The 56953-nt window shown below is 64.2% G+C and carries 53 protein-coding genes, 1 tRNA gene and 1 pseudogene (1 of these 55 cut by a window edge); 31 read left to right on the top strand and 24 right to left on the bottom strand.

Annotated elements, in window-relative coordinates:
* The 4 genes from rplA to secE all read right to left on the bottom strand — a co-directional run.
* Positions 1-300, bottom strand: partial view of a 50S ribosomal protein L1 gene (gene rplA, locus B6V73_RS12260; RefSeq protein WP_075773827.1) — the beginning only. 399 nt of this gene lie to the left of the window's left edge; only the first 300 of its 699 coding nucleotides appear in the window; its start codon is at positions 298-300; the stop codon falls past the left edge of the window.
* A gap of 3 nt (positions 301-303) precedes the next feature.
* Positions 304-756, bottom strand: coding sequence for a 50S ribosomal protein L11 (gene rplK / locus B6V73_RS12255; protein WP_075773826.1), 453 nt, complete (start codon positions 754-756; stop codon positions 304-306).
* 106 nt (positions 757-862) lie between these two features.
* Positions 863-1402, bottom strand: coding sequence for a transcription termination/antitermination protein NusG (nusG, locus tag B6V73_RS12250; protein WP_075773825.1), 540 nt, complete (start codon positions 1400-1402; stop codon positions 863-865).
* A 243-nt stretch (positions 1403-1645) separates the two neighbouring features.
* Positions 1646-1831, bottom strand: a complete 186-nt coding sequence (secE, locus tag B6V73_RS12245) for a preprotein translocase subunit SecE (RefSeq protein WP_075773824.1) — start codon at positions 1829-1831, stop codon at positions 1646-1648.
* A gap of 240 nt (positions 1832-2071) precedes the next feature.
* Here secE and B6V73_RS12240 point away from each other — a divergent pair, with 240 nt between their 5' ends.
* Both B6V73_RS12240 and B6V73_RS12235 read left to right on the top strand, forming a co-directional pair.
* On the top strand, positions 2072-2563 hold the full coding sequence (locus B6V73_RS12240; protein WP_088725390.1) for a DUF4405 domain-containing protein: 492 nt from the start codon (positions 2072-2074) through the stop codon (positions 2561-2563).
* A gap of 116 nt (positions 2564-2679) precedes the next feature.
* Positions 2680-5058 (top strand): glycosyltransferase, encoded by a 2379-nt coding sequence (locus B6V73_RS12235; RefSeq protein ID WP_168174896.1) that lies wholly within the window; start codon positions 2680-2682, stop codon positions 5056-5058.
* A gap of 3 nt (positions 5059-5061) precedes the next feature.
* Here the strand turns inward: B6V73_RS12235 and B6V73_RS12230 are convergent, their stop codons facing one another.
* Positions 5062-6129, bottom strand: coding sequence for a DUF2793 domain-containing protein (locus B6V73_RS12230; protein ID WP_088725388.1), 1068 nt, complete (start codon positions 6127-6129; stop codon positions 5062-5064).
* A 142-nt stretch (positions 6130-6271) separates the two neighbouring features.
* On the opposite strand from B6V73_RS12230, the gene B6V73_RS12225 reads away from it, so the two are divergent.
* The gene (locus tag B6V73_RS12225; RefSeq protein WP_088725387.1) at positions 6272-7669 is read left to right on the top strand and encodes a phosphomannomutase; all 1398 of its coding nucleotides are present in this window, start codon (positions 6272-6274) and stop codon (positions 7667-7669) included.
* Here B6V73_RS12225 and B6V73_RS12220 read toward each other — a convergent pair.
* The 3 genes from B6V73_RS12220 to B6V73_RS12210 form a co-directional block, all read right to left on the bottom strand.
* A complete protein-coding gene (locus B6V73_RS12220) occupies positions 7666-10392 on the bottom strand; it encodes a DUF4214 domain-containing protein (RefSeq protein WP_088725386.1) in 2727 nt (908 codons plus the stop codon). The two genes, B6V73_RS12225 and B6V73_RS12220, sit on opposite strands and share 4 nt — an antisense overlap.
* Before the next feature lie 134 nt (positions 10393-10526).
* Positions 10527-11180, bottom strand: a complete 654-nt coding sequence (locus B6V73_RS12215; protein WP_075773817.1) for an ABC transporter ATP-binding protein — start codon at positions 11178-11180, stop codon at positions 10527-10529.
* 5 nt (positions 11181-11185) lie between these two features.
* Positions 11186-12415 (bottom strand): hypothetical protein, encoded by a 1230-nt coding sequence (locus tag B6V73_RS12210; RefSeq protein WP_143597901.1) that lies wholly within the window; start codon positions 12413-12415, stop codon positions 11186-11188.
* A gap of 75 nt (positions 12416-12490) precedes the next feature.
* Here B6V73_RS12210 and B6V73_RS12205 point away from each other — a divergent pair, with 75 nt between their 5' ends.
* On the top strand, positions 12491-13288 hold the full coding sequence (locus B6V73_RS12205) for an ABC transporter permease (RefSeq protein WP_088725384.1): 798 nt from the start codon (positions 12491-12493) through the stop codon (positions 13286-13288).
* On the opposite strand, the gene B6V73_RS12200 is transcribed toward B6V73_RS12205, so the two are convergent.
* The 3 genes from B6V73_RS12200 to B6V73_RS12190 form a co-directional block, all read right to left on the bottom strand.
* Complete coding sequence (locus B6V73_RS12200; protein ID WP_088725383.1) at positions 13254-14414, bottom strand: hypothetical protein; 1161 nt, start codon at positions 14412-14414, stop codon at positions 13254-13256. The two genes, B6V73_RS12205 and B6V73_RS12200, sit on opposite strands and share 35 nt — an antisense overlap.
* Positions 14411-16687, bottom strand: a complete 2277-nt coding sequence (locus B6V73_RS12195; protein ID WP_168174895.1) for a glycosyltransferase — start codon at positions 16685-16687, stop codon at positions 14411-14413. Before B6V73_RS12195 ends, B6V73_RS12200 begins: the two co-directional genes overlap by 4 nt.
* A 323-nt stretch (positions 16688-17010) precedes the next feature.
* Positions 17011-17086: transfer RNA gene (locus B6V73_RS12190), tRNA-Trp, on the bottom strand.
* A gap of 162 nt (positions 17087-17248) precedes the next feature.
* Here B6V73_RS12190 and B6V73_RS12185 point away from each other — a divergent pair.
* Complete coding sequence (locus tag B6V73_RS12185; protein ID WP_088725381.1) at positions 17249-17809, top strand: type 1 glutamine amidotransferase domain-containing protein; 561 nt, start codon at positions 17249-17251, stop codon at positions 17807-17809.
* 9 nt (positions 17810-17818) lie between these two features.
* On the opposite strand, the gene B6V73_RS12180 is transcribed toward B6V73_RS12185, so the two are convergent.
* From B6V73_RS12180 to tuf, 4 genes are all read right to left on the bottom strand, one after another.
* Positions 17819-18805 carry a zinc transporter ZntB gene (locus B6V73_RS12180; protein ID WP_088725380.1) on the bottom strand — a complete coding sequence of 329 codons (987 nt, stop codon included), beginning with the start codon at positions 18803-18805 and terminating at the stop codon, positions 17819-17821.
* 70 nt (positions 18806-18875) lie between these two features.
* Entirely contained in the window at positions 18876-19544 is a 669-nt protein-coding gene (locus B6V73_RS12175) for a CatB-related O-acetyltransferase (RefSeq protein WP_088725379.1), read from the bottom strand.
* A gap of 123 nt (positions 19545-19667) precedes the next feature.
* Positions 19668-20543, bottom strand: coding sequence for an alpha/beta fold hydrolase (locus B6V73_RS12170; protein WP_088725378.1), 876 nt, complete (start codon positions 20541-20543; stop codon positions 19668-19670).
* Between the two features lie 142 nt (positions 20544-20685).
* Positions 20686-21861: an elongation factor Tu gene (gene tuf, locus B6V73_RS12165; protein ID WP_077701325.1), complete on the bottom strand. Its 1176-nt coding sequence runs from the start codon at positions 21859-21861 to the stop codon at positions 20686-20688.
* Between the two features lie 167 nt (positions 21862-22028).
* On the opposite strand from tuf, the gene B6V73_RS12160 reads away from it, so the two are divergent.
* Positions 22029-23402: a cytochrome P450 gene (locus tag B6V73_RS12160; protein WP_088725377.1), complete on the top strand. Its 1374-nt coding sequence runs from the start codon at positions 22029-22031 to the stop codon at positions 23400-23402.
* A gap of 132 nt (positions 23403-23534) precedes the next feature.
* Here B6V73_RS12160 and parC read toward each other — a convergent pair whose 3' ends face one another.
* Positions 23535-25763, bottom strand: coding sequence for a DNA topoisomerase IV subunit A (parC, locus tag B6V73_RS12155; RefSeq protein ID WP_075773808.1), 2229 nt, complete (start codon positions 25761-25763; stop codon positions 23535-23537).
* A gap of 169 nt (positions 25764-25932) precedes the next feature.
* On the opposite strand from parC, the gene B6V73_RS12150 reads away from it, so the two are divergent.
* The 4 genes from B6V73_RS12150 (at position 25933) to B6V73_RS12135 (ending at position 28258) form a co-directional block, all read left to right on the top strand.
* Positions 25933-26460, top strand: coding sequence for an SH3 domain-containing protein (locus B6V73_RS12150; RefSeq protein ID WP_088725376.1), 528 nt, complete (start codon positions 25933-25935; stop codon positions 26458-26460).
* A gap of 121 nt (positions 26461-26581) precedes the next feature.
* On the top strand, positions 26582-27421 hold the full coding sequence (locus B6V73_RS12145; RefSeq protein ID WP_088725375.1) for an SDR family NAD(P)-dependent oxidoreductase: 840 nt from the start codon (positions 26582-26584) through the stop codon (positions 27419-27421).
* Between the two features lie 61 nt (positions 27422-27482).
* Positions 27483-27686 (top strand): twin transmembrane helix small protein, encoded by a 204-nt coding sequence (locus tag B6V73_RS12140; protein WP_075773805.1) that lies wholly within the window; start codon positions 27483-27485, stop codon positions 27684-27686.
* Positions 27686-28258, top strand: a complete 573-nt coding sequence (locus B6V73_RS12135; protein WP_075773804.1) for a cob(I)yrinic acid a,c-diamide adenosyltransferase — start codon at positions 27686-27688, stop codon at positions 28256-28258. The genes B6V73_RS12140 and B6V73_RS12135 overlap by 1 nt, the downstream gene beginning before the upstream one ends.
* A 63-nt stretch (positions 28259-28321) precedes the next feature.
* On the opposite strand, the gene B6V73_RS12130 is transcribed toward B6V73_RS12135, so the two are convergent.
* Complete coding sequence (locus B6V73_RS12130) at positions 28322-30511, bottom strand: primosomal protein N' (RefSeq protein WP_088725531.1); 2190 nt, start codon at positions 30509-30511, stop codon at positions 28322-28324.
* Between the two features lie 137 nt (positions 30512-30648).
* Here B6V73_RS12130 and fsa point away from each other — a divergent pair, with 137 nt between their 5' ends.
* The 5 genes from fsa (at position 30649) to B6V73_RS12105 (ending at position 34334) form a co-directional block, all read left to right on the top strand.
* Positions 30649-31299 (top strand): fructose-6-phosphate aldolase, encoded by a 651-nt coding sequence (gene fsa / locus B6V73_RS12125; RefSeq protein ID WP_088719447.1) that lies wholly within the window; start codon positions 30649-30651, stop codon positions 31297-31299.
* 142 nt (positions 31300-31441) lie between these two features.
* Positions 31442-32146: a DUF484 family protein gene (locus B6V73_RS12120; protein ID WP_075774302.1), complete on the top strand. Its 705-nt coding sequence runs from the start codon at positions 31442-31444 to the stop codon at positions 32144-32146.
* A complete protein-coding gene (locus B6V73_RS12115) occupies positions 32146-33066 on the top strand; it encodes a tyrosine recombinase XerC (RefSeq protein WP_088725374.1) in 921 nt (306 codons plus the stop codon). Before B6V73_RS12120 ends, B6V73_RS12115 begins: the two co-directional genes overlap by 1 nt.
* Positions 33067-33108: 42 nt before the next feature.
* The gene (locus B6V73_RS12110; RefSeq protein ID WP_088719445.1) at positions 33109-33801 is read left to right on the top strand and encodes a CDP-alcohol phosphatidyltransferase family protein; all 693 of its coding nucleotides are present in this window, start codon (positions 33109-33111) and stop codon (positions 33799-33801) included.
* Between the two features lie 50 nt (positions 33802-33851).
* On the top strand, positions 33852-34334 hold the full coding sequence (locus B6V73_RS12105; RefSeq protein ID WP_088725373.1) for a hypothetical protein: 483 nt from the start codon (positions 33852-33854) through the stop codon (positions 34332-34334).
* Between the two features lie 4 nt (positions 34335-34338).
* On the opposite strand, the gene B6V73_RS12100 is transcribed toward B6V73_RS12105, so the two are convergent.
* Complete coding sequence (locus B6V73_RS12100) at positions 34339-35175, bottom strand: DMT family transporter (protein ID WP_088725372.1); 837 nt, start codon at positions 35173-35175, stop codon at positions 34339-34341.
* A 331-nt stretch (positions 35176-35506) separates the two neighbouring features.
* Between B6V73_RS12100 and truA the strand changes: the two genes are divergently transcribed.
* Positions 35507-36274 carry a tRNA pseudouridine(38-40) synthase TruA gene (gene truA / locus B6V73_RS12095; RefSeq protein WP_088719443.1) on the top strand — a complete coding sequence of 256 codons (768 nt, stop codon included), beginning with the start codon at positions 35507-35509 and terminating at the stop codon, positions 36272-36274.
* On the opposite strand, the gene B6V73_RS12090 is transcribed toward truA, so the two are convergent.
* The gene (locus tag B6V73_RS12090) at positions 36236-38353 is read right to left on the bottom strand and encodes a polysaccharide biosynthesis protein (protein WP_088725371.1); all 2118 of its coding nucleotides are present in this window, start codon (positions 38351-38353) and stop codon (positions 36236-36238) included. The genes truA and B6V73_RS12090 overlap by 39 nt on opposite strands.
* A complete protein-coding gene (locus B6V73_RS12085; RefSeq protein ID WP_088725370.1) occupies positions 38350-38967 on the bottom strand; it encodes a sugar transferase in 618 nt (205 codons plus the stop codon). The genes B6V73_RS12090 and B6V73_RS12085 overlap by 4 nt, the downstream gene beginning before the upstream one ends.
* A gap of 198 nt (positions 38968-39165) precedes the next feature.
* Between B6V73_RS12085 and B6V73_RS12080 the strand changes: the two genes are divergently transcribed.
* From B6V73_RS12080 to B6V73_RS12020, 13 genes are all read left to right on the top strand, one after another.
* Positions 39166-40032, top strand: a complete 867-nt coding sequence (locus B6V73_RS12080; RefSeq protein ID WP_088725369.1) for a branched-chain amino acid aminotransferase — start codon at positions 39166-39168, stop codon at positions 40030-40032.
* A 74-nt stretch (positions 40033-40106) separates the two neighbouring features.
* Complete coding sequence (locus B6V73_RS12075) at positions 40107-40562, top strand: universal stress protein (RefSeq protein WP_075773793.1); 456 nt, start codon at positions 40107-40109, stop codon at positions 40560-40562.
* Between the two features lie 3 nt (positions 40563-40565).
* Complete coding sequence (locus tag B6V73_RS12070; RefSeq protein WP_088725368.1) at positions 40566-41024, top strand: DUF2267 domain-containing protein; 459 nt, start codon at positions 40566-40568, stop codon at positions 41022-41024.
* Between the two features lie 70 nt (positions 41025-41094).
* Entirely contained in the window at positions 41095-41655 is a 561-nt protein-coding gene (locus tag B6V73_RS12065; RefSeq protein ID WP_075773791.1) for a NifU family protein, read from the top strand.
* Positions 41648-42298: a tRNA (adenosine(37)-N6)-threonylcarbamoyltransferase complex dimerization subunit type 1 TsaB gene (tsaB, locus tag B6V73_RS12060; RefSeq protein WP_088725367.1), complete on the top strand. Its 651-nt coding sequence runs from the start codon at positions 41648-41650 to the stop codon at positions 42296-42298. The genes B6V73_RS12065 and tsaB overlap by 8 nt, the downstream gene beginning before the upstream one ends.
* Complete coding sequence (rimI, locus tag B6V73_RS12055) at positions 42298-42723, top strand: ribosomal protein S18-alanine N-acetyltransferase (RefSeq protein ID WP_088719439.1); 426 nt, start codon at positions 42298-42300, stop codon at positions 42721-42723. Before tsaB ends, rimI begins: the two co-directional genes overlap by 1 nt.
* Before the next feature lie 153 nt (positions 42724-42876).
* Positions 42877-43866 carry a BMP family ABC transporter substrate-binding protein gene (locus tag B6V73_RS12050; protein WP_088725366.1) on the top strand — a complete coding sequence of 330 codons (990 nt, stop codon included), beginning with the start codon at positions 42877-42879 and terminating at the stop codon, positions 43864-43866.
* Positions 43866-45548: an ABC transporter ATP-binding protein gene (locus B6V73_RS12045; protein WP_077701331.1), complete on the top strand. Its 1683-nt coding sequence runs from the start codon at positions 43866-43868 to the stop codon at positions 45546-45548. Before B6V73_RS12050 ends, B6V73_RS12045 begins: the two co-directional genes overlap by 1 nt.
* Positions 45548-46645 (top strand): ABC transporter permease, encoded by a 1098-nt coding sequence (locus tag B6V73_RS12040; protein WP_075773787.1) that lies wholly within the window; start codon positions 45548-45550, stop codon positions 46643-46645. Before B6V73_RS12045 ends, B6V73_RS12040 begins: the two co-directional genes overlap by 1 nt.
* A 1-nt stretch (position 46646) precedes the next feature.
* The gene (locus B6V73_RS12035) at positions 46647-47612 is read left to right on the top strand and encodes an ABC transporter permease (RefSeq protein ID WP_075773786.1); all 966 of its coding nucleotides are present in this window, start codon (positions 46647-46649) and stop codon (positions 47610-47612) included.
* A complete protein-coding gene (locus B6V73_RS12030) occupies positions 47596-48396 on the top strand; it encodes a purine-nucleoside phosphorylase (protein ID WP_088725365.1) in 801 nt (266 codons plus the stop codon). The genes B6V73_RS12035 and B6V73_RS12030 overlap by 17 nt, the downstream gene beginning before the upstream one ends.
* A gap of 78 nt (positions 48397-48474) precedes the next feature.
* Complete coding sequence (locus B6V73_RS12025; protein WP_075773784.1) at positions 48475-49392, top strand: sulfite exporter TauE/SafE family protein; 918 nt, start codon at positions 48475-48477, stop codon at positions 49390-49392.
* Positions 49392-50216 (top strand): TIGR02186 family protein, encoded by an 825-nt coding sequence (locus B6V73_RS12020; protein WP_166504624.1) that lies wholly within the window; start codon positions 49392-49394, stop codon positions 50214-50216. The genes B6V73_RS12025 and B6V73_RS12020 overlap by 1 nt, the downstream gene beginning before the upstream one ends.
* Here the strand turns inward: B6V73_RS12020 and B6V73_RS12015 are convergent.
* The 3 genes from B6V73_RS12015 to B6V73_RS12005 form a co-directional block, all read right to left on the bottom strand.
* Complete coding sequence (locus B6V73_RS12015; RefSeq protein ID WP_088725364.1) at positions 50213-50929, bottom strand: SDR family oxidoreductase; 717 nt, start codon at positions 50927-50929, stop codon at positions 50213-50215. The genes B6V73_RS12020 and B6V73_RS12015 overlap by 4 nt on opposite strands.
* Before the next feature lie 50 nt (positions 50930-50979).
* A complete protein-coding gene (locus B6V73_RS12010; protein WP_075773782.1) occupies positions 50980-52524 on the bottom strand; it encodes an AAA family ATPase in 1545 nt (514 codons plus the stop codon).
* Positions 52525-52669: 145 nt separating this feature from the next.
* A complete protein-coding gene (locus B6V73_RS12005) occupies positions 52670-54652 on the bottom strand; it encodes a protein meaA (RefSeq protein ID WP_276206798.1) in 1983 nt (660 codons plus the stop codon).
* Between the two features lie 163 nt (positions 54653-54815).
* On the opposite strand from B6V73_RS12005, the gene B6V73_RS12000 reads away from it, so the two are divergent.
* Entirely contained in the window at positions 54816-55121 is a 306-nt protein-coding gene (locus tag B6V73_RS12000; RefSeq protein WP_088719433.1) for a hypothetical protein, read from the top strand.
* Between the two features lie 148 nt (positions 55122-55269).
* The gene (ccrA, locus tag B6V73_RS11995; protein WP_075773779.1) at positions 55270-56562 is read left to right on the top strand and encodes a crotonyl-CoA carboxylase/reductase; all 1293 of its coding nucleotides are present in this window, start codon (positions 55270-55272) and stop codon (positions 56560-56562) included.
* A 286-nt stretch (positions 56563-56848) separates the two neighbouring features.
* On the opposite strand, the pseudogene B6V73_RS21125 reads toward ccrA, so the two are convergent.
* Positions 56849-56953 (bottom strand): annotated as a pseudogene (locus B6V73_RS21125) (sugar ABC transporter ATP-binding protein); the annotation flags it as partial.

The raw sequence follows: 56953 nt of genomic DNA, 5'->3' as shown, positions 1-56953 counted from the left end.
CAGGTCCTCGGCGCCGACGATATCGGCCCCGGCTTCCTTGGCCTCATCCGCTTTCGCGCCACGAGCGAAGACAGCCACGCGGACGGTCTTGCCGGTGCCGTTCGGCAGAGCGACGACGCCACGAACCATCTGGTCGGCGTGACGGGGGTCAACACCGAGGTTCATCGCGATCTCGAGGGTCTCGTCGAATTTCGCGTTCGCGTTCGACTTGATCAGCGAAACGGCTTCCTCGACGGAGACGTTCGACTTGCCGGCGAAGGCTTCGCGGGCGGCTTTGGTGCGTTTACCGAGCTTTGCCATGACTTAGCCTTTCACCTCGATGCCGATCGACTTCGCGGAGCCGAGGATGATGTTCATCGCGCCTTCGATGTCGTTGGCGTTCAGGTCCTTCATCTTCGCTTCGGCGATCTCACGCACCTGAGCGGCGGTGATGGTCGCGGCGGTGACGCGGCCCGGAGCTTCCGAACCCTTCGGACGGTTACGCTTGCCGACCGGCTTGAGACCGGCCGCCTGCTTGATCATGAAGCTAGCCGTGGGCTGCTTGATCTCGAAGGTGAACGACTTGTCGGCGTAGTAGGTGATGATCGTCGGGATCTTCGCCTGCTTGTCCATTTCCTGCGTCTTGGCGTTGAACGCCTTGCAGAATTCCATGATGTTGATCCCGCGCTGACCCAGCGCCGGACCGACCGGCGGGGACGGGTTCGCGCCGCCTGCCGGAATTTGCAGCTTGAGCTGCCCAACAACTTTCTTGGCCATGTGGCCCTCTCCTTATCACTGTCACGCCCCTAGGGGGTCGCGAAGTTTAGTGGTTCGGTCCGGGCCTCCCTGTCGCGCAGGGCCCCTCGCCTCCCACGGCTCCCACTCAGGCGGTTTTCTGCACCTGCGTGTATTCCAGCTCGACCGGCGTCGGCCGGCCGAAGATCGAGACGGTGACTTTCAGGCGGCTCGCCGCCTCGTCCACTTCCTCGACCATGCCCGAGAAGCCCTCGAAGGGCCCGTCGGTCACATTCACGTTCTCGCCGACCTCGAAGGTGATGAGGCTGCGCGGTGCCGCCTGCTCACCCGATTCGTCGACACGGCTGAGGATGCGGTTCACTTCCGCATCGCCCATCGGCATCGGCCGACCCTGCGGCCCGAGGAACCCGGTGACCCGGTTCGTCGAGTTGATCAGGTGATAACCCTTGTCGGTCATCTCCATCCGCACCAGCACGTAGCCCGGCATGAAGCGACGCTCGGAGGTCACTTTCTTGCCGCGACGCACCTCGATCACTTCTTCGGTCGGCACCAGAACCTCTTCGATCTGGTCTTCCAGACCTTGATCGATCACGGCCTGACGGATTTGCTCGGCCACTTTCTTCTCGAAGTTCGAGAGAACGCTTACCGAATACCAACGCTTCGCCATGCCGATTCTTTGCCTCTTGCCGCCGACGCCGGAGCGCCGAAAATTCCTGTTATTTCACGGTATTACCCGCGCCTCCCAGAATAAAAAACAGCGCGCACCACGCGAATCGATGCACGCCGCCTCTGGGAAAGTCCCGCCCCTTTACCGCCGGAGCCCTGTGATTTCAAGAGCGTAAGGCTGGAGCGCGATCACTTCCTCGCCGCAACTGCGAATTAGGTCTGGCGGCGAGCGCCCGGGGGCCTATCAGCTCCCGATCACCTGCGTCACGCCGAGACGGATCACCCAGTCCACCAGCGAGAAGAAGATTGCCGTCAGTGCCGCCATCGCCAGCACCATGCCGGTCGTCAGCAGAACTTCGCGGCGGCTCGGCCAAGCCACCTTGCCCGCTTCCGAGCGCACCTGCTGGAGAAACTGGAGTGGGTTTGCCATCGTCGTCGTTCCTTACGCGCCCAATGCGGCGCCCTTGAGCCGAAAAAACCGCGCCGCTTTCGGCGCAACTGCCGCCAGATACTTGCTCCCCTCGCGGATTTCAAGGCTGTTGCGCCTTCCTGCCCCCGCGCAAGCGTCATGCGCGGGCTGCAAGGCGGCTTTGAGGACGGAAATTTGCTCGTCCCGCGTGGAAGTTGATGTCCGCAAACGCACGCGGTCGCAGTTTCACAGGAGCCTTCAATGCCCGCAATCCTCAACCGCTACGCCACGCCGCTCATCACCGGTCTTTTTCTCGTATCGCTGGTTTCGGGAATCGCCCTTTTCTTCCATTGGGGCAGCGCGTGGTTTCACGGGATGCATGAATGGCTCTCGATGGTTTTGATCGTGCCTTTCGGACTGCACATCTGGAAGAACTGGCGACCGATGAGCTGCTACCTGAAGCGCGCACCCATGGCGCTGGCGCTTGCCCTCTCCCTCGTCGCGGCACTCGCCTTCGCGCTTCCCTCCGTCATCGGGCCGGAGAACGGCGCGCGCCGGGGTCCGCCGCAATTCGCGATCGCCCAAGCGCTGTTCGACGCACCGCTGTCCGAGGCCGCCCCGGTGCTGGGAATCTCGGGAACGGATGCCGCCGCCAAACTGGGCGCCACCGTGACGCAAAGCCTGACTGAAATCGCCGCGGCGCAGGCCAGCTCCGCCGCGGCGCTGGCCGAACAATTGATGGTGCAGCCGTAATGACGCCGGCCGCGTCAACCGCCAATTTCCGGGTGGCGCGGAGTGTTGCGATTATCGCCGGCGATGGACAGGGGCTTATCCATCAAAAATTGACTTTTCTCGAAGACAATTTTGGCATGTCGACTTTCGCCCCGCCCCCGTCCGCCGTCTCGTTCCTCCACCGCCTGCGCGGCTATCGCGGCGCGCTCGAGCGGCTCGAGCGGCTCGAGAACGGAAGGGTAATCGGTTGGCTCGCGAAGACAGGCGACAGCGCCTCGCTCGATATCGAGATCCACTGTAACGCTGGGCGGCTCGGGTCGGGGCGCGCGGCAATGTTTCGCGCCGATCTTGTGCAGGCAGGCATCGGCGCGGGCAACCACGGCTTCGCGCTCCCTCTCTCGCCGGCCCTGAAGGACGCCGCAGGCGGTGCGCTCAGCCTGCACCTTCCCGGCGGCGGCCCGATTGCCTCGCTGCGCTTCGACCCCGATGCGGCACCGTGTCCGAAAGAGAGAGACGCTCTGCGGCGCCATATGCTTGGCCCGATCGTCACGCTACGCACCGCCGGGACAGAGCGGGCCCGCACTCCCCATCTGAGCGCGCAGCACCCCCTTTTCACCTCGCGCGCGAGGGAAGAGGCGCTGCCCGCACCGCTCTTTTCCTACATCGACTACGCGCGCCATCATGCGGGGATGGCGAAGCAGCTTCCTCTTGATGGCAGCGACAGTGCGGTATCGAACATTCTCCGCTGGTATCTTGAGAGCCACGCCGCGCAGCACCCGGCACAGCAAATCCCGCTGAGTCGCGCCGCGATCGACTGGCTCAATACGGAGATCCACCCCGGCGGCCCGAGCCGAGCGATGCATATCCTCGGCAAGACCGGGGACGATCGCGACACCGCGACCGCATGGGCACTTCGCGGGGCCCCGTCGCTCGGCATCGCCGATTGCCTCCTCCCCGCCAGCCTGATCGAGTCTTTGTCCCAGTCGGAAACCCCCGGCCCCTGGCCGATGACCCGCGGCCTTCTGGCCCTGCGCGAGGCCATCCCGCCGCTCGCGCAGTTTTCGCCGAAAATCGAGCGCCACCGCCGGATGCTGCATGTGCTCGCGATGATCCTCGCGGTCGAACGGCCCGAGATCTTGCTGTTCCTGCGTCGAAGTGAAACGAAGATGCTTCTCGAAGGCGGTCGCCTCTCGGATGTCTGCGCGCGGCTGCATCCCGGCCCGCCGATCACCCGCGCGCACTATGCAGCGGCGCTGCGCGAGAATGGGTTCGACCTCGACAGCATGGCGTTCCTGCGCGCACCCGGCGGCCATCGTCTCGCGGCTGCCACCCGCCCTGCCCCGAAGGGCGTCCCGGTCGATGTTCAAGTCCTTGGCCCCTTCGCGAAAGCCTCCGGACTGGGCCAATCGACGCGGCTCTCGCATGACATTTTGTCCCGCTGCGACGTCACGCTCAACGCGGTGGAAAGCGCGCGCGACAATCCGACGCCAGCGCAAGGCGGAACCAAGACCGCCGTATCCCGCCCCGCGCGGATCAACCTCCTGCACCTGAATGCACACGCGATCCCCCCGGTCTTCTCCTTCGATGCCGACTGTTACTCCGACGCCTACAATATCGCCTATATGCATTGGGAATTGAACCGAGCCCCTGCCTGCCATCGCCTCGCCCTCGATCTGATCGACGAGGTCTGGGTGCCCTCGGAATATTGCGCCGAGATTTACCGCAAGGCGACCGATAAGCCGGTGGTGAATGTCGGGATGTGCTATCCTGAACCGCCCGCCATCGACCGGGGCCACGCGCGCAGCGCCCTGCGCCGACGCAACGATTGGCCCGAGCAATGCTTCGTCTGCCTCGCCAGTTTCGACAGTTTCTCGTTCGTACAACGGAAGAACCCGCTCGGCACGATCCACGCCTTCCGCGCGGCCTTTGCCGAGGATGCGGAGGTGCGCCTACTGATCAAGACGCAGAATCGCGGCCGTATCTGCGATCCGGCGCAAGCCATGCTTTGGTCCGAAATCGAGCGGCTCCTGGCGACGGACCCGCGCATCTCTTTGCTCGACGAGACGCTCGATCACGCGGAAGTGCTGGAGCTGATGACCGGTGCGGACCTCTACGTATCGCTGCATCGCTCCGAGGGCTGGGGGTTCGGTATGCTCGAGGCGATGGTGCTTGGCGTGCCGGTCCTATGCACGGGTTATTCCGGCAATCTGGAATTCTGCAACGAAGAGACCGCGTGGCTTGTACCTGCGACCGAAGTCGAAGTCGCGCCGCAGGACTATCTCTATGTCGAACCGGGGATGCGCTGGGGCGAGCCCGATCACGCCGCCGCGGTCGCCCAATTACAAGCCGCGCGCAGCCACCCGGATGCGCGCAAGAAAAAGGCGGCGCAGGCCGAAGCCTTCGTGCGCCGCCATTTCTCCGCCGATGCGATCGCCGCGCGCTACAGTGTCCGCCTGTCCGAGATTTTCATCCGGCTCGACGGGGCGCACAAACCGCTCGCTCGCCCCGCCGATTAAGCGTCACACCCAGCGCCCGATCGCGGTGACGCTCAGATCGCAACTCTCACCGCTGAGGAAACTCGCGCCATTCGCGGCATAGACCACGGCGCGCGCGCCCGAACTCGTGACGGCCTCGACTCCCGCGAAGGAGAGCGCACCCGCACTAATGGCACTGCCTGCCGCGAGGCTGTCCGCATCGAGCGCGACACTCAGACAGGGCGCCTGCGCGAATTGCGCCGGATAAGCCCAGTCCTCCTTGAGCGCCCAATCCGCGACGTAACTAAGGCTCAGCTGCGCCGAACAAATCTGCGTGCCATCGGCAAAGCGGATGTAATCGCCCGAGGCGGTGCTGCCCTGCTCGATGACGGCACCCGTCGATACGCCGCCGACCTGCGCGACCGTGCCGACGACGCCGCTGCCTGTCAGCGCTCCGTCGATCACCGCGCCTTGCGACATCGTCGCGCGCCCGGTGGCCGCGTCGATGCGCAGACCCTCGAACCATGTCGCGCCATCCGCACTCGCCTTGATCGCGAAGTCGTCGCTGCCCGCCAGTCCCATTTCGGCCCGGCCAGACCAGTTCGACTGGAACAGCAGGCTCGCCGTCTCCGCCGCCGCTGCCTTGTTCAGCTTGAGCTGATGACCCGCCCCGGCATGGCTCAGCAGCGAAGCCTCTGCAGCAACCGAAAACCGGTTCACCGCATCATAGCCAGTCATGATCCCGACACCGTCGAGTTGGCTCAACTCCGGCAACGGCGGCACGTCCCAGGCGCCTGCTGCGAAGACCAGTTCCACCGCCTCATCCAGCACGAAAGCGCACCAGCCCTCACGCGGGCTCAGAAATTGCCAAGCCCCGGTCGAGAAGATCGCAAGCGCGCCGTCGTGCCCCGCCCATGCGCCCAGCGCACCGGCTGGCACGAGATACCTCGCCCCCTCGGATGGACCGGTCGGAGGTTCGCTTACACTGCGCGAAATCACCGCAAGCTGCACAAGCGTATCGAGCCGTTGCAGCGCCTCGTTATGGGTGACGTGTTTCTGGGCTTGGCTGCCAAGGATGAGCGGCAGCGCGAGATTGGCGGTCTGATCGGGCATCGGGATTTCCTGCGATGGTTGCGATGGGACCGACGATAGGAATCTGGCGTTAACTGTATCTGAGAGCGGCGCACGGTGCTTGCCTGTCCCCCCCCTCCCCCTAGGGTCGACGCGATTGCAACGGCGCGACAATCGAGGACTTATGGCACCGAAATTTGGCACCAGCGGGCTGCGCGGCCTTGTCACCGAACTGACCGACGCGCTGGTCACCGATTACACCCGCGCGTTCCTGTCTGCCTGCCCGCAGGGCAGAGCCGTCCATGTGGGCTGGGACTTGCGCCCTTCCTCCCCAGCGATCGCCGAGACCGTCATCGCCGCAATCCGCGACGCCGGTCTCACCGCGATCCGCGAGGGCGCGCTCCCTACCCCCGCGCTCGCGCTCGCATCGATGGGGGCGGGCAACGCCGCGATCATGGTCACCGGCAGCCACATCCCCGCCGATCGCAACGGGCTGAAATTCTACGTCCCGCATGGCGAGATCGCGAAAGAGGACGAGGCCGCCATCCTCGACCGGCTCGGTCAGGACCATCCCGTGACCGAGAAGTGCGGCTCCGAAATCCCCGGGGCAGATACCGCGGCGCACTACATCGCCCGCTATGTCGACGCCTTCGGCTCGGAGGCTCTCGAGGGCCTGCGCATCGGCGTCTATCAACACAGCTCGGTCGCTCGCGACATCCTGGTCACCGCGATCGAGGCGATGGGCGCGACCGCTGTTCCGCTCGCCCGATCGGACGAGTTCATCCCCGTCGACACCGAGGCGATCGCCCCCGAGACTCGCGAAACATTGCAAGGCTGGTGCACCGAGCAACGGCTGGATGCGGTGATCTCGACCGATGGCGATGCCGACCGCCCGATGTTGACCGACGAGACCGGCACGCTGATCCCCGGCGACGTGCTGGGGGCGCTGACCGCGCGGCTTCTCGGGGCGAAAATCCTCTGCACCCCGGTCTCCGCCAATACGATGGTCGACGCGATGCCAGAATTCGACAGCATTCATCGCACTAAGATCGGATCGCCCTTCGTGATCGCCGCGATGGGGGCCGCCCGCGCTGCCGATCCAGCCGCGAAGGTCGTAGGCTATGAGCCCAATGGCGGCTTCCTTCTTGGCTTCACCGCAACGGGCCCTGTCGGGCAGATCGCGCCGCTCGCAACGCGCGATTGTCTGCTACCGATCGTCGCTCCGCTGGTCGCAGCGAAAAAGGCCGGCACCGCCCTCAGCGGACTTGTCGCCCAGCTGCCCGCCCGCTTCACCGCAGCCGACCGGGTCGCCGAAGTCTCGACCGACCGCTCGCGCGCCTTCATTGATCGCCTCGCGGCCGATCCCGTCGCACGGACGGAATTCTTCAGCGATTTCGACCCGGCCGAGCGGATCGACCAGACCGACGGTCTGCGCCTAACCTTCCCTTCGGGCGAGATCGTCCATCTGCGGCCCTCTGGCAACGCTCCTGAATGCCGCTGCTACGCCGAAGCCGCGACGCCCGAGCGCGCAGAGAGCCTTGTCGCAAGCTACCTCGCCGCACTACGAACGGAACTCACCTAGCCCGAGAGGTCGAACATCCCGTCGGAGAACAGGCCGAGATCGGTGTCGATGAACTCGACCGTGACGCCCTGATCGGAGAACGTCACGCCGGAGCCGGTCTCGACCATATGGTGGCGGGCCTCTGCGGCAGAGCTGTAGTTGAACCCCTCGAAGCTCAGCTGATCCCAGGGTTCGATATCGATGATGACGTGATGCCCGTCTTCATCAGCGCGGAACACGAACTGATCCGCCATCACGCCACCCTGGAGCAGGTTGTACCCGTCGCCGCCATCGAGTTGATCCTCGAAGCCGAAGGAACGGAACCAATCGATCTGCGACTGCGCCGTCTGGGTTATCATCTCGGGGCTTTGCGCGAAGGCGGCGACGACCTTCTCGCGAGTGTAGCCTCCGCTGTCGAGTTGATCGACCCACCATGTCAGCCCTTCGCTATCCGGCGCCCGCCCAAAGACATTCTGATAGAGCAGCGAGACGAAACCGGCATCGTCGAGACTGCCGTAAGTTGCGGTGAATTCCGGCGAGTTGACGAAGCCCGAGACCACGTCGAGAAACTCCATTCCGTCGGCCTGCATCTCGCTCCAATATATCATCCCGCCGAGATTCGGCTCGCGCCCGAGCGTCGCCTGATACAGGCGAAACACATCGTCGGTGAAATCCGTCTGAGTGCTGGCCTGGCTCAGGAGAAGCGTGTCGATTTCCGTGGCCTTCCTAAATTCCGGGCTTTCCGAAAATCCCAAGACAACCTCCTCCCGGCTTCGTTCCCCCCGATCGAGCTGGTCGAGCCAATAGCTCAGCCCCCCGCTATCGGGGTTTCGATCCAGCACGTTCTGGTAAAGCAGTGTCAGAAACTCCGCGTCGCTCGTCTGCGCGTAGTTCGACTGGAATTCCGGCGAGTTGATGAATCGGTCCGCGACTTCCTGCAGATCGATCGCGCCACTCGACAGAAGGTCCGTCCAATAGTGCAGACCGTTTCCATCGGGCGCCCGGTCAAGCGTCGCCTGATAGACCCGGAACACCTGTGCCGCGAACGGATCGTAGCTGCGATCGATCCGTCCGCCATTTAGCAGGTCATCCCCGCCCATGCCTTGCAGGATATCCGCCCCGTCATTGCCGACCAGCAGATCGTCCCCGCCGCGCCCATCTATGATATCGCCCTGCGCTGTACCTTCTTTGTGGATATCGCCGACCTCGAGCGGGTTGATCGCGGAATGCCACAGATCGCGCAGCTCCGAGGTTTCGAAATCCGCGGCGCTCAGGCTTGAGCCATTCGCGGTATTCAAGATCACCCGTTCGTCGCCGATCCGAATATCCGCCCCCGTCGCGGTCGGGGTAATGTCCAAAGCCTCCTTGGTGTAGAACCAGGCCATGCTCGAGAGGTCGAGCCGATCGATGCCGGGCTCGTAATCCATGATGAAATCCGTGCGCCCATCCGCATCGAGCACGAAGACGTCCCCCCCTTCGCCCCCCCAAAGCGTATCCACACCGCCGCCGTCTTGCACGATGTCCGCCCCTGCCCCACCGTGGATTTCGTCATCGCCTGCGCCGCCGGAAATCTGATCGTTTCCCGCCCCACCTTTCACGGTTTCGCCGCCATCGCCAAGCTTCAGCGCCAGACCGGCAGGGCCCAACTCCACCTTGATATGGCTGATCCCCATTCCCTGATCGCTCGCGCTCGCTGACACGTCGCCCGCCACGAAAATATCGAGCCCGGTCGCATCCGCGATCATCGCCGCCGCAGCCGGATCGGTCAGCGCGGTTTCGATCTCGTCCGCCAAGGTCCCGATCTGGACCAGTTTGCCGCCGGGCAGCAGCGTAAGCAGGCTGACCCCGTCATCGGCGCCTCCGGCCAGCACATAGACCTGATCGCCCATCGTCACGGTTTCGAGCGTCGTCACGCCCTCGAACCGCGTGCCGAGGTCGTCATTGATCTGATCGGTGACCTCCATCCGCCCGCCCGGACCGAGCGCCACGACAGAAATCGAGCTTGTGCCCGCCGCTCCTAGAAGCGCATAAGCCTGACCGCCCACATGGACCGTCTCGATCGAATTAGGGGTGTTGATGAAGAGGCCGTCGCGCGCATCGATCTGACTGGCGATCTTCAGCTGTCCCTGCTTATCGAGCGCGAGCGTGGTCAGCGAATTATCCGTAGCCGAGGCGGCCAGAACGTATTGCGCCCCGTCGATCTCGACCGTGCCGAGAGTATGGACATCATTCGCTGACCAAGCGGCGCCCGCAGCGCCCTGCGCGATCTCTGTCATCCGGCCTCCGGCACCCATCTGCCAGACATGCAGCCCGCTCCCATGCGCCAGGGCGCCGACGAAAAAGCTCTGCGCGTCGAGTTGCAGCGGCGCGATCGCAAGCACCGCACCCGGCGCAACCGCCCCCGGCAGCGTAAACACATCGCTGATTCCACCGTCATTCTGGTTTAGCCAGACCGCTTGAAACGCGCCCGATGCCGAACCGGTCGCCATCAAGGCAGGACTGCCGTCGATCGAGATCTCGGTCAGCCTCCCGGCTGCATCCAGTCCCGCACTTTCGCTCAGATAAGCCAGATCGCTCGAATTCAGCCGCGCGGTCAGCGGAAGCTGCGCGATGCCGCCTGGCGCATTGGAAATCGAGTAAAGCGTCGGCCCCGTCTCACCCTGCACGAGAAGCAGGTCGGTGATCGACGTCATGAAATTTTCCGCACCATTCGTTACGGTCGCGACCGGCGTCAATTGAGGCATAGCCACCTCCGTTTTCAACGTTCTCACTGTTTCAAGGATGAGGCGCGGCTGGGCTCAGAGCGCGGAGGGAAAGCGGCCCGAAAATGGTTTTTTCTCAATATTTTAATAGAATTCAACGGCTGACATCGCCCAACTCAAAGCATATTGCGTTCGTGGCAGGCAATCGCGGCATTGAGATCGTCGAAAAACTCAAGCCGTCCACGCTCGAGCACCGCGCCGCAATCGCAAATCTCGCGCAACTGGTTCATCGAGTGGCTGACCACAATCGCTCCGGCTTCTTTCAGCCGGTCGCGAAACAGGGCTGCGCTCTTCTCGCGAAACGCCGCATCGCCGACCGCCGTGATCTCGTCGACGAGATAGGTGTCAAAACTGATCGCCATCGACGCCGCAAAGGCCAATCGCGCGCGCATCCCGGAAGAATAGCTGCGCAGCGGCATTCGGAAATGCAGCCCGAGCTCTGCAGTCTCCTCCACGAAGGCCACCATCTCATCCGTATCCACCCCGTAGATCCTCGCGATGAAGCGGCAATTTTGCGCGCCTGTCAGGTCATTGTGAAACGACCCTGCGAAGCCGACAGGAAAGGAGACGCTGCCCCGCGTGATCACCCGGCCCCGATCGGGCCGTGCGGTCCCCGCTATCATTTGCAGAAGCGTTGATTTCCCCGCCCCGTTGCGCCCCAGAAGTGCGACGGATCGCCCGCTGGGAAAGCTCGCGCAGATATCGAGCGCCACGATTTTCTCGCCACCGGGAACGCGGAAGCTCTTGCCGAGATTTTGCAGCCGGATCATCGCGGTTACCGACGGTCCCGGATCGCATAGCCCGCCAGCACGCCAATCGCCCAAAGCAAAATCAAGCTGCCCGCGATCAGCGCAAGAAGCGTTTCGCGGCGTGGATATTCGGCGCTCTCAGCGAGGGTCGGCGCCATGAATGTCGCGAGAAAACGGCTCTTGCGGCGCGCCTCGGCCTCCGCCGCCTCAAAGCTCGCACGCGTTGCCGCATAGGCACGCTCTGCGAATTCGCGCTCCGTCATGAGCCGCTCGAATTCGCCCACGATGCTTGCATAGGCTTCGTCCTTCGTGCCGCCCTCGATGCCAAGCTTGCGCCGTTCCGCCACGATCCGTTTCTCGATCACCGCCAGCCGCCGCTCGGCCTGCTTCAACCGCGGATCCGTACCGCTGCGCACGGTGCCGCGTAGTAGATCGCTCTCGATCATCACATGCGCCTGCTGCTCGAGCAGCGATCCCAGAACCCCAGCTTGGCTTTGCAAATCCATCTCCGGGCTGATCAGTTGATGGCGATTGCGGAAGGTGGTGAGTGCCATGCGCGCCGCCTTCAGTCGCCCCTCCGCCCGCCGCAACTCGCCGCGCGCATGGCGGATCGCGTCTTCGCGCGCCGCGTTGCTGAGCCGATTAATCATCGTCGAGCTGCGGGCCATCAAGGTCTGCGCGATCCTCTGCGCCGAGACCGGGTCGAAAGCCCGCACCTCGATGTCGAGCAGCCCGGCACCCGCGCCGTGCCACACATGGACCATGCGCCGCCAATAGGCGACAAGATCCTCCAGATTGGCGTCGGTCGATAGCCCGAACACCGGATCTGATCGCTTGCGCGACCAAATCGCTCTCAGATCGAGCGCATCGTCGATCTCGGCGACAAGGCTGGGGCTTTGAATAAACTCATACAGAATATCCGTATCGTCCGAAGACGCCCCCGACAGGCTGGATAGCCCGCCGAAAATATCGAATGCCGGGCCGGCCTCCTTGCGCTGAACCGTAAAGCCGACGCGGGAGACGAACTGATCTGCAGCCTGCGCGTAAAGAAAACAGGCAGCGGCCAGAACCGGCGCGACCACCAGCGCCACGAAGCTCAACCCCACCGCATGATGGCGCCGCCGCCAACGCGCCTTGCGGGCAGGCGGGGCGTAAGCGCTCGGCGCTGGTCGTAGCGGCTGGGAGACCTCGCGCAACCCCGCCCCCGTCGCGAGAACGGGCGCGGCACGCGCAGGCTCGTTAACCGCGTGTTTCACAATTGGCTCCACTATTGATCGCATCGGATCCCAGCGAACACGATCCGAATTGAAAACCGGTAAACGAGGCTCGAAATGTTTTTCTCACATGCGCCCAGTCCCCCCAACCGGTCCTTCCCGGCTCTTCGTGCGATCGGCGCGCTCATCTTGCGCGAGATGTCCGCCAGCTACGGCCGCTCGCCGGGGGGCTATCTCTGGGCTCTCCTCGAGCCGGTCGGCGGCATCGCCTTGCTCACTCTTTTCTTTTCGTTGACCTTCCATGCTCCGCCGCTCGGAGCCAGTTTCGCGCTTTTCTATGCGACAGGGCTACTGCCCTTCATGCTGTTTTCGGAGGTCCAATCGAAAGTCGCCAACGCGCTCACCTACTCGCGCGCCCTTCTGGCCTATCCGACGGTGAGCTTTCTCGATGCACTCATCGCGCGACTCGTTTTGAACGCACTCACGAAACTCATCGTCTCTTACCTAGTTCTTCAGGGCTGCCTGCTGATCTTCGACTCCCGCGCGAGCCCTGATCCGCTGCGGATATTCGAGGCGGCGAGTCTTGCCGTGCTGTTGTCCTTCGGCATCGGAACGCTCAACTGTTTTCTCTTCCTGCGCATCCCTGTCTGGCAGCAGATATGGTCGATCCTGATGCGACCTATGTTCCTGATATCCGGTGTGTTTTTCCTCACCGATCACCTGCCGACGTGGGCCGCAGACGTCCTGTGGTTCAACCCGCTCGTACATGTCATCGGCTATCTTAGGCACGGGATCTTCCCGACCTACGAACCCGATCATCTTTCCGCGCCTTGGGTCATCGGCGTATCACTCGTGGCGCTGGCCATCGGCCTTCTGGCGCTCAGGACGCGTTACCGGGATCTCCTCGCAAGGTGAGCGTTGCGGACCGGCGCGAAGGCGCACCGAACAGCGCGGCACGCCACCGACCACAACGGTCCTTGTGCAGAAGGGTATCGAGACGCTTTGCGATCAACCGATCGAGTTCTCCAAGCGTTGCGTCCGCTGGCCATGACCCAGAGAGGAGCCGCCCCGCAAAGATGCGCAATTCGTCGAGATCGTCTAGCTGTGCAGGACCTTTCTCTATTTCGGGATGATAGGGATAGGGTGAAGCCCAGAACGGATCGTCGCATATGGCCTCCGCCTGGGTCGCAGGTAACACGCGCTCGAGCTTTTGGCGCTGGGTCTGCGCGATCTCCTGCAGCGTCTCCACGTGATGCGGCGCGATTGCCCACGCGCGGCGAAGCATAGGCCCCGCCGCCGAACGCCTCTGCAACAGGAACTCGATTTCGGCGCGATGGGTATCTGGGCGGAAGCGCCGATTGCGCAGTAGGAAACCAATCTGCGCCGCGCTGCCAGTTCTGTGACGCTGCCGGGACGGCTGGCTCGATGTTTGAAAGAGAGCATCGGTGTAAGCGACGGCGTCTTGCCCTACCGGGGCGACCTGCAAGCGAACATTGGGAATACGCACCCAAGCCGCGAGATCGGCACCGAAGCTATAAGGACACCGCCAGGCGCGCAGCCAATCGTCAAAGCAGGGACGGCTCCAGACGCCCCACTGCCAGAACGCCGCATTCATCCATGTCAAAGGCGGCCGCAGGAAGGCCAACACGGTGACGGGCGGATGGCCAAGGTCGGCGAGCAGCGACGCAAAAATTTCGGGGCGCCGAATCCATCCCTCATTCGAGAAAAACGGGATGTAGCCGCCTCTGTGGGCGCGCGCCATTTCTCTCTGGAGGAAAGCGGCGAAGGGGCTTGCCCCGACCTCGCGACCCGGATCTGGCATCGAGACATATCCGTAAGGAGAAAGCGCCGCGGCATGTGACACGGCCCTGCCGCGCAGCGGCATCACCAATCCCCTGACCTTCGCCGCGCCGATATAGCGCACGCGATGTCCGGTGCGTGACGCCCTGTCCGGGCGTACGCTCCATGCCGATTGAAGGGCCGAACTGCCGCATTTCGGAGCGCCGACGTGGAAGACAGCAAGACTGTCCTCGAATGTCATGCCACCCACCTTTCGCAGTCGGGCTGTCCGAGCAGGCGACCCATGTCGACATCCGATGGATACCGTGGCAGCGGCAAAACGCATCCCTGCCTGCCCGCAGCCCTGACCGCCTCAGCCTGTGCGCCGAGATCGAAACAGGTCACCGGCAGGCCGGTGCCGAGGGCCTCGTGCGTCGTGAACGAAAAGGTCTCCGGCCAGAGCGACGGGATAAACCACCGATCGATTCCGTGATGCGCAACGAGTATCGGCAAGTCAGACCGCTCGAACGGCCCATGGATGTGGTTCGGCGCGTCAAGATGAAACCGCGGATCGAGAGTCCCCAGTAGCACGAGCCGCGCGCGCCCGTCAGCGATGCACGCATCGCCTACGGTTTCCACGACCGAGGCTCCCTTGTGCAGGCCGATATGGCCAAGCACGCCAATAACGGGCTGCGCAGATCTGTCAGCATTCGAGGAGGTGCCGGAGTTCGCCAGTTGCCTGTGATGCGGATAGGTCAGAGGTGCAGGTCGCCTCCTGTCATGCGGCTTGCAGTCTATCTTATCCGCAAGGTCGGGGCGAACCGACGCAACGATGCCAGCGGAACTGTGCGAGAAAACGCGCAAGCGCGTCGCCGCGGTCATTGCGGCACCCCATGCAGCTTCCCATTCCGATCGGTCGCCGCTTGAATGCGCGCGAGGCGGCTTTCGGAATCCGGCGCGCAGATCGATACGCACCGGGATGTCGCGCAGACTGGGCCCCTCTTCCAGGAGGGTGTATGCCTCACTGAGAGGGAAATAGTCGTGGAAAAGAATGTCGAGTTGGTGCCCTCGGGACAGATCGACTAACAGCTCTGGGATTTCGAGCGGCGCCGAATGACCGACGCCGCAGGAATAGATTACGTGGCGTTCTGGAAGGACCTGCAGCAGAGAAAGGACCGCTGCCCGATCCGCCGTCTCTGTGATGCATAGGCCGAGCGGGTCGTGAAGCTCGATGGACCAGCGAGCCGTACCGCCGACACGCAGAACGATGCCGCGCCGCCCGGCGCGAAGCTCCGCGGCGATTTCCTCACGCAACCGAATCTCTGCGCCGCCACCAAGGGAATGCCCGAGCCAGATTTTGAGCGGCGCGGCCTGCAATGCGCCCGCACGCGCCAAGGCAAGCACAAAACGAGGAGCTGCGAGCGGGTCGCGGCTAAGAAACCGATCGACCGCGCGCGGATAACTCGGATAGCGCCGCTCGATCTTCGCGTGATTGCGTTCCACCAGTTTCTGGCGCGCCGACGGACCGAAGGAGGCACTGCCCCGATGCTCGACGAAAAGCGAGCTTATCCCGACATGGCGCCCCCCGAGCCGCCGTACCCTTTGGCACCAATCCGTCTCCTCTCCGTAGCCGCGCCCGAACCCCGGATCGAAGCACGGGAGTTGGGAAAGAAAGCGGGGTGCGAGCGCCATGCAAAAACCGATCCCGGTGGGCAGATCGGCGCGCGCTTGCGAAGGTTCCAACTTCGCGGCGACGGCATCGATCTCATCGACGGCCCCGGGCGGGAGATCGCTCCGCGTACCAGGCATCGGCACCGACAATATCTGCGCGTCATTCGACATTGGCGTCACGCTTGCCACCTCAGGGTCGGTGAGCGGCTCCACAAGCCGCGACGCCCAGCCCGCAGGCACGAAGACATCCGAATTCAGCAAGACCACGGGACGGTCTGGGAAGCGATTCAGGACCTCCTCATACCCGCGATTGACGGAGGCGACGAAGCCCAGATTCGCTGCATTTTCCAGAAGCGTCACGTTGGCTTGGGCCTTACACCAATCGCGCAAAAACGGCCGCATCTCGGGATCGGTCGAGCGATCTTCGACCACGATCATGTGCCAATCGAGATCCGTATGCCGAACGATGCGATCGAGCGTCTCGCGCAGCAGATTCCGCGCGTTGAAAACTGGCAAGACAATCACGATCGCGGGGGAAGCCGGCGGTTCGTCAGGCGGTCCGGTGCGCAACAAGTCGGACGGTAGAAGCGCACCTCGCGATTGCGCCACAAACCCCAGTGCCGACTTCACCCTCATCCCCGCGGAACTGTCGCCGCGGCTTCGCCATCGCCAGATGTCGCCGGCATGAGAGGCGAGCCGCCAAAGAAATATCGGCGCAATACGCAGCTGCCCGAAAGTGAGACGAAGGCGTCCGATCGGCGGCAAGGTCCAGCTTTCGTTTCCCTGCCCTTCGGCTCCTTTACCGGGAATGGCCAGTTCTACCCGACCGGGCCAAAACGGCAGATCGAAGGCGAATTTCGCCACCCCTGAAGCGTCGGGTTCAAGGGCGCATCGTTGCGTCACGCAGTCCAACCGCAAGACCAGCTCCGGAGCGGCGATTCGCCCCTCCAGCCGAAGACGGTTTCCGCTATACTCATATCGCGTGACATGCAGGCCCCAAGCTTCTGCGCGCGCGCCCAAACCGCCCATAGTCCGAGAGATTCGGAGATTCGCGTCGGCATATCGATGAAAGACCCGGAAAATTCTGCCCAGCACAACGATTCCTCGCGATAGCGTCCGAAATCGGCGTCAGGTGACGCCATCTTTCGGAACGTTACGCGAACGAACGTAAATTTTCAGGAAACGGCTGGCAGGGGCAGAGGGACTCGAACCCGCGACCCTCGGTTTTGGAGACCGATGCTCTACCAACTGAGCTATACCCCTAGGCCGTGGCGTGGGTGCTAAAGTCTCGCGCGACCGAAATCAAGTACCTTTCCACCGATCTCTCGCATTTCCCCGCCGAAGAAATCGCCGTGGAACGCAAGCCGAGCACAGATCGTTTTTCCTCCGAACCCGCGCAAGCTGCGCCTCTGGAAAGGAAAGCATATGCCCAAGATTACCGAAGCCCGCATTCTGATCATGGCCACCGATGGTTTCGAGCAGGCCGAATTGACCGTTCCGCGCGACAAGCTGATCGAAGCAGGCGCGCAGATCGACATCGCCTCGCTCGACGGCGAAGATATCCGCGGTTGGGACGAAACCGACTGGGGCGAAACCGTTTCGGTACAGCGCAAGATCTCCGATGTCGATGCGTCAAATTACGATGCGATCGTTCTACCCGGCGGTCAGATCAACCCCGACCTTCTTCGTGTCGAGAAAAGCGCGCTGGACCTGCTGCGCAATTTCTATGACCAGGGGAAGGTTGTAGCCGCGGTCTGCCACGCACCTTGGCTTCTGATCGAAACCGGGATCGCCAAGGGGCGCAAGATGACCTCGTATCACTCGGTGCGCACCGATGTCGAAAACGCCGGTGGCGAATGGATCAACGAATCCGTGGTTTCCGACAATGGCGTCGTCACCTCGCGCAACCCGAAGGATCTCGACGATTTCGTCGCAAAGATCATCGAGGAGGTGCAGGAAGGTCGCCACATGCGCGACGCCGCCTGATCGCGTGAATTACCGCTTCCTGCGCTTCGAATAGAGGCGCAGGAGGCCCATGACCATCAACTGCACGGCGACGATCACCACGCAGACGATCACCAGATAATTGAACGCATTGTCGGAATTCAGCCCCGGCATCCCGCCGATGTTGACTCCGAAGAGGCCTGTAAGAAACCCGAGCGGCAGGAAGATCGTGGAGACCACCGACAGCACGAAGGTGTTGCGGTTCACCCGATCCGACAGCTGGCTCGAGAGTTCCTCGCGGAGCACCTGTGCCTGATCGCGCAGCTCGTCCATATCTTCCGAAATCCGCGTCATCTTCAACGCTTCTTCCTCGATCTCGCGCCGCGTGACCTCGTCGATGATCGGGCTCTCCGCCTGCGTCAGACGGATCAGGGCTTCGCGTTGCGGCGCGAGGTAACGCCGCGCCGCGATCACCTGCAGCCGCAGGTCGAGAACGTCGCGGCGCATGTGATCGGCGTGCCCGCCATAGACCTGATCCTCTAGCGTTTCGGCGCGTTCGTCCAATTCGCTCTGGAACACTCCGATATTGCCGACGATATCCTCGGTGAGTTGCACGAGGAAGCTGCCCGCGTCGCTGGGCCCTTGGCCGTCGCGGATCGCTACGTTCATGTGCTCGATCGCGCGCACGCGCTTGCGCGAGATCGTCAGGATGCGCTGCCGGTCGAGATACATCCGCAGCGAGACCATATCCTCGGGGTCTTCGCCCTCGTTGAAGTTGATCGCGCGCAGGATCACCAGAAGCCCCTCGCCGATCTGGCTCATGCGCGGGCGCGTATCGACATCGAGCAACGCCTCCACCGCCTGCGGGTCGAGGTAATCCAGCTCCTCGCGAATCCAGCGCTGCGCCTGCGGGTGCGTCCCGTCCAGATGCGCCCAGGCGAGCCGTTCGTCCCGTAGCGCCTCGACGATATCGGCAGGCCCGTCAGGATCGGGCGCGCCCGAGAGGATATGCGAGAAGAGGATCGGGCTGTTGGTCATCCGGGCTCCGGGCGAAATCGTAGCGTTGCCCAGAGCCTAGCGTCGTTGCGCGCAGCGGCAAGCCTCTCGCTTAGGGTGCGTGTCTGGCCAGTGCGGCGACATCGCCTGCTTCCAGTGCCGGAAGCGCGGCCTGTATGGCCTCCACCGGCCAGTCCCACCACGCCAGTTCGAGCAATTGTGCAATCTCATCGGGGCTGAACCGGAACCGCACCACCCGCGCCGGATTGCCAGCAACGATGGCAAAGGGCGGCACGTCCTGCGCGACCACCGAGCCAGCCGCCACGATCGCCCCCGCGCTGATGCGCACCCCGGGCACCACCATTGCATTGAAGCCTAGCCAGACATCCGGCCCGATTACCGTATCGCCGATCGCGGCATTCTCCTCGAGATATTTCCCCGCCGTCTCCATGTCGAAAATCCGGAACGGATAGGTCGTAATCCCGCCCATCGGGTGATTTGCGGAGGCGGTGATGAAGCGCACCCCATGCGCGATCTGCGCGAAGGGGCCGATCACCAGCCGCTCGGGGCAGCCGGGAAACAGATACGGCGCCAGCTCCGCCGCCGCGTCCGGCACGGGAACGAGAGGGCTGTAATAAGCATAGCGCCCGACCTCGATATTGGGATGATCGATCACCGCCTGCAGGAACACGGTGGGTTCATGCGGCATGCCATCGGGCAGCAGGACAGGATTGCGGGTATCGGGCGCAGGAAAGCGCCGCGGCAGCGGATGGGCAGACATGGAGAGACCTCTCTCGATCAGAGTTTCAGGGAAACGGGATCAGAAAAGGGTCTTGTCCATCGGCGCCTCCATTGCGTGCTCGCCCAGTCTAGCGCAAGCGACGGGTCCGCGCCAGCCGTCCGGTCACAGCTTGCGCGCGCGCCACTCCGTCATCGCCTTCGCGATCTGCTCCGCCGCGTCAGGGTCGAGGTGGAAATGGTGGTCGCCTGCGATCTCCACGCTCTCATAATCGGCGATCAGCTCGGCCCCCCATCGCGCCAACTCCGCCGTGCCCTCGCGCCGCGCCCGGATCCCGTCCGCAGCCCAGATATTGAGCACCGGTGCCCGGATCGCCCGCAGCACCGCCTCCACATCGTCGCGATCGAGTTTCGCTGCAGAGCTCGCGAACAGCCGCCGGTCGCCGCGCAGATGCCAGCTCTCCGGGCCGTCTTTCAGCGCACGTTCCGCCAGCGCCTCGGCCACCGCGCGCGCATTGCCCTGCCCCGCGCGGCGCGCGATATAGGCCTCGCGCGTCGGGAAACGGCGCGGAGGCCGCGCCGCCTGCGTTGGCACCTCGGTCAGGTAGGCGCGCAGAGTTGTGACGAAATCCTGCGCCACCGGCTCGGGGGCAAGCGAATCGAGCGCGATGAAACCCCGCACCTGCTCCGGCATCGCCGCCGCCAGCAACGCCGAGATATTGGCGCCGCGCGAATGGCCCAGCAGCACGCAGTCCTCCCAGCCCAGGGCATCGAGCACCCGCAGGATCTGCGGCAAGTCGTCCCAGATATTGTAGCTCGCATGGGCCGCGCGATGCCCGCTCAGCCCCTGCCCGCTCAAATCGAGCGCGACGACATGGCAGCCATTCAGCCGCGGCGCGAGCTCGGCAAAGCTTGCTGCATGATCCATCCAACCATGCAGCGCCAAGACCGGCAGCCCCTCCTCGGGGCCCCATTCGAGCCCGGCGATCCGTAGCCCGTCCACGTCCCAGTGCCGCTCACGCGCACCGTTCGTCTCCACCATGTCTTGTCCTCCCGCACCACCCGATCCGCAGAAGATCTAGCGCGAGACACCCGCGATTGCGACCACCGGCACCGCGCCTTTCACGCAAAGCAAAAGGGCCGCCCAAGCGGGCGGCCCTTCGCAAGTCCAAATGATCCGAAGATCACTCGATGATTTTCGACACCACGCCGGCGCCGACGGTGCGGCCGCCTTCGCGGATTGCGAAGCGCAGACCGTCTTCCATCGCGATCGGAGCGATCAGTTCGACTTCGAACTTCAGGTTGTCGCCCGGCATCACCATCTCGGTGCCCTCGGGCAGCGTCACGGTGCCGGTCACGTCCGTCGTGCGGAAGTAGAACTGCGGACGGTAGTTCGCGAAGAACGGGGTGTGACGGCCACCTTCCTCTTTGGTGAGGATGTAGGCTTCAGCTTCGAACTTTGTGTGCGGCTTCACCGAACCCGGCTTGCACAGAACCTGACCACGCTCGACGCCGTCACGGTCGATGCCGCGCAGCAGCGCGCCGATGTTGTCGCCAGCTTCACCACGGTCCAGCAGCTTGCGGAACATCTCGACGCCCGTGCAGGTCGTCTTCGAGGTGTCGCGGATACCCACGATTTCCAGTTCGTCGCCGACGTTGATCACGCCACGCTCGACGCGGCCGGTCACAACCGTACCACGGCCCGAGATCGAGAACACGTCTTCGATCGGCATCAGGAAGGGCTGGTCCACGGCGCGCTCCGGCGTCGGGATGTAGCTGTCGACAGCTTCCATCAGCGCACGGATCGAGTTCTCGCCGATTTCCGGATCACGGCCTTCCATCGCGGCCAGAGCCGAACCCTTGATGATCGGGATATCGTCGCCGGGGAAGTCGTAGGACGACAGAAGTTCGCGAACTTCCATTTCCACGAGCTCGAGCAGCTCCTCGTCGTCGACCTGGTCAACCTTGTTCAGGTACACGACCATCGCCGGGATGCCGACCTGACGGCCGAGCAGGATGTGCTCGCGCGTCTGCGGCATCGGGCCGTCAGCTGCGTTCACGACCAGGATCGCGCCGTCCATCTGCGCTGCACCCGTGATCATGTTCTTCACGTAGTCGGCGTGGCCGGGGCAGTCGACGTGCGCGTAGTGACGCGACTCGGTCTCGTACTCCACGTGCGCGGTCGAGATCGTGATGCCGCGGGCTTTCTCTTCCGGCGCGCCGTCGATCTGGTCATACGCGCGGAAATCACCGAAATACTTCGTGATCGCAGCCGTCAGCGTCGTCTTGCCGTGGTCAACGTGGCCAATCGTGCCGATGTTGACGTGCGGTTTGTTACGTTCAAACTTTTCCTTTGCCATCTCGCGGGGCGCCTCTGGTTAGGGGGCCGCTAGCAGCGAGCCCGAGTCAATATCGCGCGCTACCTATTGCCCTGGCGGGGAAAAATCAAGCCCGGAATGTAGGGTTTCCCCTGTCTGTGTTCGCGGTTTCGCTTGGGCAGCGACCCTCTCCGCACTACCATCCCGTCATGGATTACGCTGCGACAGACGACACCCAACGCCTTCCCGCCCGCGCACCGCTTGCCGAGCACCCGCTGGGGATCCTCGCGAGCTTCCGGGCTGCGCGGCGCAACCTGTTGGAAATAATACCGGAACTGGCCACGCATGCACCGATCATCTCGGGCAATACAGGCGCGCGCTGGCATATGGTGATGGACCCTGACAGCCTGCGTCACATCCTCAAGACGCGCGTCGAGGATTATCCGAAATCGGTGGTGACCAAGCTCATTCTCGGCCCTGCCGTAGGGGAAGGGCTATTCGTCGCCGAAGGAGCCGAATGGCGCTGGCAGCGTCGCGCCGCCTCGCCGGTTTTCGCCGCGCGCAACATGGAGGCGCTCGCCCCCGTCATGGGCGCCGCAGCAGAGGCCTCCGCCGCGCGCATCGGCACCGCCGCCGATACCGGTCGCGCCGTGGATCTGCATCAGGAAATGGTGGCCGCGACCTTCGAGGTGATCTCGGACGTGACCTTCTCGGGCGACGAGGGTTTCGACCGCGCCGCGATCCATCGGGCGATCGACGCCTATATCGCGCAGACGGCAAAGGTCTCGCTTCTGGATCTTTTCGCCCTGCCCGCCTGGGTGCCGCGCCCGCATCGGGTGATCTCCTCGGGCGTCGTGCGCGACCTCAAGCGCCATGCGGACCGCGCGATCGAGGCCCGGCGCGCGAGCGAGGCGAAGGCGGTGCCCGACCTTCTGGACCTGCTCGACGGCGCGCAGGACCCCGAAACCGGCCGCGAGATGAGCCCGGCCGAGCTACGCGACAACCTGCTGACCTTCATCGTCGCAGGCCATGAGACCACCGCGCTGACGCTCGCCTGGGCGCTCTACCTCTGCGCCTTCGATCCGCAGGTGCAGGAGGCCGCTCGCAGCGAGGCGCAGGCCACGCTCGGCGCGCATGCGGCGACCGTCGATGACCTGCCACAGATGCCCCTCGTCGCGCAGATCGTGAACGAAAGCCTGCGGCTCTACCCGCCTGCGGGTTTCCTGTCGCGCACGGCGCGCAAACCCGACACGCTTCTGGGCCGCGAGGTGCGCGCAGGCGACACGGTGATGCTGCCGATCTACGCGCTCCACCGTCACCACGCGCTGTGGGACGACCCGCATGCCTTCCGCCCGGATCGTTTCGCCGATCCGACGCATGACCGCTTCGCCTTCCTGCCCTTCGGGGCCGGGCCGCGGATCTGCATCGGCGCAGGCTTCGCGATGCAGGAGGCGCAGATCATCCTCGCCACGCTCCTCGCCCGGTTCCGCTTCACCGCCGTTCCGGGGCGCGAGCCTGTGCCGGAGATGATCCTGACCACACGCCCAAAGGGCGGCATCTGGCTGACGGTAAAGCGCGCGTGACAGGCGAGAGCGAACACTCATGCGTCGCCTTGGCGAAAATATCCCGGGGGTGAATTGCCCGGCAGGGCAAGAGGGGGCAGCGCCCCCTGCCGGATCGCCCGGGCCTGTCCGGACGATCCCTCAGGTAAAGCCTCAGGTGAACCTGTTGTCCCGCGGGAAGCCACGCGGGGCCATGCGGCCCGCCGAGGCGCGCTTGCCGGTCCATTCGGCGAGATCGGTCTCGGTCCGCGTGCGGCCCGCCGGATCCTTCCAGCTCAGACCATCGGCCAGGGTGAAGGTCTTGGCGTCGCTCAGCCCCCCGTCCTTGTATTTCTGCAAACGGACGCCCTTGCCGCGCGCCATTTCGGGCAGCTCTTCCAGCGGGAAGACCAGCAGCTTGCGGTTCTGACCGACGCAAGCGACCGTGTCGCCGTCGATCTTCGAGCAGACGGTGGTTTTCGCCGCCCCCTTCATGTTCAGAACCTGCTTGCCCGATTTGGTCTGCGCCACGAGCTCTTCGCCCGGGCAGACGAACCCGTCGCCATCCGAGGAGGCCAGAAGGTATTTCTCGCCCGCCTTCGGCAGTAGCAGATGCGTCACCTCCGCCTCGTTGGGCAGGTCGACCATCAGCCGCAGCGGCTCGCCCATGCCGCGCCCGCCGGGCAGATTCGCCCCCAGCACCGTATAGGCGCGCCCGTTGGAGCCCATCGCGACGATCCGGTCCGTGGTCTCGGCATGCATGGCGAACATCGGCCCGTCGCCATCCTTGAACTTCACCTCGGCGTCGAGCGCGTTGTGGCCCTTCATCGCCCGGATCCAGCCCATCTTCGACAGGATCACGGTAATCGGTTCGCGTTCGATCATCGCCTCGATCGGCACTTCCTCGACCTCACCGGCCTCGGCAAAGCCGGTGCGTCGCGCGCCGCCCTCGGCGTTGCGGCCGAATTTCTTGTCGATCTCTTTCAGCTCACCGCCGATCGTCTTCCATTGCAGCTTTTCGGAGGCGAGAAGGTCTTCCAGTCCCGAGCGCTCTTCGATCAGTGCATCACGCTCGCGCTTGAGTTCCATCTCCTCAAGCTTGCGCAGACTGCGCAGGCGCATGTTTAGGATCGCTTCGGCCTGCACGTCCGACAGTTCGAACTCGGCCATCAGCATCGCTTTGGGTTCGTCCTCGTAGCGAATGATCTCGATCACCCGGTCGAGGTTCAGGAAGGCGATAATGTAGCCTTCGAGCACTTCCAGACGCGCGTCGATCTTGTCCATCCGATGCTGCGAACGGCGCAGCAGCACCTCGCGCCGGTGATCGAGGAAGGCGCGCAGCACCTCCTTGAGCGAGCAGACCTTCGGCACCCGCCCGTCGATCAGCACGTTCATGTTGAGCGAGAAGCGGACCTCCAGATCGGAGTTCTTGAACAGCATCCCCATCAGCATCTCGGGCTCGACGGTGCGCGATTTCGGCTCCAGCACGATGCGGATATCGTCGGCACTCTCGTCGCGCACATCGGCCAGCGCGGGCACTTTGCGGGTCTGGATGACCTCGGCCAGACGCTCGATCAGCTTCGATTTCTGCACCTGATACGGAATCTCGGTGACGACGATCTGCCACTGACCGCGGCCGAGATCCTCTTTCTCCCAGCGCGCCCGCAGACGGAATGCACCGCGCCCGGTGCGATAGGCGTCGCGGATATTCTCGGGCGGCTCGACCAGCACGCCGCCGGTCGGGAAGTCGGGGCCGGGGATATGCTCGACCAGCTCGTCATCAGTGATGGCGGGGCGCTTGATCATCTCCAAGAGCGCCTCGACCAACTCGCCGAGGTTATGCGGGGGGATGTTCGTCGCCATGCCGACCGCGATGCCGCTCGCGCCATTGGCCAGCAGGTTCGGAAAGGCGGCGGGCAGCACGACCGGCTCGGTCAGCGTACCGTCGTAGTTCGGGCGGTAATCGACCGCGTTCTCGGCCAGACCTTCCAGAAGCGACTCGGACGGTGAGGCCAGACGTGCCTCGGTGTAACGCGAGGCTGCCGGGTTATCGCCGTCGATATTGCCGAAGTTGCCCTGCCCGTCGACGAGCTTGTAGCGCATCGCGAAATCCTGCGCGAGACGCGCCATCGCGTCGTAGATCGCGGCGTCGCCATGGGGGTGGTAGTTCCCCATCACGTCACCCGAGATCTTCGCGGATTTCCGAAAGCCGCCGGTGGGCGACAGCTTCAGTTCGCGCATCGCGAAGAGGATGCGCCGATGCACCGGCTTCAACCCGTCGCGCGCATCGGGCAGCGCCCGGTGCATGATCGTCGAGAGCGCATAGGTCAGATAGCGCTCGCCAATCGCGCGGCTCAGCGGTTCGGAACTGGTGGAGAGGGGATTTTCTTCGTCACTGCTCATGCCGATTTACTAAAGCCGAGCCCGATCCCGGTCCAGCGGGAAAAGCAGGAATAAGAATTTCCAAGGAACTTTTCCCCCGTCGGCGGAATTTCACCGACGTAGAGCAGGCGGAATCGTGTTAACATTTCAATGATTCCCCAGCTGCCAATTCGGAATCAGGGGGTTGAACATGGGTAAGTTGTTGCTGACCACTTTGGCGGGTATTTACGCCGTTATGGCCATCGCCGGTCGCGACGTCCCCGGGGACGTCGAACAGGCCTCTGCGGCTACGTCAAATGACACGGTACAGGTGTCACGCGCCGCGACCGACAGTCAAGAACTTTCGGCCAGCGAAGCGCCTCAAATTGTCGCGAAGGCGGCCGCCACATCGCCGACCGATACGCCGAAAATCGAGAAGGCGTCGCTGATCACGCGCATCACGCCGAACACGCGGATGCCGGGCCCTGAGCTCAAACCCTCGCCCGAACATCGCAAGAACGCTGCGCCGGAAGTCGACGGCGGCACGCTCTGGAGCGTCTCGGCCAATGCCCTCAACGTGCGCTCGGGCCCCTCGACCAGCAATGCCGCGATCGACAGCGTCCGCAAAGGCGATCAAGTGCTCGTTGTGGCCGAGAGCGGCGGTTGGGCGCATGTGAAGATCGAAGGCAGCGGCACCGAAGGCTGGGTCTCGAAGAAATATCTGCGCCCGGCGAACTGAGCTTTCACAGGCGGTGCACCGCTAAATTCTTGTTTTTCCACCCGGGTCAAAATATTCCCGCCGGAGGCATATCTCCGGCGGGTTTTTCTTTGCCTCGCCGGATCAGAGGGAAGGCGCGCGCATGGCCAAGACGATTCTGATCACCGGATGCTCCTCGGGCATCGGCTACGACGCGGCCCACGGGCTGAAGGCCGCGGGCTGGAAAGTCTTCGCCACCTGCCGCCGCGAAGAGGATTGCGAACGTCTGCGCTCCGAGGGCTTAGTCTCGTTCCAACTCGACGTGGCCGATCCCGAAAGCATCGAGGCTGGCTTCAACGAGGCGCTCGCGCGCGGGCATGGCCGGCTTGATGCGCTCTACAACAACGCCGCCTTCGCCTGCCCCGGCGCTGCCGAGGACATTCCGGCCGGCGCGCTGCGCGAGATTTTCGAGACCAACCTGTTTGGCCTGCACGACCTGACGACCCGCGCGATCAAGGTGATGCGCGCACAGGGCGACAACGGCGAAGGACGCATCCTGCAATGCTCCTCGGTGCTGGGCTTCGTCGGTCTGAAATGGCGCGCAGCCTATGCCTCGACGAAATTCGCGCTGGAAGGGCTGACCGACGTGATGCGGCTCGAGATGGCAGATACGGATATCAAGATCGTGCTGATCCAGCCGGGCCCTATCACCTCGAAAATCCGGGTCAATTCGATCCCGCCTTTCGAGAAATGGGTGGATTGGGAGAACTCCGCCCGCCGCGCGCAATACGAGGGCAGCTTGCTAAAGCGTCTCTACCAAGGCCGCGGCAAGCCCGACACGTTCGAACTGCCGCCCTCCGAGGTGACGAAGGCGATCCTCAAGGCGCTCGAGGCCCCGAACCCGAAGCCGCGCTACAAGATCACCACGCCCACGAAGACGATCAGTGTCGTGCGCCGCTTCCTGCCGGACCGGATGCTCGACTGGGTGCTGGCCAAGGGCTGAAAATCCTTTCGCATTTTCGTGATCTCCAGCTATGTCTTGAGCCCAGAGGGAGAGAGACTACATGCGCAACGACCCGTTATTCTACATCGTCGCCGTGGCAAGTCTGGCGGTTCTGGTGATCTTGATGATCGGCATCGCGGGCTTCGGACGCGGGGGCGATTTCAACAAGAAACATGCCAACAAGCTGATGCGGTTGCGCATTGCCGCCCAGGCGGTCGCGATCGCGCTGATCCTGTTGTTCGTTTATCTCAGAAAGGGTGGCTGATGGTCGTTCTCAATCGCATCTACACGCGAACCGGCGACGCCGGGGAAACCGCGCTCTCGAACGGGGTGCGCGTCGCCAAACATTCCGCGCGCGTGACCGCTTATGGCACCGTGGACGAGCTGAACGCGACCGTGGGCATCGCACGCCTGCATGCCGACGAGGCGCTGCAAAAGCAGCTCTCCGTGATCCAGAACGACCTCTTCGATCTGGGCGCAGATCTGGCGCGCCCGGACATGGAACATGACGACGAGGCGGGCTACCCGGTCCTGCGCATGGTCGAGTCCCAAGTGACCCGGCTCGAGACCGAGATCGACGCGATGAACAAGAAGCTCGAGCCGCTGCGCAGCTTCATCCTGCCGGGCGGCACAGCGCTCGCGGCGCACCTTCACATGTCGCGCACCGTCGCGCGTCGTGCCGAGCGCGAAGCCGTGTCCCTCGCCGCGATCGAAGGCGTCAACGAATGGGCAGTGAAATATCTAAACCGCCTGTCCGACTGGTTCTTCGTCGCAGCCCGGATCGCGAATGACGATGGCAAGGATGATGTGTTATGGGTACCCGGAGCGAACCGCTAACGAAGGCAGTGGCGGAGCTTCCAGAAACCACCGGCGAAGGGAAGAGGCAGCCGCTAGGCGCCCTCAAAGAAAGCTCTGCGGATCGATATCGACTGCGAGCCGCGCATTCGTCGGCAGCTTCAGCCCCTTGAGCCAAGCCTTGAGCGCGCCCTGCAGCGGCGCGCTTTTCTCTGCCTTCACCAGCATCCGCACCCGATGCCGCCCGCGCACCCGCGCGATCGGCGCAGGCGCGGGCCCGAAGACCTGCGCGCCGATCCGGCGCAGCGCGGCGTCGTTGCGCGCCAGGTGATTGCCGATCTCGAAAAGCGGCTGCAGATCCGGCCCCGACAGGATGATCCCGGCCATCCGCCCGTAAGGCGGTACGCCCTGGGCCTGCCGCGCGGCCGCCTCCTGCGCCCAGAACGCCTCCTCGTCGCCGCCCAGAATCGCCCGGATCACCGGGTGCTCGGGCTGATAGGTCTGCAACAGCGCCGCGCCCTTCTCCTCGGCGCGGCCCGCCCGGCCCGCCACCTGCCGCATCAGTTGGAATGTCTTCTCCGCCGCGCGCAGGTCCGAGCCCTGCAGGCCCAGATCGGCGTCGATCACGCCCACCAAGGTCAGCCGTGGGAAGTTATGCCCCTTCGCCACGATCTGGGTGCCGATGATGATATCCGCCTCGCCCTGTGCGATCTCGGCGATCTTCTCCTTCAGCGCGCGGGCTGAACCGAACAGGTCAGAAGACAGCACCGCCAGGCGCGCGTCGGGGAAGCGCTCCGCAACCTCCTCGGCCAGCCGCTCGACCCCCGGCCCGACCGGCGCGAGCTTCCCTTCCACTTCGCAGCTCGGGCATTTCACCGGGATCGGCTTCGTCTCGCCGCATTGGTGGCAGACGAGGCGCTTCAGGAAACGGTGCTCGACCATCCGCGCGTCGCAATGATCGCAGCCGATCTGATGCCCGCAGGCCCGACAGATCGTGACCGGCGCATAGCCGCGACGGTTGAGAAACAGCATCGCCTGCTGCCCCTCGGCCACCCGCGCCAGCACCTCTTTCACCAGCGTCGGCCCGATCCAATGCGCGCTCTCGATCGCCTCGTCGCGCATGTCGATCGTGCCCATCTCGGGCAGTTCCGCCGTGCCGAACCGTGCGCCCAGATCAAGCCGCTGATACTTCCCCGCCTCCGCGTTCGCCCATGTCTCGAGACTGGGCGTCGCCGAGGCCAGCACCACCTGCGCCGAACAACCCGAGGCGCGCAGCACCGCCATGTCGCGCGCATTATAGAGAACGCCCTCCTCCTGCTTGTAGGAGCTGTCATGCTCCTCATCGACGACGATCAGCCCCAGATCGCGAAACGGCAGGAACAGCGCCGAGCGTGCGCCGACGACAAGCTGCACCTCGCCCGCACCGCAGGCCTTCCACAGCCTGCGCCGCTCGCTCTGCGTGACGCCGGAATGCCACTCGCCGGGGCGCGCGCCGAACCGCGCCTCGACCCGCGAAAGGAACTCGGAACTCAGAGCGATCTCGGGCAACAGCACCAAGGCCTGCCGCCCCTTGCGCAGACATTCCGCGACGGCCTCGAGATAGACCTCCGTCTTGCCCGATCCGGTCACGCCCTTAAGCAGCGTCGTCGAATACGCGCCGGAGCCTGTCCGCAACGCCGCCGCCGCGGCGGTCTGCGCCTCCGACAGCGCCTTGCCGGGCCGCGCCGGATCGAGCCGCGGGAAGGGCTGATCGCGCGGGACCTCCGCCTCGATCAGCGCACCGGTCTTCACCAGCCCTTTCACCACCTGCGTCGTCACCCCCGCCAGATGCGCCAACTCGCTCAGGTAAAACCCCGCGCCGCCATGCTCTTCCAGCACCTCGAGCACCCGCGCCCGCGCATCGGTCATCCGCGACGGCTCACGATCGCCCAAGCGGTAGATCTTGCGCATCCCCGGCGGATCGCCCAAGCCCGGCGCCCGCGTCGCGAGGCGCAAAACCTGCGGCAGGGGCGTCATCGTGTACTCCGCCATCCGCTCCAGAAAGACGCGCAGTTCGTCGCGCATCGGCGGCACGTCGAAGACCCGGTTCACCGCGCGCAGCTTGGCCGCGTCGAAGCCACCCTCTCCTGGCCCCCAGACCACACCCAGCACCTTTCGCGGCCCCAGCGGCACCTCGACGAAAGCGCCGTTGTGGCAGCCGCCCTCCGGCGCGCGGTAATCGAGCGGCCGCCCGATCGGCTCCGCTGACAGCACCGCGACCCGCGCGCCCTCTTCGAACCAACCGGGTTCAGACATCGCCATGCCTTCCAACTGCACTAAATATTCCCGTAAGCGGCGAAGCCGCGGGGCTGAGCCCCTCTGGCGTTGCGACCTCTTTCACCCTCGCCGCTTTTGCGCTAACACGCTCGCGACTGCCGCCAAGGAGAGCTGCCATGAAATTCTTCGTCGATACCGCTGACACCGCCGCGATCAAGGAACTCAACGATCTGGGTATGGTCGATGGCGTGACCACCAACCCGTCGCTGATCCTGAAATCGGGCCGCAACATTCTCGAAGTCACCAAGGAAATCTGCGACATGGTCCACGGGCCGGTCTCGGCCGAAGTCGTGGCCACCGAAGCCAAGGACATGATCGAAGAAGGTATGAAGCTCGCCAAGATCGCCCCCAATATCGCGATCAAGGTGCCGCTGACCTGGGACGGCCTGACCGCTTGCAAGGCTTTCGCATCCGAAGGCCACATGGTCAATGTCACGCTGTGCTTCTCGACCGCGCAGGCGATCCTCGCCGCGAAGGCGGGCGCGACCTTCATCTCGCCCTTCATCGGCCGCCTCGACGACATCAACCTCGACGGGATGGATCTGATCGAAGACATCCGCACGGTCTATGACAACTACGATTTCTCGACCCAGATCCTCGCCGCCTCGATCCGCTCGGTGAACCACATCAGCGACGCCGCGCGCATCGGCGCCGACGTGATCACCGCCCCGCCGGCGGTTATCAAGTCGATGGCGAACCATCCGCTGACCGACAAGGGTCTGGCCCAGTTCCTCAAGGATTGGGAAGCGACCGGCCAGAAGATCTGATCTTCCGGCGTGAGTCCGAAACGGCACAGGCCCGCCTATCCGGCGGGCCTTTTTCGTCGCGGGGGCCGATTTTTGGACTGCGTCGCGATGCGCATCGTGTATGCTCGGAAAAAATGACGCATCGATGAGCGACGAGACAGGCATGACCGAACCGGCCCTCGTGGAGCAACTCCGCGACAAGATCATTTCCGACCCTGACGTGATTCTCGAGGACCGCGACCTGATGCGGGCGCTGATCGCCGCGAACGAAGCGGCGATGGGCGGCAATATCGTCGATCTGCGCGGCGCGGCCATGTCCCGGCTGGAGGCGCGGCTCGACCGGCTGGAAGACACCCACCGGTCGGTCATCGCCGCCGCCTATGAGAACCTCGCAGGTACCAACCAGATTCACCGCGCGGTTCTGCGGATGCTCGACCCGCATGACTTTCAGTCCTTCCTGTCGAATTTGGCTTCCGAAGTGGCCGAGATCCTGCGCGTCGATGCGGTGCGTCTGGTGCTCGAGAGCCACCAGAACGAGGACGACCCGGCGCTTCGCCAGCTGGGCGAGGTGCTTTGCGTGGCCGAACCCGGCTTCATCACCGAATACATGCGCGGCGGGCGCGGCGGGCAGCCGCGACAAGTCGTGCTGCGCCAGACCGTTCCCGGCTCCGAGGCGATCTTCGGCGAGGCCGCGAACTGGGTGCGCTCCGAGGCGCTGATGCAGCTCGATCTGGGCGAGGGCCGGCTGCCGGGCATGCTGGTCATGGCCGCCGAGGATCCGCATCAGTTCAAACCCTCGCAGGGCACCGATCTTCTGGCCTTCTTCGCAGGCGTATTCGAACGCACGATGCGCCGCTGGCTGGATTGATGGCGGAGCCGTCCGCAGGGCTGCAAGACGCGCTCGCCGAGTGGCTGAGCCATCTGCGCGGTTTACGCGACGCGTCCGAGCATACGATCACCGCCTATCGGCGCGACGTGGCGGGCTTCCTGGGATTTCTGCAAAATCATCATGGCGAGAGCCTCGGCACCGCCCGGATCGCGCAGCTCGGCCCTTCCGACATGCGGGCATGGATGGCGCATGAGCGGTCGCGCGAGGTCTCGTCGCGCTCGCTCGCCCGCGCCCTGTCCTCGGTCAAAAGCTTCATCCGCTGGCTCGCCGATCGCGACGGGTTCGACGCGAGCCATATCCTCTCGACCCGCAGCCCGAAATATCAACGCAAGCTGCCGCGACCGCTGAACGAAGACGCCGCCGCCGAGATGATCGAACAGGTCGACACGCAAGCGATGGAGCCGTGGGTCGCCGCGCGCGATGCCGCCGTGCTGACGCTGCTTTATGGCTGCGGGCTGCGGATATCCGAGGCGCTCGCGCTGCGCGCCGACGCCCATCCGCTGCCAGAGGTGCTGCGCATCCGGGGCAAGGGCGACAAAGAACGGCTGGTCCCGGTCGTCCCCGCCGCCCGCGAGGCGGTGGCCGAATACATACGCCTGTGCCCCTACCCGGCCGAGCCGGACGCCCCCTTGTTCTACGGCGCACGCGGAAAGCCGCTCAATCCGCGGATGATTTCCAAGGCGATGGAGCGGGCGCGCATGTCGCTTGGCCTGCCTTCGACCGCGACGCCGCATGCGATGCGCCACAGCTTTGCCACGCATTTGCTGGCCGCGGGCGGCGATCTGCGCGCCATTCAGGAACTGCTGGGCCATGCGAGCCTCGGCACCACCCAGATCTACACTGCCGTCGACGCGGCGCGACTTATGGAAATCTACGACAAGAGCCATCCGCGCGCCTGAAGTTCGCTTGCCCCTGCGTCGCAAATCCGGCATCACGGACAAATGGATATCCGCATCAAAGCCCTTTTCGTCCACCTTCTGACCGCCACCGGCGCGGTGTTGTCGATGCTCGCGCTCCTCGCGGCCGCGGAAGGCCAATGGTCGATGATGTTCCTTTGGCTCGTCACCGCGTTCTTCGTTGACGGGATCGATGGTCCGCTCGCGCGGCGCTACGATGTGAAGGCGAATTTTCCGCTCTATGACGGTGTCCTGATGGACCTGATCATCGACTACCTGACCTATGTCTTCATCCCTGCCTTCGCGCTGTTCCAGTCGAGCCTGCTGCCGGGATGGACGGGCTGGCTCGCAATCATCGCGATCACCTATGGCAGCGTGGTCTATTTCTCCGACACCCGGATGAAGACGAAGGACAACTCGTTTCAGGGTTTTCCGGGCGCGTGGAACATGCTGGTGCTGGTGCTGTTCGCGCTGAAGCCCGGCTATTGGACGATCCTCGTGGTGGTCGTGGCGCTTGCCATCGCGATGTTCCTGCCGCTGAAATTCATCCACCCCGTGCGCACGAAGCGCTGGCGCGTGGTCTCTCTGCCTGTGGCGCTTCTGTGGACCTTCTTCGCGGGCTGGGCCGCATGGGTCGATTTCGACCCGGCGAGCTGGGCGCATTGGGGGCTGGTCGTGACCTCGTTCTACCTGCTGCTCGTCGGCATCGTGCAACAAATCGTCCCTGAACGGCGTTGACCTGCGACGGCCGCTCCGGCGGTCCGCGGCAACAGTTTTCAGGAGGCCTCATGCGTCACACTTTCGCGCTCATTGCCGTCGTGTTCTCGGCGCAGTCGGCCATCGCCGCGCCGCGCTATCTCGACGACCGCTCCACCCCCGCTGCGCTGGTCCGCTCGCTCTATAACGCGATCTCGCTGCATCAATACGCCCGCGCCTGGAGCTATTACGCCGATCCGGAAGAGGATGGCGATTATGCGGATTTCGCGAGAGGCTATGCCGACACGGCGGAGGCCTCGGTCACGGTCGGCCCCATGACGTCGGAAGGCGCGGCCGGCTCTATCTACACGACTCTCGCGGTGACGGTGACCGCCCGGACGCGTGACGGAAAGACCGAGAGCTTCGGGGGCTGTTACGTGGTGCGCCAGATTCAACCCGCGATCCAGGAACCGCCCTTCACGCCGCTGCAGATCACGGACGGGCACCTCATGGCGCGATCTTCGGACGAGGCCATGCCCGCAAGCTGCGACGCCGACGGTCGGCCGCGGTTCTGAGCACTCAGACCCGCGTCAGCACCACGCCCGAGACGATCAGCAGCGCGGCAAGCGCCTTCGTAACCCGCATCTTCTCGCCGAAAACGAGCCAACCGATGAGCACCGCGAACAGGATCGAGGTCTCGCGCAGCGTCGCGACCAGCGCGATCGGCGCGCGGGTCATCGCCCAGATCGAGATCGCGTAAGCCCCGTAAGACGCCGCAGCCCCGAGCGTCGCGATTCCCCATTCGCGCGGCACGGCGCGCAGCATCGCGGTGCCGCGCTGAGCCAGCATACCTGAGGCGAAGAGCACGCCACCCAACACCATGATCCACCCGACGTAGCCCACCGGCTCGCCCGATATGCGCGCGCCCATCCCGTCGACCAGCGTGTAGGTCGCAGTCGCGAGTGCCGAGCCCATCGCGTAGGGCAGCAGACGGCGACTCTCGCCATCGGTGAACACGCCGCGCGCCATCAAGGCGATGCCGAGGCCCAGCACCGCGATCCCGGCATATTCGAGCCCGCTCATCGCGTCGATCGCCAAGGCGGCGGAGACGACCGCCACCATCATCGGCGCGGTTCCACGCGCGATCGGATAGACCCGGCTCAGGTCGCCCTGCTCATAGGCATGGGCGAGGAAGAACTTGTAGCCAAAATGGATGACGCCCGCGGCGAGGATCCAGCCCAGCGCGGCAATGTCCGGCAGCGGTCGCGACAGGGCGACCGCCAGGCCGATCACCGCCTCGGCAATCGACAGCATCACCATCGCACGGATTTTCGAGCCACCAAGCCGGATCAGCGCGTTCCACAGGGCGTGCAGAAAGGCCGCGCCCAGCACCGCCGCCATGATCGTCAAACTCATTTCCGCGCCCTTCCCTGCCCGACCGACAATCGGTAGCTCCGGGCCACGACAAGGGCAAGCGGCCTCGCACCGTGCTGAGATGTCTGGCCTCGCCGCAACGGCTTCTCTCCGCGCGGGGCGCACGAAGAAACTGGGGAAGGGGCTACGGCGCTCTCGAGTCAACCGACATGCGAGGAATGCGACCGAATGATACAGTGAATCGGAAACTTCGTCCCAAGCCGGCAACCCCCCGCGCGTCTGGAAAACGGTGCCGTCCGCCGAACTCCCAGGTTGCAAGAAGGGGCGCGCGAAGGGATTGCGGAACGCAGCGCACTCGGGCTATGGGCGATCCATGCCCAGATATGCCTTGAAAATCGAATATGACGGGGGCCCCTTTGCCGGGTGGCAACGTCAGGCCGATCAGCCTTCGGTGCAAGGCGCGGTCGAGGACGCTTTGGCGAAGCTCGAACCCGGCCCCCACACGATCGCCGCGGCGGGACGCACCGATGCGGGCGTTCATGCGACCGGGCAGGTGGCCCATGCCGATCTGAAGAAGGACTGGGACCCGTTCCGACTTTCGGAAGCGCTGAATTATCATCTCCGCCCCGCGCCGGTGGCGATACTCGCCTGTGCCCGGGTCGACGACGAATTCCACGCCCGGTTCTCGGCGCAGGAGCGGCGCTACCTGTTCCGGCTCGTGCAACGTCGTGCGCCGACGACCCATGACCGCGGTCTGGTCTGGCGCGTGCAGAACCCGCTGGACGTGGAGGCGATGCGCGAAGGCGCGTCGCATCTGATCGGGCACCATGATTTCACGACGTTTCGTTCGACCATGTGCCAATCGAAATCGCCGGTCAAAACGCTCGACGAGATCCGGATCGAAGAACATGACATTCTACATGGGCGCGAGGTGCGGTTTCATTTGCGCGCTCGCAGCTTCCTGCACAATCAGGTCCGTTCGATCGTCGGCACGCTGGAGCGGGTCGGTGCTGGCTCCTGGCCGGCCGAGCGCGTCGCCGAAGCGCTCGCCGCCCGCGACCGCGCCGCATGCGGTCCGGTCTGTCCGCCGCAGGGCCTCTATCTAAGCGCCGTCGGCTATCCCAGCGATCCCTTCGGCTGACACGGTCTGGCCCCCGGCCGGGGCGCGCGGTATCGGCAGCTGAGTTGGAAGCGAGGTCTTGCGCTTTTCCATCGGGGCGAAGCTCCGACTTTCCTTCATCGCGCGCGTGACCTGGCTTGCCATTGCTCCGCTTCGCCTGCGCGGCGTGATCTCGAAATTCTGCGCTTTTTGAATATCAGCGTCAGGCCCTCCGGGCACCTGAACGACAGGCGAAGCAGGGTCGTCGCCCTCCAACCGTTGCAGACGCGAGATGATCTCATCCAGCCGCGCCGCGCAACGCTGCCCCAAGGCAGCGTCGAGATAGCGCAGAAACATGGCGGTCTCGCGTCTCGAGAGATGGGGGACGGGGACATCTCGAATCTTCGGATGTGCGGTCGCTTGGCTACGCGCGCCGGTCACCGGAGCTTCATGCAATTTCTCGCCCGGACGCAGGCCGATAGGCAAAAGCTCGATATCGCCTTCTGGACAGTCCGGTCCGCGAAGGCGCAACCCGCGCGCTTCGACCATCTGCCGGGCGAGATCGCCGATCCGGATCGGCGCGCCCATGTCGAGTGCATAGACCCGTCCTGCGCCGTCCCAACGCCCTGCGATCAGCACAAGCCGCGCGGCCTCGGCGATCGTCATGAAGTAGCGCGTGGCCTCGGGATCGGTGAGCGTGATCGGCCCGCCCTGCGCGATCTGTCGCTCGAATATCGGCACGACCGACCCGGATGAGCCGAGCACATTCCCGAAGCGCACGATGGAGAAGACGGTCGCGCCCGCACGGCGCGCAAGATCCTGCACGACCAATTCGGCCATTCGTTTAGACGCCCCCATGACCGAGCGGGGCGCGATCGCCTTGTCACTCGAAATCAGCACGAAACGCGCAACTTTCGCGGCGCGGGCGGCGCGCGCGAGACAGACCGTGGCGGCGACGTTATTCGCGCATCCCGAGAAGGGATTCTGCTCGACCAGAACGACATGTTTGTAGGCGGCGGCGTGGAATACGACGTCGATCGTTTCGCGCGAGAATATCTCATGCACCAGCGCCGCATCCGCTGCAGAGCCGAGCCGCGTGACAAGTTCGGTGCCCGCGCGCTCCGCCAGCGGGCTCAGGTCGGAGAGGATTGTGAAGAGCGCCGTTTCCGATAGCTCGAGAAGGACCAGTTTCGCCGGACGACAGGCGAGTATCTGGTGGCAAAGCTCCGCCCCGATGGAACCGCCCGCCCCCGAGATGAGCATGGTTTTGCCGCGGTAGAACTCCGTGTCGGGTGGATCGTCTTCCGTGATCTCGGAGCGACCAAGCCACCGTTCGGAGCGCACCGGCTGCAGCCGCGCGGCGAGATCGGCGCCACCGACCAGAAGCGCGAAATCCGGCAATGCCTCGCAGCGCAGTCCGAGGGCCGAGAGGTCTCGCGCCAGCGCGGCCTTGCGCGGCGTGGGCAGGAGCGGGTCGGCGAGAACGACGCGATCGACGTTGAACTTGCGGATCAGTGCCTCGCGCGTCACGTGGCCGAGAACCGGAACCCCGTCCAAGGTCGCACCGCGCAGAACCGGGCTGTCATCGAGAAACGCGCAGGTCAGGAAACCGGATCGATCGCGCAACGCCCGCGCCAGCGCGAGCCCCTCCGGGGTCGCGCCGTAGATTGCGATGCGCGAGACGACGTACGAGCGGCGATACAGCACTGCGGTCAGCCCCAGAAGAACCCAGCGTTGAGCCACGAGGCCAGACAGGAACGCGCCCCCGAAGAAGAATGCGATCGCGCCACCTCGCCATCCAGGACTGATCCAGAGGGCAAATACCAGAAGGCAGGAGACACCCAATGCCTTCCCCGCCCCATCCCTTGCGAAGTCCTTCAGGGGCAAGCGGGCAAGACCGGTGCCGAGGCTCACTGATGCGGCGACGATACCCCCCACCGTCAGAAAGACTGGCGAAGGGAGCCCAAGGCTCCATCCCGGCGACGTGGTTGCGAAATGCATTGCTGCGGCAAGGCATCCTATCGCCAGAAGCGCATCGAGCGCCGCGATGACAGCCGCCTTGCGCGGGCGCGACATTGCGATCAGCCGCGTCGCGATCTTGTCGGTGAGCACCGAACTCATGCGCGCGCTCTGCGCAGGGTTTGCCAGATCAGCGCGAGATCGAGCCAGCACGAGGCCCGACGTTGGTACAGCAGATCAAGCCGCGCTTTCTGTGGAACGCAGACGCGGTCATAGATCCGCCGCGCCTCCTCCGCGGAACGACACGATGCCATCAGCCGCGCCTCTTTCGCGGCGAACTGGACGCTCGCAAGCCCGGTGATACCCGGCGGACTTGTAAGCACCTGTGCGTAAAGCTCGGGAAATCGCTCCACCACCTCGCGCAGCGGCGGGCGCGGTCCGACGAAGCTCATGTCGCCGCGCAGCACGTTCCATATTTGCGGCAATTCATCCGCGTGGCAGCGGCGCAACAGCCGGCCAAGCGGCGTAATCCGTCTGGCTTTATGGCCGCCGGAGACGCCGTAATCGCCGGGATCCGCCGCCATCGTGCGAAACTTCCACATGCGGAAGCTACGCGTGGGACTGTGCATCCGCTCACCCCCGTGGAACCACGGTCGCCCCTGCACCATCGCGATGACCAGCCAGACCAGCGCGATCAGCGGCACCACCATGGGTAGCGCGAGCATCGCCAGTGTCAGATCGAAGAGACGTTTACGCCTGCGCCGGACCTGGATCATGCCAATTCTCCTGCTGTGGATCATCACCGAAGAAACGAAACCTTCGCGAGCCTATGCCTCTTCCAGTTGCGATGTGGTTAACGCCAAACCGTCATGAGATGTGACCGGACCTCACGGCACCTGACACCGATACAATCGGCTGTATGGACTTCGCCGGACGCCAGTGGTTGGATCGCGCCCGATACGAAGGAGGCACCGATGGCATTCGGCAAAAACATCCGCACATGGTTCGAAGGCGCATGGCACGAGGGCGATATCGCCGTGATGCGCGCCGCCGATCACGGGCTTTGGCAGGGCAGCTCGGTCTTTGACGGGGCGCGACTTTTCGACGGGGTCGTGCCCGATCTAGACCTGCATTGCGCACGCACCAACCGCTCCGCCGAGGCGCTGATGATCACGCCGACCATCGCACCCGAGGAGATGGTCGAAATCGCGCGCGAGGGGCTGCGGAAATATGACAAGGGTGCCGCTGTCTACGTGCGCCCTATGTACTGGGCGATCGCGGGCTCGGATCTGGGCGTCGCACCGAAGCCCGGCGAAACCGGATTCGCGCTGTGCCTCGAAGAGGTGGCAATGCCCGACCCGGGCAAGTCGACGACGCTGACCACGACGCAGTTCCGCCGTCCCGTTCTTGCCGACAACGTCACCGACGCGAAGGCGGGCTGCCTCTATCCGAACAACGCCCGAATGCTGGTCGAGGCGCAGCGCAAGGGCTTCGGCAACGCGCTGGTGCAGGACGCCATGGGTAACGTCGCCGAAAGCGCGACCGCGAATGTCTGGATGGTAAAGGATGGCGAGTATTTCACGCCGATGCCGAACGGCACCTTCCTCGCAGGCCTCACACGCAAGCGGATCATGGGCCTTCTGCGCGAGGGCGGCGAGACGGTGCATGAAGCGGTGCTGACGCTCGACGATTTCCGCAATGCCGACGAGGTCTTCCTGACCGGCAACTTCGCCAAGGTCACCCCGGTCGCGGGCTTCGACGATGTCAGCTACACGCCCCGCAAGGGCACACAGCGGGCGCGCGAAGCCTATATGGACTGGGCGCAAGGCTCGCCGCTTTGAGCCTCGACACCCCTGCGGTTGCCAAAGGCCCCTCGCCGGGCGATGATCCGCAGACACCCCGTCCCGGAGGAGCCATGCGCAAGTTTCTGGTTGTGCTCGACGATACCCGCGAATGCCTCAACGCGATGCGGTTCGCGGCGATGCGCGCGAACCATACCGGCGGCGGCGTGATCATCCTTTCGGTGATTCCACCCGACGAGTATCAGCATTGGATCGGCGTAGCCGAGATCATGCGCGACGAAGCCCGCGAGCGGATCGAGGCGCATTTCGAGGTTTTCGCGAAATGGATGCGCGACCGGCAGGGCGTAGAGCCGGAACTGGTGATCCGCGAAGGCGAGCCGGTGCCCGAGATCATCGCCGTGATGGACGAGCATCCCGAGATCGGCGTTCTGGTACTCGGCGCGGGCTCAGGCAAGGGCGGCGCGGGTCCGCTAGTGACGCAGATGGTCAAGCAGGCGGGGACGCTGCCCTGCCCGTTGACGATCGTGCCGGGCGAGATGTCGAAGGAAAAGCTCGAACAGATCACCTGACCGATGCCGATGCCCTGGACCTATCGCCATGCGCAGAAGGAGTTCGCCTCTTTCCTCGCAGATGCGCGCGATCGGATGGGCCTCGATTCCGACAACATGACCTACACGGCGATCGAGGGGGTTTTCGTGACCTTCCGCGCGCGGCTGCGCCCTGTCGAGGCCATCGCCTTCGCCGATTGCCTGCCTGCGGTGGTACGTGCGGTTTTCCTGTATCACTGGGATGTGATGGCAGCGCCGCGCCCGTTCGGCAGCCGGACCGAGATGACGCGCGAAGCGCAGGCGTTGCGCCCACATCACAACCTGACCCCCGATAACGCCATCGAGGCCACCGCCTTTGCGCTCTGGCGCCATGTCAATCATCGTGACTTCGGGGCCGCTCTCAAGCGGATCGGGCCGGAAGCGGAAGCATTTTGGCGCCCGGAGGTGGCCGATCCTGCCGAGATCGCGCCGCGCATCATCTAGCGCATAGCCGCGATTACTTGATTAATTCAGTCGGAAGGCGCATATCAGCGGCAAGCCAAGGAGGCACGCGATGTTTATTCAGACCGAGACGACCCCGAACCCCGCGACGCTAAAATTCCTGCCCGGCCAGACCGTGCTGGAGACCGGCACCGCTGATTTCCCCTCCGCCGAGACGGCGGCCAAATCGCCGCTGGCCAAGCGCGTTTTCGCAGTACCCGGCGTGACCGGAGTGTTCTTTGGTTCGGATTTCGTGACCGTGACGAAGGATGACACGACCAGCTGGGATCATGCGAAACCGGCGATCCTCGGCGCGATCATGGAGCATTTCCAGTCCGGCGCCCCGGTGATCGAAGGCGAAGCTGCGCCCTCGGGCCATGCCGAGCATGACGGCGAGGACGGTGCGATCGTCTCGCAGATCAAGGAGTTGCTCGACACCCGCGTGCGCCCGGCCGTGGCGCAGGACGGTGGCGACATCACCTTCCACGGCTTCGAGCGAGGCGTGGTCTACCTGCACATGCAGGGCGCCTGCGCAGGCTGCCCGTCGTCGACGCTGACGCTCAAGATGGGGATCGAGAACCTGCTCAGACATTACATCCCCGAGGTTTCAGAGGTGCGTCCGGTCAATGCCTGATCTGACGTTAGGCTTCGACACATCGGCCGCGCATTGCGCGGCCGCTTTGCTGTCGGGTGAAGACTGCCTCGCTTCCCGCCACGAAGAGATGGGACGTGGTCAGGCGGAACGGCTTGTGCCGCTTCTGGAAGAACTCCTCGCCGAGGTGGGCGTTTGCTGGCGCGACGTGACGCGAATCGGCGTCGGGATCGGACCGGGAAATTTCACCGGCGTCCGTATCGCCGTATCCGCCGCACGCGGGCTTTCACTGAGCCTGAGGGCCCCGGCTCTGGGCGTCTCGATCACCGAGGCCACACAGTTCGGTAGTAAGGGCCCGGTGCTTGCGGCGGTCGCAGCCCCGCGCGAGCGTGTCTATCTCGAAGGATTTCGCATGGCCCGGCCCGTTTCGCTCGATCTGCACGATCTCGATGCGCTTCCCGAAGGGCTGACCGAACCCGCGCTGACGTGCATCGGCTCCGCAGCCGAAGCGGTCGCCCAACGGATCGGCGCCGCTGCCGCGCCTGCGGCTTTTTCGCCGGCCGAAGCGATCGCACGCATCGCGGCGAAGCGCGAAGTGGTTGCCGGCGAACGGCCCGCGCCGCTCTACCTGCGTGCCGCAGATGCCGCCCCGCCCTCCGATCCGCCGCCAAGGATCCTCGACTGATGCGCGCCGAAGCTCTCGCCGAACTGCACGCCGCCTGTTTCACCACGCCACGCCCTTGGAACGAAGCCGAGTTCCGGGATCTGATGCGCGGTCCCGGCACCTTTCTGCTGAACGAGAACCGAGGCTTCCTGCTGGGACGCGTCATCGCGGGCGAAGCCGAGCTTCTGACCCTCGCCGTCGACCCGAAAGCGCGCCGCAACGGCACGGGACGCGCGTTGGTCGAGCGTTTCGCGCAAGAAGCCGCAGAGCTGGGGGCCGAGAGCGCCTTCCTAGAAGTCTCCGCCGAGAATGATGCCGCACGCGCGCTTTACGCAGCGACCGGCTGGAAGGAATCAGGCCGTCGCAAGGGCTATTACCGCGGTCCGGAGGGCGAACGCATCGACGCGCTGGTTCTTACGCTGCCACTCTCTAGAGCGGGAAGCTGACCGTTCAATCAAATTTGTCTCGCGACCTCGCGTCATCCGCAACTTGACGCTTGACCCCCTCGGCAAGCTCTGCCCAAATCGCTGTGTCCGCGCGCCGAACAGAGCGCGCCAACAGGCTTTTCCAACAGGGCCATAACGACTCGGGAGTAATCCATGACCTATTTCACCAAGTTCCTCGGCGCCGCGACCGCGCTCGCGCTGAGCGCCGGGGCCGCGCTGGCCGATCCCGCGATCATTTATGATCTGGGCGGCAAGTTCGACAAGAGCTTCAACGAAGCCGCCTTCAACGGCGCGAAGCGTTGGGCGGAAGAGACCGGCGGCTCCTACAAGGAACTGGAGATGCAGTCGGAAGCTCAGCGTGAGCAGGCCCTGCGCAAACTCGCCGAGTCGGGTGCCAATCCGATCGTGATGACCGGCTTCGCCTTCGGCGACACGCTCAACACCGTCGCCCCCGACTATCCCGACACGAAATTCGCGATCATCGACATGATCGTCGACCAGCCCAATGTGCAGTCGATAATGTTTAAATCCGAACAGGGTTCATACCTCGTCGGCATGATGGCTGCGATGGCCTCGAAAACCGGCACTGTCGGCTTCGTGGGCGGCATGGATGTTCCCCTTATTCGGCAATTTGCCTGCGGCTATGTTCAGGGTGTGAAAGCGACCAATCCCGACGCGAAAGTCATCCAGAACATGACGGGCACCACCCCGGCGGCCTGGAACGACCCAGTGAAGGGCGGCGAGATCGCCAAGGCCCAGATCAGCCAAGGTGCCGACGTGATCTACGCCGCTGCCGGTGGCACCGGCATCGGTGTTCTGCAAGCGGCGGCCGACGCAAACATTCTGTCGATCGGCGTGGACAGCAACCAGAACTATCTGCACCCGGGCCAAGTACTCACGTCGATGCAGAAGCGCGTCGACAACGCAGTCTTTGACGCGTTTTCCGCCGGTCCGGATTTGAAGACCGGTACAAGAACGATGGGTCTTTCCGATGACGGCGTTGCAGTCGCAATGGACGACAACAACAAGTCGCTAGTTACCCCCGAAATGCAAAAGGCTGTCGAACAAGCCAAACAGGAAATCATCGACGGCAAGATCGAAGTGCATGACTACATGTCGGATGACAGCTGCCCGGTCGAGTGATGAACGGAACAGAGTCGAACAACGCGGGGCGGCAGGCAACTGCCGCCCTTGCCACTGAAAACGCCAGCGATGCGGCCGAGGCGGCCCATGCTGCCGCAACGCCCACGGGCGCGCCCGCGATCGAGCTTAAAGGCATCTCGAAAGCCTTCGGCACGGTGCAGGCCAACAAGGACATTTCGATCCGGGTCATGCCCGGCACGATCCACGGCATCATCGGCGAGAACGGCGCGGGGAAATCCACGCTGATGTCGATCCTCTACGGCTTCTACAAGGCGGATGCGGGCGAGATCTGGATCAAGGGCAAGCACACTCATATCCCCGACAGCCAGGCTGCGATCAGCGCCGGCATCGGCATGGTCTTCCAGCATTTCAAGCTGGTGCAGAATTTCACCGTGCTCGAGAACATCATCCTTGGCGCCGAGGATGGCGCACTTCTGCGCCCCTCGCTGTCGAAGGCGCGCAAGGAACTCAAGCGCCTCGCCGAGGAATACGAGCTCAACGTCGATCCCGACGAGAAGATCGAAGAGCTTTCCGTCGGCCACCAGCAGCGCGTGGAAATCCTCAAGGCGCTGTATCGTCAAGCAGATATCCTGATCCTCGACGAGCCGACCGGGGTGCTGACACCTGCAGAGGCCGACCACCTGTTCCGCATCCTCGATTTCCTGCGCAAGGAAGGAAAGACGATCATTCTGATCACGCACAAGCTGCGCGAGATCATGGAGATCACCGACACTGTTTCTGTGATGCGCCGCGGCGAGATGACGGCGACCGTGAAGACCGCCGAGACCTCGCCCGAGCAACTCGCCGAGCTGATGGTGGGCCGCAAGGTTCTGCTGAACGTCGACAAGACAGCAGCCCAGCCCGGCAAGACCGTACTGGAGATCGAGAACCTCCGCGTGAAGGACGAAGACGGGATCGAACGCCTCAAGGGCATCAATCTCGAAATCCGCGCGGGCGAAATCCTCGGCATTGCGGGCGTGGCGGGCAACGGCCAATCCGAACTGCTGGAAATCCTCGGCGGTTTCGCCAAGGGCACCGGCAACATCCGCATCAACGGCGAAGAGATCGACCTTACCGGCAAGCATAGCGACGGCCAGTCGCGGCGGCGTCGGGGCATCTCGCACGTTCCCGAAGATCGCCACAGTCTCGGGCTGATCCTCGATTTCGCCGCTTGGGAGAACATGATCTTCGGCTATCACTCGGATCCGGCCTATCAGAAGAACCGCTTCGTGATGGACAATACGGGGATCGTCGCCCACACCGCCGAGGCGATGGAGCGTTTCGACGTGCGCCCGCCGATCCCGACCCTGCCGGCAAAAAGCTTCTCGGGCGGCAACCAGCAGAAAATCGTGCTGGCGCGAGAGATCGAAAGAGATCCGGCCCTGCTGCTGGTGGGGCAACCGACCCGCGGCGTCGATATCGGCGCGATCGAATTCATCCACAAACGCATCATCGAACTGCGCGACCAAGGCGCTGCGATCCTGCTGGTCTCGGTCGAGCTTGACGAGATCCGGGCGCTCTCGGACCGGGTCGCGGTCATGTTCGACGGGCAGATCATGGGCATCGGCCCCGTCGAGACCGCCACGCAGACCGGCATGGGCTGCCTGATGGCGGGCATGGGCGGCGAGGACGTGCGCGGCATGGACGGCTGGACCATCGCCGCGCCCGAGGAGAGCCAATAATGGAAAAGACACCGAAATGGGTCGACGTGGCCCTGATCCCGCTCCTCAACCTGCTGATCGCCTTCGTGATCTCGGGGATCGTGGTGCTGCTGATCGGTGAAGACCCGATCAAGGCGATCAAGGTCATGGTCTCGGGCGCGCTCGGCTCGCCCTATGGCTGGGGCTACACGCTATATTACGCGACCAACTTCATCTTCACCGGCCTCGCCGTCGCCGTCGCCTATCACGCCAGCCAGTTCAATATCGGCGGCGAGGGTCAGGCGACGCTGGGCGGGCTTGGCGTGGCGCTGGTACTGCTGGCCTTCCCGTGGCCACATTGGAGCATCGCGCTGATCGCGGCGATGGCGGGCGGCGCGATCTTCGGCGCGGCCTGGGCGGCGATCCCAGCCTATCTGCAAGCGAAGCGCGGCAGCCATATCGTGATCACCACGATCATGTTCAACTTCATCGGCGCGGCGGTGCTGAACTACATGCTGGTCAACGTGCTGCGTCCGCGCGGCTCGATGGACCCGGCCACCGCTCGCTTCGGGCCCGCAACCCATCTGCCGACCTTCCATGATTTCCCGTTGGTCGGACAGTTCTTCTCGAAATCGGTCCCGGCGAACGTGTCGTTCTTCGTGGCGATCCTCGCCTGCTACCTCGTCTGGGTACTGATCTGGCGCACCAAGCTGGGCTTCGAGATCCGCGCCTTCGGGCGGTCGGAAAGCGCGGCGCGCTATGCAGGCATTTCGCCGGTGAAGATCGTGATGGCCGCGATGCTGATCTCTGGCGCTCTCGCCGGGCTGATGGCGATCAACAACGTGATGGGCGAAGCGCATCGTCTCGTGCTGAATTCGGTCGAGGGCGCAGGCTTCATCGGGATCGCCGTCGCGCTGATGGGCCGCAACCACCCGTTCGGCGTGTTCCTTGCAGCACTTCTCTTCGGCTTTCTCTACCAAGGCGGCGGCGAGCTGGCGCTGGAAACCACGATCCCGCGCGAGCTGATCACCGTGATCCAGGCGCTGGTGATCCTGTTCACCGGGGCCTTCGACAACATGCTGCGCGCACCGATCGAGAGCTTCTTCGTCGCGCGCGCCAACGCCCGGAAGGAGGCCTGAGATGGATTTCGGAACGATCATCGAAATTCTCGATAGCGCCGTTCGTCTCGGCACGCCGCTGCTGCTGGCCTGCCTCGCGGGCCTGTTCTCGGAACGCGCAGGCATTTTCGACATCGGCCTTGAAGGCAAGATGCTGATGGCCGCCTTCTTCTCCGGCGCGGTCGCGGCGGTGACGGGCAATGCGTGGCTCGGTCTTCTGGCGGGTGTCGCGGGCTCGATGAGCCTCGCCTTCGTGCACGGCCTCGCCTCGATCACCTTCCGCGGCAATCAGCTGATCTCTGGCGTCGCGGTAAACTTCCTTGCCTCGGGCTTTACCGTGCTGATCGCACAAAGCTGGTTCCAGCAGGGCGGTCGCACACCGCAGCTTTCGGGCAACGGGCGCTTCGATCCGATCACGCTGCCCGGTGCGGACGCGATAAAGGATGTTCCCTTCTTCGGGCCGATCTACTCGAACCTGATCTCGGGCCACTCGATCCTCGTCTATGTCGCCTTTGCGATGGTGCCGATCACCTGGTGGGTGCTGTTCCGCACCCGCTTCGGCCTGCGCCTGCGCGCGGTGGGCGAGAACCCGGAATCGGTCGACACCGCGGGCATCTCGGTCATCCGGATGCGCTACACCGCCGTCGCCATCACCGGCGTTCTGGCGGGGCTGGGTGGCGTCTATCTGGCAACCGGTCTGGCGGCTGGCTTCGTGAAGGAAATGACCGCCGGGCGCGGCTATATCGCTCTGGCCGCTCTGATTTTCGCGAAATGGCGGCCGGTTCCGGCGCTTGGCGCGACGATGCTCTTCGGCCTGCTGGAAGCGATCTCGAACCGCTATCCGAACATCGATCTGGGCGTAATCACGCTGCCGATCCAGTTCATGCAGGCGGTGCCCTACATCCTCACCGTGATCATCCTCGCCGGCTTCATCGGCAAGGCGATCCCGCCGCGTGCAGGGGGGCAGCCCTATGTCAAAGAGCGCTGAACTCGCGCAACTGATCCGCGAACGCGCGGGCGACGAGGCCCCGCGCCTCGGCCTGATCCTCGGCTCCGGCCTCGGCCATCTGGCCGAGGAGGTCGAGGGTGTCGCGATCCCCTATTCGGAGCTTCCGGGCTTTCCCCATGCGGGCGTCTCGGGCCACAATCCGAAGCTGGTGATCGGCACGCTCGAAGGCGTCCGCGTCGCGGTCTTCGGCGGTCGGGTTCACTATTATGAACACGGCAACCCCGCCGAGATGCGCCTGCCGCTGGAGATCCTCAAGGAGCTCGGTTGCGAAAGCCTGCTGCTGACCAATGCGGCCGGAAGCCTGCGTGAGGACATCCAGCCCGGCGGGCTGATGATGCTGAACGATCATATCAACTTCTCGGGCAACAACCCCCTGATCGGCGAGCCTTCGGATGCGCGTTTCGTGCCGCTGACCGAGGCGCACGACCCTGAAATCCGTGCCGAGCTCAAAGCCGCGGCCCGGGCCGAAGGGATCGAACTGCCCGAAGGCGTCTATTGCTGGTTTTCCGGCCCGACCTTCGAGACCCCCGCCGAAATCCGCGCCGCCAAGATCTTCGGCGCCGATGCGGTGGGCATGTCGACCGTGCCGGAAGTGATCCTTGCGCGTTTCCTCGGGCTGCGCGTCGCCGCCGTCTCCGTCATCACCAATATGGGGGCGGGCATGGCGCAGGAGAATATCAGCCACGAGCAGACCAAGGCGATCGCCCCCATGGGCGCAGCCAAGCTCGAGCAGGTTTTGCGACGATATCTGCAACAGTTGTAACCCTGCGGCACGGCGGGGTTTGACTTCGCCTGTCCTTCGGGGACACTAACGATGCAACCTCCTCAGCGGGTGCAGTCCATGCAGATCTACCTGCCCATCGCCGAAGTCTCGGTCAATATCTTCACCCTGCTGGGGCTCGGCGGCATCGTGGGGCTGCTCTCAGGCCTGTTCGGCGTGGGCGGCGGCTTCCTGATCACGCCGCTTCTGTTCTTCATCGGCATCCCGCCTTCCGTCGCGGTGGCGACCGGCGCCAACCAGGTCGTCGCCTCCTCGGTCTCAGGGGTTCTTGCGCAGCTCAAACGCAAGGCGGTCGACATCCCGATGGGGCTCGTGCTGCTGGTGGGCGGCCTTCTTGGCTCGGCAAGCGGTATCTACGTCTTCAACCTGCTCACCGCGCTCGGCCAGATCGACCTCGCGGTGCAGCTTTGCTACGTCGTCTTTCTCGGCCTGATCGGACTACTTATGCTGCAGGAGGGCATCCGCACTCTGCAAAAGCAGCGCAAGGGCGGTGGCGCGCGCAAGAAACGCGTGCAGCACACCTGGGTCCACAAGCTGCCCTTCAAGTTCAAGTTCCGGGCCTCGGGCCTGTATATCTCGGTGATCCCGCCGCTGCTGGTCGGCACCTTGGTCGGGATTCTCGCGGCGATCATGGGCGTCGGCGGCGGTTTCATCATGGTTCCGGCGATGATCTACCTGCTGAACATGCCGACCAAGGTCGTGATCGGCACCTCGCTGTTCCAGATTCTATTCGTCTCGGCCTTCACGACGCTGATGCACGCGATCACCAACCAGACGGTCGACGTGATGCTGGCGCTGCTGCTGATCGTCGGCGGCGTGATCGGCGCACAGATCGGCTCGCGTCTGGGCGCGCGGCTGAAGGCGGAACAGCTTCGTATTTTGCTTGCGCTTCTCGTGATCATCGTCGCAGGCAAGCTCGGCCTCGACCTCGTGCTGCATCCGGCCAATCTCTACTCCATCGCATCGGGGGGCGAATGATGATCCGTGCCGCTCTTCTCGTCCTCGGCCTTTGCGCAGCCGCCCTGCCCGCTTTGGCGCAGACCCGGCAAGTACTCCCCGCGCGCCCCGGGATGCCGATCACCAATCGCCCCGAGCCAGACGAGCAGATCGTCGCGGGGCTGAGCCGTGACAATATCGGCATCACAACGTCCTTCGACGGGTCACAAATCCTGATCTACGGCGCCATCAAGCGCGAGGCCCCGCAGCCCGACGGGCAGAAACTCGCGGTGATCGTGACGCTGGAAGGTCCGCTCGGCCCGGTCACGATCCGCCGGAAATCGCGCGAATTCGGCATCTGGGTGAACACGGCCTCCGTCGGCGTGGCCGCCGCGCCCAGTTATTACGCCGTCGCCACCTCCGGTCCGATGGAGGACATCCTCTCGCGGCGCACCGATATCCAGCAGCGCATCTCGATCCCGCTCGCGATGCGGGCCTTCTCCGGGCCGATCACGGTCGAGGATTCGATCCCCTTCACCGAGGCGATGGTCGATATCCGCAAGCAGCAAGGCCTCTACAAGATGGAGTCGGGCGGCGTGCATATCGTCGACGACACACTGTTCCGCGCCGACTTCGCGCTGCCGGCGAACCTCATCGAGGGCGATTACAAGACCCGCATCTTCCTACTGCGCGGCGGCAAGCTGGTGGACAAATACCAATCCGCGATCGAAGTGCGCAAAGTCGGGCTTGAGCGGTGGCTCTACTCGCTCGCCCATGAGAACGCGCCGCTCTACGGGCTTTTGTCACTGGCGCTTGCGGTCTTCGCTGGCTGGGCCGCCGCTGCGATCTTCCGCTTCGTGCGTTAACCACGCCCGACGAAGGGCATTCCGCTCGCCATCACCGTCATGTTGAGCACATTCGCATCCAGCGGCAGCGACGCCATGTGCAGCACCGAGCGCGCGACATTCGCCACATCCATCGTAGGCTCCGCCGTCTTCGCCGCCGCCTGATCCATATTCGCCAGAAGCCCGGTGCGCGCGTTGCCCACGTCGATCTGCCCGCAGGCGATGTCGAAATCGCGCCCGTCCAGCGCGATCTGCTTGGTCATGCCGTTGATCGCGTGTTTCGTGGTCGTATAGGCGAGCGATTTCGCGCGCGGCACCTGCCCCGAGATCGAGCCGTTATTGATGATCCGTCCGCCGCGCGGGGCCTGCCTGCGCATCTGCGCGAAAGCGGCCCGGGCGCAAAGAAACATCCCCGTCAGGTTCACCGCGATACAGGCATCCCAATCCTCGAGCGTAACCTCGTCGGGCAAGGCGGCAGGCGGGAACATCCCAGCATTGTTGAACAGCACGTCGATCCGGCCGAACCTGGCGACCACCTCGGCAAAGGCACGCTCCACCGCTTGCGCATCGCTCACGTCGCAGGCCACCGCCAGCCCGTCGCCCTTCGCGGCGACCTCCGCCAGCTTGTCTTCCGAACGTGCCAGACAGGCGACCTGCCAGCCCTCGGCCAGCGCGGCCTCTGCCACCGCGCGCCCGATCCCGGCGCTCGCCCCGGTCACCACCATAACGCCCATGTCACCCCTCCTTCGCCTTGGCTTAAATATCCCCGCCGGAGCCTCCTGCCCTATCCGTCCTGCGGTTCGGCTTTCAGTTCCAGCTTACCGCCGCCTTTCGGCAGGTCGTCAATGGTCAGCGGCGCCGAGGGCCGTGCCAGCCGCGCCCGCACCACCCAGAGCAGGCGATGCTGCGCCCGGGTGATCGCGACATAGGCCAGCCGCTTCCACAGCGGGATACCCGCCTCGATGCGCCCTGCCCTGTAAGCCGCGTAGATATCCGGCGCGAAAACCTGCACATCCTCCCATTGCGAGCCTTGCGCCTTGTGGATGGTCACTGCCGCCCCATGCAGGAAGGTGGCACCCATCCGGGCCGCGAACGGAATGAACGGCTCTTCCTCGTCCGGCATCTCGATCTTCACGATCGAGGCCGCCGAAAGCCGCGGATCTTCCGCCCCCATCACATGTAGCCGCGAGAAACCGGGCTTCTTGCCGGGGCCGAGATAGATCACCTGCGCGCCCTTGATCAGCCCGCGCGCTTCCAGATCAATCCGCTTCTTGCGGTGCTTTACCGGCAGTTCGATCCCGTCGCAGATCAAGGGCTCGCCCGGCAGCATCATGTCGGCGGGCGCGGAATGGGCCGCGCGGAAGGCATGGATCAACCGGATGCGCGTCGCGTTGCGCCAGACAAGCACCGGCGAGCGCGCCATCAGATCGCTCTCCACCCGCTCGGCCCAGACGACGCGGTCATCCTTCGCCGCCGCCTTCTCGATCTCGCGCTCGAACTGCTCGAAGGTCAGGCTGTCGTCGCCCAGCATATGCGCCAGATCGAGGATCGGGTTATCTTCGGCCTGCCGGTGGATGCGGTGCAGAATGTGTTTGCGCTCGTCGGGCAGCCGTTCGAACACCATCTCGCCCGACTGGTTCACCGGAGCGAGCTGCGCCGGGTCGCCGAACAGAACCAGCGTCGGGAAAATCTCGCGCAGATCGTCGAACTGCCGCTCGTCGAGCATCGAGGCTTCGTCGACAAAACCGATATCGAGCGGGTCTTCGCGCCGTTTCCAGCCATTGATGAAATCCGAGCCGCGCAACCCCGCCGAAGCCAGCGCCGCCGGGATCGATTTGTGCAGATCGTAGAAGGCCTTCGCCCGGTCGAGCGTCTCTTCGGTGAGCCCCATCTCGATCAGCAATTCAGGCTTCGGACGCTCGCCCTGACCGGTGAGCCATTCCGCGATCCGTTCGTATTCCGGGTCGTAGACGGGGGTGTAGAGAATGCGGTGGATCGTCGTCGCGGGCACCCCGCGCGAGCGCAACACGCTCGCGGCCTTGTTCGTCGGCGCGAGGATTGCCAGCGTCCGCTTCTCCTTGCGCCGCTTGCCCTCGAAATCGCCCGAGACCAGATCGACCCCTGCCGCCTCCAGCGCCTTGTAGAGTTCCGCCAGAAGCAGCGTCTTGCCCGACCCCGCCTTGCCGATCACCGACAGCACGCGTTTGCTGCCGCTTTCAGGCGTCATCGCGCCTTCGAGAATATCGACCCCCGCCGCCTCGAGCGCGGAAGCAACGGCATCCCAAGCCTCGGCCTGGTCCTCGGAAAACTGGATCATGGGGGTCGTCATGGCGCGACCTTACCCGCGCACATTGGCGGGCGGAAGGGAGAAAGGGCGCGGTTTTCGCGGGGTCCGCCACCGGGAGCCTCCGGCGGGGATATTTGGGTCGAGAAGAAGACGCCTGCCCCTTCCCGATCCCAATTGGCTTGCGCGTTCAGGCCGCCTTCTCGGCCGGGGTCGCGAGCGTCACGATATCCATCATGATCCGGTTCAGCTCGAAATCTTTGGGCGTGTAGACGCGGGCGACGCCGAAGCTGAGAAGCTTCTTCGCGTCCTCATCCGGGATGATCCCGCCCACGACGACCGGGACATGGTCGAGGCCCGCCGCGCGCATCCGCTCCATCAGTTCCTCGATCAGCGGCATATGCGAGCCGGACAGGATCGACAGCCCCACCACATGCGCCTCGTCCTCGATGGCTTTCGCGACGATCTGTTCCGGCGTCAGGCGGATGCCGTCATAGGTGATGTCCATGCCGCAATCGCGGGCACGGAAGGCGATCTGCTCGGCGCCGTTCGAGTGGCCGTCGAGGCCCGGCTTGCCGACGAGGAATTTCAGGCGGCGGCCCAGCTGCGAGCTGACCGCGTCCACGGCTTCGCGGATATCGTCGAGCCCTTCGGTCTGGTTCGAGGGCGAACGCGAGACGCCCGTCGGACCGCGATACTCGCCGTGAACCGAACGCATCACGCCCGCCCATTCGCCGGTAGTCGCGCCCGCTTTCGCGGCAGCAATCGAGGCTTCCATGACGTTCTTGCCGGCTTTCGCGTCCGCCTTGAGCTGGGCCAGCGCAGCCTGCACGGCGGCCTCGTCGCGCTCGGCCCGCCATGTGTTCAGCCGGTCGATCTGCTCCTGTTCCACCGCCGGGTCGACGACCATGATCCCGCCATCGCCTGCGGTCAGCGGAGAGGGCTCGCCCTGCTGCCAGCGGTTCACGCCGACGACGATGGTCTGCTCGGCCTCGATGCGGTTGATCCGGGCGGCGTTCGATTCCACCAGACGCGACTTCATGTAGTCGATCGCGGCGATCGCCCCGCCCATCCCGTCGAGCGTTTCGAGTTCGGCGCGGGCGCCATCTTTCAGTGCCTCGACCTTGGCGGTCACCGCCGGATTACCGTCGAAGAGGTCGCCATATTCCAGCAGGTCGGTCTCATAGGCCATGATCTGCTGCATCCTGAGCGACCATTGCTGATCCCACGGGCGCGGTAGACCCAGCGCCTCATTCCACGCAGGCAGCTGCACCGCGCGTGCGCGCGCGTTCTTCGACAGCGTCACGGCCAGCATCTCGATCAGGATACGGTAGACGTTGTTCTCCGGCTGCTGCTCGGTCAGGCCCAGGGAGTTCACCTGCACACCATAGCGGAAACGGCGGAATTTCTCATCCTCGACGCCGTAGCGGTCACGGCAGATTTCGTCCCAAAGCTCCGTGAATGCGCGCATTTTGCACATCTCGGTGACAAAGCGGATGCCCGCATTCACGAAGAAGGAGATGCGGCCGACCATCGCCGGGAAGGCCTCTTCCGGTACTTTGGTTTTCAGATCGTCGAGCACTGCAATCGCCGTCGCCAGCGCGAAGGCCAGTTCCTGCTGCGGCGTCGCCCCGGCTTCCTGCAGGTGGTAGGAACACACATTCATCGGGTTCCATTTCGGCAAGTGCTCGCGGGTATAGGCCGCGACATCGGTGATCATCGCGAGGCTCGGCTTCGGCGGGCAGATATAGGTGCCGCGCGACAGGTATTCCTTCACCAGATCGTTCTGCACCGTGCCCTGCAGCTTCGAGACATCCGCGCCCTGCTCCTCGGCCACCGCGATGTAGAGCGACAAGAGCCACGGCGCGGTCGCGTTGATCGTCATCGAGGTGTTCATCTGCTCGAGAGGGATCTCATCGAACAGCGCGCGCATGTCGCCCAGATGGCAAATCGGCACGCCGACCTTGCCCACCTCGCCGCGCGACAGGACATGGTCGCTGTCATAGCCGGTCTGGGTCGGCAGATCGAAAGCCACGGAGAGCCCCGTCTGTCCTTTGGCGAGGTTGTTGCGATAGAGCGCGTTCGAGGCGGCAGCCGTGGAATGGCCCGCATAGGTGCGAAACAGCCAGGGGCGGTCTTTGGCGGGCATCGTGTCGGTCATTGCGGCCTCCATCGGGGTGCGAATCTTGTCTGCGCAATATTGTTGCGCGTTTGGATGGTTTAAATTCAATTTTGTGATCCTGTCAATTCGCTGCGTCGCGGCGAGGCGGCAGCCTCAAGGGAACGCATCGTAGCAGGGCGGGGTTTTGACGGGGAGACCACCTTAGGAGAGCCCTTTGAAACTGCTGATCGTTCCCGCCCTCGCCCTTGCTGCCACTCTGCCCGCCTGCACCCGAGAGCAGGTCACCGACAACTCCGTGGATGCTGCCAAGCTCGGCGGTCGGGTGGTGGTCAATACCGCCGTTGGAGCAACAAACCTTGGCTATGAAGGGGGCAAGGCAGCCTATGGCGCAGTGAGGAACGCGCGCAACCAGGAAGGCGAAGCTTTCCCCGACGGGGCGCTTCTCTGCAGCGTCGGCGATGGCAGTTTCGTCAAAGCGAAAAGAGCCAAGGACGGGAGTTACAGCTGCCCCGAACTTTGATCTATGATCCGCGCCGCGCGAAACAGCAGGGACATATTATTTCAAAACTATACATTACAACTATTGCAAAGTTACTCGGCCATGCGTAACTCTCCTACTCAACCCGCCCCGATTCTGCGGCGCGGCGAGATTTTGACAGGAGAGAGCCATGGCCCTTGATCAGGAAACCGGGATCGCGCCCTACGACGCGCCGGAGAAGGACCTTTACGAGATCGGCGAGATGCCGCCCCTCGGCTACGTCCCCCCGAAAATGTACGCGTGGGCGATCCGCCGCGAACGCCATGGCGAGCCCGAGCAGTCGTTCCAGCAGGAAGTCGTCGACACCTGGGAGATCGACAGCCACGAAGTGCTGGTGCTCGTGATGGCCGCTGGCGTGAACTATAACGGCGTCTGGGCAGGCCTCGGCGTGCCGATCTCGCCCTTCGACGGGCACAAGCAGCCCTATCACATCGCGGGCTCGGACGCTTCGGGCATCGTCTGGAAGGTGGGCGACAAGGTCAAACGCTGGAAGGTCGGCGACGAGGTCGTGATCCACTGCAACCAGGACGACGGCGACGACGAGGAATGCAACGGTGGCGATCCGATGTTCTCGCCCAGCCAGCGGATCTGGGGCTACGAGACGCATGACGGCTCGTTCTCGCAATTCACCCGCGTGCAGGCGCAACAGCTGATGCCGCGCCCGAAACACCTGACCTGGGAAGAGGCCGCCTGCTACACGCTGACGCTGGCCACCGCCTACCGGATGCTGTTCGGTCACCACCCGCATGAGCTCAAGCCCGGCCAGAACGTGTTGGTCTGGGGTGCCTCTGGCGGTCTCGGCTCCTATGCGATCCAGCTCGCGAACACCGCGGGCGCAAATGCGATCGGCGTGATCTCGGACGAGAGCAAGCGCCAGTTCGTGATGGATCAGGGCGCCAAGGGCGTGATCAACCGCAAGGAGTTCAATTGCTGGGGGCAGCTGCCCACGGTCAACACGCCGGAATATAACGAATGGCTGAAAGAGGCTCGCAAGTTCGGGAAGGCGATCTGGGACATCACCGGCAAGGGCGTGAACGTGGACATGGTCTTCGAACACCCTGGCGAGGCGACCTTCCCGGTCTCGACGCTGGTGGTGAAGAAGGGCGGCATGGTCGTGATCTGCGCCGGCACCTCCGGCTTCAACTGCACCTTCGACGTGCGTTACATGTGGATGCACCAGAAGCGTCTGCAGGGCTCGCACTTCGCTAACCTCAAGCAGGCGGCCTCGGCCAACAAGCTGATGGTAGAGCGGCGTCTGGACCCCTGCATGTCCGAAGTCTTCCCGTGGGATCAGATCCCGCAGGCCCATACCAAGATGCTGCGCAACGAGCATAAGCCGGGCAATATGGCGGTGCTGGTTCAGGCTCCGAGAACCGGTTTGCGCACCTTCGAGGATGCGCTGGAAGCGGGCCGCCGCGACTGACGACCCATTTATGTTTCACGAGAAACCCGCGCTCGCGACGGGCGCGGGTGTTCTGGTGTGGGGGCTTCCGGGTGCGTCAGAGCCTTGGGTGGGCGCTTTGTCCGGCCGGTGCCCGGGCGCTTTATCTTGCAAGCCCGTTGGTCACTCGTGTCCGCTCTGTCCTCGCCAATGCGCCCTCCCGGGGAAGGGGCGGGCGAGGCCCGGGATGGTCGCCCCAAGCCAAGGACGCAACCCCAAATGAAAACGCCCGGCCATTCCGACCGGGCGCCTCGGTAGTGCTCATCGCTCAGGCCGCCTCTGTCGCGCCGTCGGGGGTTTTGGCGCCTGTCATGAAGGCGACGGCGTCCGACATCGAGTGTTGCTTCGGATCGATGACGCAGAGCCGTTTGCC

Origin of the sequence: Thioclava sp. JM3 (genome assembly GCF_002213185.1) — a bacterium.
Taxonomy (GTDB): Bacteria; Pseudomonadota; Alphaproteobacteria; order Rhodobacterales; family Rhodobacteraceae; genus Thioclava; species Thioclava nitratireducens.
The sequence above is the reverse complement of the archived record's forward strand: the minus strand, read 5'-3'. Positions and strand labels throughout refer to the sequence as shown.

Bases quoted from the DNA above. Each gene is read 5' to 3' on its own strand.
- rplK (WP_075773826.1), bottom strand. From the start codon at position 756: ATGGCCAAGAAAGTTGTTGGGCAGCTCAAGCTGCAAATTCCGGCAGGC.
- nusG (WP_075773825.1), bottom strand. From the start codon at position 1,402: ATGGCGAAGCGTTGGTATTCGGTAAGCGTTCTCTCGAACTTCGAGAAG.
- secE (WP_075773824.1), bottom strand. From the start codon at position 1,831: ATGGCAAACCCACTCCAGTTTCTCCAGCAGGTGCGCTCGGAAGCGGGC.
- B6V73_RS12240 (WP_088725390.1), top strand. From the start codon at position 2,072: ATGCCCGCAATCCTCAACCGCTACGCCACGCCGCTCATCACCGGTCTT.
- B6V73_RS12235 (WP_168174896.1), top strand. From the start codon at position 2,680: ATGTCGACTTTCGCCCCGCCCCCGTCCGCCGTCTCGTTCCTCCACCGC.
- B6V73_RS12230 (WP_088725388.1), bottom strand. From the start codon at position 6,129: ATGCCCGATCAGACCGCCAATCTCGCGCTGCCGCTCATCCTTGGCAGC.
- B6V73_RS12225 (WP_088725387.1), top strand. From the start codon at position 6,272: ATGGCACCGAAATTTGGCACCAGCGGGCTGCGCGGCCTTGTCACCGAA.
- B6V73_RS12220 (WP_088725386.1), bottom strand. From the start codon at position 10,392: ATGCCTCAATTGACGCCGGTCGCGACCGTAACGAATGGTGCGGAAAAT.
- B6V73_RS12215 (WP_075773817.1), bottom strand. From the start codon at position 11,180: ATGATCCGGCTGCAAAATCTCGGCAAGAGCTTCCGCGTTCCCGGTGGC.
- B6V73_RS12205 (WP_088725384.1), top strand. From the start codon at position 12,491: ATGTTTTTCTCACATGCGCCCAGTCCCCCCAACCGGTCCTTCCCGGCT.
- B6V73_RS12200 (WP_088725383.1), bottom strand. From the start codon at position 14,414: ATGACATTCGAGGACAGTCTTGCTGTCTTCCACGTCGGCGCTCCGAAA.
- B6V73_RS12185 (WP_088725381.1), top strand. From the start codon at position 17,249: ATGCCCAAGATTACCGAAGCCCGCATTCTGATCATGGCCACCGATGGT.
- B6V73_RS12180 (WP_088725380.1), bottom strand. From the start codon at position 18,805: ATGACCAACAGCCCGATCCTCTTCTCGCATATCCTCTCGGGCGCGCCC.
- B6V73_RS12175 (WP_088725379.1), bottom strand. From the start codon at position 19,544: ATGTCTGCCCATCCGCTGCCGCGGCGCTTTCCTGCGCCCGATACCCGC.
- B6V73_RS12170 (WP_088725378.1), bottom strand. From the start codon at position 20,543: ATGGTGGAGACGAACGGTGCGCGTGAGCGGCACTGGGACGTGGACGGG.
- tuf (WP_077701325.1), bottom strand. From the start codon at position 21,861: ATGGCAAAGGAAAAGTTTGAACGTAACAAACCGCACGTCAACATCGGC.
- B6V73_RS12160 (WP_088725377.1), top strand. From the start codon at position 22,029: ATGGATTACGCTGCGACAGACGACACCCAACGCCTTCCCGCCCGCGCA.
- parC (WP_075773808.1), bottom strand. From the start codon at position 25,763: ATGAGCAGTGACGAAGAAAATCCCCTCTCCACCAGTTCCGAACCGCTG.
- B6V73_RS12150 (WP_088725376.1), top strand. From the start codon at position 25,933: ATGGGTAAGTTGTTGCTGACCACTTTGGCGGGTATTTACGCCGTTATG.
- B6V73_RS12145 (WP_088725375.1), top strand. From the start codon at position 26,582: ATGGCCAAGACGATTCTGATCACCGGATGCTCCTCGGGCATCGGCTAC.
- B6V73_RS12140 (WP_075773805.1), top strand. From the start codon at position 27,483: ATGCGCAACGACCCGTTATTCTACATCGTCGCCGTGGCAAGTCTGGCG.
- B6V73_RS12135 (WP_075773804.1), top strand. From the start codon at position 27,686: ATGGTCGTTCTCAATCGCATCTACACGCGAACCGGCGACGCCGGGGAA.
- B6V73_RS12130 (WP_088725531.1), bottom strand. From the start codon at position 30,511: ATGTCTGAACCCGGTTGGTTCGAAGAGGGCGCGCGGGTCGCGGTGCTG.
- fsa (WP_088719447.1), top strand. From the start codon at position 30,649: ATGAAATTCTTCGTCGATACCGCTGACACCGCCGCGATCAAGGAACTC.
- B6V73_RS12120 (WP_075774302.1), top strand. From the start codon at position 31,442: ATGACCGAACCGGCCCTCGTGGAGCAACTCCGCGACAAGATCATTTCC.
- B6V73_RS12115 (WP_088725374.1), top strand. From the start codon at position 32,146: ATGGCGGAGCCGTCCGCAGGGCTGCAAGACGCGCTCGCCGAGTGGCTG.
- B6V73_RS12110 (WP_088719445.1), top strand. From the start codon at position 33,109: ATGGATATCCGCATCAAAGCCCTTTTCGTCCACCTTCTGACCGCCACC.
- B6V73_RS12105 (WP_088725373.1), top strand. From the start codon at position 33,852: ATGCGTCACACTTTCGCGCTCATTGCCGTCGTGTTCTCGGCGCAGTCG.
- B6V73_RS12100 (WP_088725372.1), bottom strand. From the start codon at position 35,175: ATGAGTTTGACGATCATGGCGGCGGTGCTGGGCGCGGCCTTTCTGCAC.
- truA (WP_088719443.1), top strand. From the start codon at position 35,507: ATGCCCAGATATGCCTTGAAAATCGAATATGACGGGGGCCCCTTTGCC.
- B6V73_RS12090 (WP_088725371.1), bottom strand. From the start codon at position 38,353: ATGAGTTCGGTGCTCACCGACAAGATCGCGACGCGGCTGATCGCAATG.
- B6V73_RS12085 (WP_088725370.1), bottom strand. From the start codon at position 38,967: ATGATCCAGGTCCGGCGCAGGCGTAAACGTCTCTTCGATCTGACACTG.
- B6V73_RS12080 (WP_088725369.1), top strand. From the start codon at position 39,166: ATGGCATTCGGCAAAAACATCCGCACATGGTTCGAAGGCGCATGGCAC.
- B6V73_RS12075 (WP_075773793.1), top strand. From the start codon at position 40,107: ATGCGCAAGTTTCTGGTTGTGCTCGACGATACCCGCGAATGCCTCAAC.
- B6V73_RS12070 (WP_088725368.1), top strand. From the start codon at position 40,566: ATGCCGATGCCCTGGACCTATCGCCATGCGCAGAAGGAGTTCGCCTCT.
- B6V73_RS12065 (WP_075773791.1), top strand. From the start codon at position 41,095: ATGTTTATTCAGACCGAGACGACCCCGAACCCCGCGACGCTAAAATTC.
- tsaB (WP_088725367.1), top strand. From the start codon at position 41,648: ATGCCTGATCTGACGTTAGGCTTCGACACATCGGCCGCGCATTGCGCG.
- rimI (WP_088719439.1), top strand. From the start codon at position 42,298: ATGCGCGCCGAAGCTCTCGCCGAACTGCACGCCGCCTGTTTCACCACG.
- B6V73_RS12050 (WP_088725366.1), top strand. From the start codon at position 42,877: ATGACCTATTTCACCAAGTTCCTCGGCGCCGCGACCGCGCTCGCGCTG.
- B6V73_RS12045 (WP_077701331.1), top strand. From the start codon at position 43,866: ATGAACGGAACAGAGTCGAACAACGCGGGGCGGCAGGCAACTGCCGCC.
- B6V73_RS12040 (WP_075773787.1), top strand. From the start codon at position 45,548: ATGGAAAAGACACCGAAATGGGTCGACGTGGCCCTGATCCCGCTCCTC.
- B6V73_RS12035 (WP_075773786.1), top strand. From the start codon at position 46,647: ATGGATTTCGGAACGATCATCGAAATTCTCGATAGCGCCGTTCGTCTC.
- B6V73_RS12030 (WP_088725365.1), top strand. From the start codon at position 47,596: ATGTCAAAGAGCGCTGAACTCGCGCAACTGATCCGCGAACGCGCGGGC.
- B6V73_RS12025 (WP_075773784.1), top strand. From the start codon at position 48,475: ATGCAGATCTACCTGCCCATCGCCGAAGTCTCGGTCAATATCTTCACC.
- B6V73_RS12020 (WP_166504624.1), top strand. From the start codon at position 49,392: ATGATCCGTGCCGCTCTTCTCGTCCTCGGCCTTTGCGCAGCCGCCCTG.
- B6V73_RS12015 (WP_088725364.1), bottom strand. From the start codon at position 50,929: ATGGGCGTTATGGTGGTGACCGGGGCGAGCGCCGGGATCGGGCGCGCG.
- B6V73_RS12010 (WP_075773782.1), bottom strand. From the start codon at position 52,524: ATGACGACCCCCATGATCCAGTTTTCCGAGGACCAGGCCGAGGCTTGG.
- B6V73_RS12005 (WP_276206798.1), bottom strand. From the start codon at position 54,652: ATGGAGGCCGCAATGACCGACACGATGCCCGCCAAAGACCGCCCCTGG.
- ccrA (WP_075773779.1), top strand. From the start codon at position 55,270: ATGGCCCTTGATCAGGAAACCGGGATCGCGCCCTACGACGCGCCGGAG.